This is a genomic window from Burkholderia sp. AU33545 (assembly GCF_020419685.1).
GTDB lineage: Bacteria > Pseudomonadota > Gammaproteobacteria > Burkholderiales > Burkholderiaceae > Burkholderia > Burkholderia diffusa.
The window spans coordinates 113,687-170,543 of the sequence record NZ_JAIZRQ010000001.1 but is presented as its reverse complement, the minus strand read 5'-3'; the positions used below and the strand labels follow the sequence as shown (position 1 = coordinate 170,543).

Here is a 56,857-nt window from a genome sequence, read left to right as displayed (position 1 = left end):
ACGCAATACGTGCTGCGCGGCGATTCCCTCGGCTCGGTCGACATCGGCTCGCCCGTCTACTACCGCCGCGTGCAGGTCGGCCAGGTGGTCGGCTTCTCGCTCGACAAGGACGGCACGGGCGTCACGTTCAACGTGTTCGTCAACGCGCCGTACGACCAGTACGTCGGCGTGAACTCGCGCTGGTGGCAGGCGAGCGGCGTCGACCTGCGGCTCGATTCGAGCGGCCTGAAGCTGAACACGCAGTCGCTGGCGACCGTGATCCTCGGCGGCATCGCGTTCCAGACGCCGCCGAACCAGGACAGCGGCGCGACGGCGCCGAACAACACGACCTTCCGCCTCGGCTCCGACGAGACGGACGCGATGCGCGATCCGGACGGCCAGCCGCTGCAGGTCGTGATGAACTTCAACCAGTCGCTGCGCGGGCTCGCAGTAGGCGCGCCGGTCGACTTCCGCGGCATCGTGCTCGGCGAAGTGACGAACATCGGCATCGACTTCGATCCGAAGACCAAGAACTTCCTGATGCCGGTGACGATGAACGTGTATCCGGAGCGGCTCGGCCCGCGCTTCCGCGAAACGATCGAGAGCAAGGGCGAACCGGCCCGCCGCGAGATCGTCACGCGCCTCGTCAGGCACGGGCTGCGCGGCCAGCTGCGCACCGGCAACCTGCTGACGAGCCAGCTTTATGTCGCGCTCGACTTCTTCCCGAAGGCACCGGTCGTGGAGATCGACGCGGCACGCCAGCCGCTCGAGCTGCCGACCGTGCCGAACACGCTCGACGAACTGCAGCTGCAGGTCGCCGACATCGCGAAGAAGCTCGACAAGGTGCCGTTCGACCAGATCGGCGCGAACCTGAACAGCGCGCTGTCGAACGCCGACAAGCTCTTCAAGCAGCTCGACACGCAGGTCGCTCCGGAAGCGCGCGACACGCTGTCGGCCGCGAAGCAGACCTTCTCGACCGCCGAGGCGACGCTGCAGCAGGATTCGCCGCTGCAGTCCGACGTGCGCGGCGCACTGAAGGAACTCACGCGCACGCTGCAATCGCTGAACGCGCTCGCCGACTATCTGGAGCGCCATCCCGAATCGCTGCTCAAGGGCAAGCCAGGAGATCAACAATGACGACGACACGCGCGAACATCGTCGCGAGCGGCGCGGCGGCAGTCTTCGCCGCGCTTGCGCTCGCCGCGTGCAGCTCGCCGCCCGCGCGGTTCTATACGCTGAGCCCGGCCGACGCGGCCGCGCCCGTGCGTACCGCGCCCGCCAACCCGTCGTTCCTGATCGAGGTGCCGTCCGTCGGCGTGCCCGAGCAGGTCGCGAAGAACCAGCTCGTCGTGCAGAAGAACGCCGCGCAGGTCGACGTGCTCGAACAGGAGCGCTGGGCCGCGCCGCCCGCCGACGAAATCCGCCGCGCGTTGTCCGACGACCTCGCCGCGCAGCTCGGCACGATCGACGTCGCGAATTCCGCGTATCCGGCCGGCGTGCCCGTCTATCGGATCAGCGTGAACGTGCAGCGCTTCGAGTCGTGGCCCGGCAAACGCGCGGCGATCGATGCGGTGTGGAGCGTGCGCGCGCTCGGCACGCAGGCCGTGATGACGTGTCGCACGAGCGTCGCGGAACCGGTCGCCGACGGCTACGACGCGCTCGTCGCGGGCCACCGGCGCGCGCTCGACGTGATCGCATCGCAGGCCGCGTCCGGCGTGCGCGCCATGGCCGCGCGGCGCGGAGCCGCGGCTGCGTCGGTCACCTCGACGACCGCGTCCGGCAAGGCAACGGCCGCCGCGCCCGCCGTGCCTTGCCCGGCCAGTCCGATGCCCGGCAACGATGCCGGCGCGACGGGCAAGTCCGGCGCGTAAGCGCGACGCGCGGGCCGGCGGCCGATGCATGCGCGCGGTACGGCTGCACTCGGCACACGCCGCCCGATAGTCGTCGTCGGCATCGATCCGCGTGCGCATGCAACCGCGCACGCGAACCTGCCGCCCTCGCCGCCACTGCCCGCGCCGCTCGGCATCCATCGGCCGGACGGCGGCTTTGCATTGTTTGTCAAAATCCGCCGGAACCGGCACCATGCAACGCGGTCGGCTTGCGTTTTCGCGCCCGATTGACGATCCTACGCACTTTCCGACTCGCGCCGCTCGTCGCGCGCGCACGCCGGCGGCGATCCGCCAGTGGTATCCGGTCCGATCGCCGCGTCTGTCGGGGCGCGCATGCGATCCGCGTGGTCCGCGCCGGGGCAGCCGCATCGCGGGTCGCCGCGCATCGTCCGCGCCCCCGACCAGCCTCACCGTTCTCCCCGGCGCCGCGCCCTGTTCCGGCCGGCATCCCGAACCCGCCCGTCCAGGGCTTTCGCTATTCCGTTTATGTTTCGTTCCCTGACGACCCTGATCAAGAAGTGGCGCGCGTCGCGCAATGCGGGCCACCAGCTCGATGCGCTGCTTGCGCATGCCGACGCGGAGGCGTCGTACGCCGAACGCAGCGAATGGCTGATCGAGCTCGCGCACTGGCTGCGCCGCAACGGCGCGATGCAGGTCGCGCACGACACGCCGGCCGAACGCGACGCCGACGCGCGCGCGTATCCGGCGCACGCGCGGCTGCGCTACCTGTTCCACGTGCTCGACCGCAATCCCGCATGGAAATCGCACGCCGCGCGCATCCTGCGCGGGATTCTGCGCGAATGCGACGGCATCTCGCTGCTGTGCGACGCGGGGATGCCCGTGCATTCCGGCTTCTTCGGCGCGCTGTTCGAGCGCATCGACGCGTCGCTGATCCCGCCCGCGCCGAACCGCCGCGAACTGACGGCGCTGTTCACGCTGATGTTCCCGGCACCCGGGGACGCCCAATGGATCGACGCGCTGCCCGATGACCTGCTCGCGCGCCTCGCCGAGCTGTTCTCGTTCGACGTCACCGACGAAGAGCGCCACGAGCCCGGCTCGTTCTCGCGCGACCTGCTGGCCGCGCTGCACAACCTGACCTGCCAGATCAGCTCGACCGGCCTGTCGCAGACGGTGCGCAGCCGCCTGTCCGACGACGACGCGCGCAAGCCGCTCGAAACGCAGCCGTTCTATCGGCTCACGCGCGCGATGCTCGCGGTCGAGACCGCGCACACGGCCGTGGAGGACGGCGGCGACCCGAGCAAGCTGCTTCATGAGGTGAACTACCTGCGCGTGCTGCTCGACGAATGCCGGATCGCCGTCGACGATGTGTTCGCGCACCTGTACCGCAACGGCGTATCGGTCGACATCGTGTTCCAGGTCGAACGGATGCGCATGCGCATCCTGCGCGCGGAAATGCTGCTCAACGCGTGGATGGCACGCGACGACCTGCGCGGGATGGCGCGCCTGACGGCCGAACTCGTCGACGCGAACCAGAACAGCCAGAGCGTGTCACACCTCATGCGCAGCAACTTCTCGCTGTTCGCGCGCAAGCTCGTCGAGACCAACGCGGACACCGGCGAGCACTACATCTCGCGCGGCCGCGCCGAGTACCTGAAGATGCTGCGGATGGCCGCGGGCGGCGGGCTCGTCACCGTCGTGACCGTGTGCGTGAAGTTCGCGATCACCGGCGCGCACCTGCAGTCGATGCTCGAAGGGTTGCTCGCGGGCGTCAACTACGCGGCGAGCTTCATGCTGATGCACTTCCTGCATTTCACGCTCGCGACCAAGCAGCCCGCGATGACCGCGCCGACGCTCGCGCGCGAGCTCGACGACACCGGCCACGAGGAAGGCGTGAAGGCGTTCGTCGCGTCGGTGATCGCGCTGATCCGCACGCAGGCCGCGGCGATTTCCGGCAACGTGCTCGTCGTGCTGCCCGTGTGCCTGCTCGTGCAGCTGTTCGCCGGCAACCTGCTGCACGCAAACCTGATCTCGCCGGAGAAGGCGCACGCGACGCTGCATTCGTTCTCGCTGCTGGGCCCGACGCCATTCTATGCGGCGCTCACGGGCGTGCTGCTGTGGGCGTCGAGCCTGCTCGCGGGCTGGGCCGACAACTGGTTCGTGCTGCATCGGGTCGGCGACGCGCTCACGTACAACCGGCGGCTGCGGCTCACGCTCGGCGCGTCGGGTGCCGCGAAACTCGCGCACTTCTGTCGCTCGAACGTCGCGGGCGTCGTCGCCAACGTGGGTCTCGGCCTGATGCTCGGCCTGATCCCGGCGATCGTCACCGTGTTCCTGTTCCCGTTCGAGGTGCGCCACGTGACGCTGTCGGCCGGGTCGATCGGGATCGCGCTCGGCGTGCTCGGCAAGGGCGCGCTCGGCACGCCCGAGCTGTGGTGGGCCTGCGCCGGCGTCCTGAGCATGGCGATCCTCAACGTGCTCGTGAGCTTCGCGCTCGCATTCACGATGGCCGTGCGCTCGCGCAGCCTGCGCCGCACCAAGGTGCGCGCGCTGGTCGGCGCGATCGTCCGCACGGTGCTGTCGAAGCCGTCCGCGCTGTTCTGGCCGGCCGGCGCACCGGCCGCGCGGGCCGGCCAGCCAGGCGCTCACTGACCGTCCGACGGCGGCGCGCAGCCCGAGGCGGGCGTCGCCGCGCGGGCCTGCCGGCTCGCCGTCGGGCCCGGCGCACCGGCACCGGCGCGCCGAATCGGATGCAACGCCGGCTCCGGCCGCCCGCGCCGCGTACAATAGTGGACTTTTGCACGTCCTCACCCGCCTTATGTCCTCGCCCACCCTGTACGAATTCTTCGCTCCCTGCCCGCGCGGCCTCGAAGCGGCGCTTGCCGCCGAGCTGGCCGAAATCGCCGGCCGACATCTGGACGGCGCGCCGTTCACCGCGGGCGCGCAGGTGCCGGGCGGCGTTCATTTCCGCGGCGGCTGGACCGCCGGCATGGCCGCAAACCTCCATTCGCGAATCGCGAGCCGGATCCTGCTGAAGATCGCGCACCGCCCGTACCGCAACGAACAGGACGTCTACGCGCTGGCGCTCGAGCAGCCATGGGAGCGCTGGTTCGCATCGACGCAGACGCTGCGCGTCGACATCACCGCGATCAAGTCGCCGCTGAAGAGCCTCGAATTCGCGACGCTGCGCGTGAAGGACGCGATCTGCGACCGGATGCGCGACAAGACCGGCGCACGCCCGAGCATCGACACCGGCGCGCCGGACGTACGCGTGTTCGCGTTCCTGACGGCCAACGAGTGCACGCTGTACCTCGATACGTCGGGCGAGCCGCTGTTCAAGCGCGGCTGGCGCCTCGACAAGGGCGCAGCGCCGCTGCGCGAGAACCTCGCGGCCGGCATCTTGCGCCTGACGGGCTGGACGCCCGGCACGCCGCTGTATGACCCGATGTGCGGCAGCGGCACCTTCCTCGCGGAAGCCGCGCAGATCGCGCTCGGCGTCGCACCGGGCGTCGAGCGCCGGTTCGGCTTCGAAAAGCTCAAGCAGTACGACATCACCGCATGGCAGGGCCTGAAGGTCGCGGCGCTCGACGCGAAGCGCGCGGCGCGCGGCAAGCGCGATTCGCTCGGCGTGTACGGCAGCGACATCTCGGGCGACATGCTCGAGAAGGCGCGCGCAAACCTCGAGCGTGCGGGCGTGCCGTCGGTGTGGCTCAAGCAGGTCGACGCGCGCGGGATGACGCCGCCGTGCGACGGCCCGGGCATCATTCTCGCGAACCCGCCGTACGGCGAGCGGATCGAGGTGCGCGGCCGCAGCGCGCGCGGCGAGGTGCGCGAGACGGGCCGCAACCGCGGCAACGACGACGCATTCCGCCGCACGCACACCGATGCACCGGACAGCGAATTCTTCAACGCGCTCGGCGATGCGCTCAAGCAGCGCTTCACGGGCTGGCAGGCGTTCCTGCTGACGTCGGACCGATCGCTGCCGGGGCTGCTGCGCCTGCGCGAATCGGCGAAGACGCCGCTGTTCAACGGCGCGCTCGAATGCCGGTTGTTCCGCTTCGACCTGATCGCCGGCAGCGTGAAGGCACGCCCCGCCGCGCCGGAAGGCGACGCCTGACACGCGAGACGGCCGCCGCGGCCGCCTGCTGACACCCAGACGACGCCCGGCCTGAGCCGGGCGTTTTTCTTTCCACCGCCCCCACGCGGGCGGTGCCCGCGTGCGGCGCCGCCACCCGCGCGCCGATGCGGTTCCCGCACCGCCCTTACCCGCCAAAGCCGTCAGGTCCCCCTTTTGTCAGCACCGCCACGACTACTGACAGCACGCTGTCAGCAGCACCCGATCACACTGCAATCCCGGCGCAATGCAAGGCTGGTTTCCATCAAGAACCCGAACAACAAGGAGCTCGTCATGACGTCCGCAACTGCAGCAGCAACCGAAACCGCAACCCTGGAACGCGCGATCGCGTGGTTCGACATCCCGTCCCTCGATTTCGACCGGGCGATCCGTTTCTACGAAACCGTGCTGCAGACGACGCTGCAACGCGAAGTCATCGGCGGCGTGCCGATGGCCGTGTTCGATCACGAAGCGTCGAGCACGGGCGGCAGCATCGTGTTCGATCCGCAGCAGATGAAGCCGAGCGCCAACGGCGTGCTCGTGTACCTGAACGCCGGCGAATCGGTCGTCGCGGCGCTCGAACGCGCGAAACGCGCGGGCGGCGTCGTACAGGGCTCGGTCGTCGAGTTGCCGAACAACTACGGCTACATCGGCTACCTGATCGATACCGAAGGCAACCGCGTCGGCCTGCACGCACCGAAATGCCACTGAGCGCGTCCACGATCCGGCCGGCGCGGCGCTATCATCGCGAAGTCCCCGTAGCCGTTGGAGTCGAGGTTCAGCCATGACGCGCCGTGCCGACCGCCTGTTCCAGATCGCCGAGCTGCTGCGCGGGCGTCGTCTCACGACCGCGCAGCAGCTCGCCGACTGGCTGTCGGTGTCGCCGCGCACGGTCTATCGCGACGTGCGCGACCTGCAACTGTCAGGGGTGCCGATCGAAGGCGAAGCCGGCATCGGCTACCGGCTGAACCGCAACGCGAGCCTGCCGCCGCTCACGTTCACCGCCGAGGAGCTCGCGGCACTCGCGGCCGGCGCGCGGATGCTCGAGACCTGGGGCGGCGCGCGCTTCGCGGGCGGCGCACGTTCGGCGCTCGCGAAGATCGCGTCGGCGATGCCGGCCGACAAGCGCACCGCGCTCGATCGCCTGCCGGTGTTCGCGCCCTCGTTCCACATCGACGAGACATTCTGCGCAAAGGTCGACGCGATCCACCAGGCGGTCGACACGCATCACATCGTCAGCTTCGACTACCGCGACCGGCTCGGCGCGCACACGAAGCGCCGCGTGTGGCCGCTCGGGCTCGTCTACTGGGGCGGACGCTGGACGATCGGCGCGTGGTGCGAGCTGCGCGACGACTTCCGCACCTTCGACATCGCGCGGATGGGCGACATCACCGTGCACGAGCAGTTTCCGGACATGGAAGGCCGGCGCATCGCCGACTACATGCGGATCGCGGAAGCGCCGATGCGCTGACGCGCGCCGCCGCCATTCGCATGCCGGGGCGGCCGCGCCCCGGCAACGCCCGTCATTCCCCGAACACGACTGACCGCTTCGGCCGCTCGTCGACGTGCAGCGAAAACACGTCGGGGCGCGCATAGTGTCCGACCACGTCGAAGTCGTAACGCGCACGCACGAGCTCGTCCGTATCGATGCGCGCGGTCACGAGCCCGGCCTCGCCGATCAGCGGCTCCGTCAGCAGGTCGCCGAGCGGCCCGACGATCACGCTGCCGCCGCGGATCAGCGGCCGCTCGGGATCCCAGCCCGGCACGTCGATGCCGAGCGCACGCGGCGACGGCTGCACCTGGCAGGCGCTCACGACGAAGCAGCGCCCTTCGTGTGCGATGTGCCGCATCGAGCTTTGCCACAGGTCACGCTCGTCGACGGTCGGCGCGCACCAGATCTGCACGCCTTTCGCATACATCGCGAAGCGCAGGAGCGGCATGTGGTTCTCCCAGCAGATCGCGGCGCCCGCACGGCCCGCGGCCGTGTCGACCACCGGCAGTGTCGAGCCATCGCCCTGCCCCCAGATCAGCCGCTCGGTGCCGGTCGGCATCAGCTTGCGGTGCTTCGCGACGAGCCCGTCGCGCGGATCGAAGAACAGCGCCGTGCAGTACAGCGTGCTGCCGCCGCGCTCGATCACGCCGATCACCAGGCTCGCGCCCGTGCGCTGCGACAGCGCGGCCAGTTCGTCGGTTTCGGGGCCCGGCACGTCGATCGCCTGCGCGGCATAGCGCGCATACGCGTCGCGGCCCTCGGGCAGCCGGTAGCCGAGCCGCGTGCCGAAGATCTCGCCCTTCGGATAGCCGCCGAGCACGGCCTCTGGCAGCACGACGAGCGACGCGCCGCTGTCGCGGATCGCGGCTTCGTAGCCGAGGATCGTGTCGAGCGTGGCGCGCGTGCCGGCGGGCGATGCGCCGATCTGCAGCGCGGCGATAACTGAGGTGGACATGAAAGCGTCTCCAGTGAGTGGGTGACGCCATCTTTATCGATATCATTTCATCGATCAAATCGATAAAACGATAACTGACATGAATACGGATGATATCGTCGGGCTCGACCTGAACCTGCTGAAGGTGTTCGAGGCGCTGTACGAGGAAGGCGGCGCGAGCCGCGCGGCGCTGCGGCTCGGCCTCACGCAATCGGCGGTAAGTGCGGCGCTCGCGCGGCTACGCGTGATCTACGCCGATCCGCTGTTCGTGCGCACCGGCCGCGGGCTCGCGCCGACGCCGCGCGCGGACGAACTGAAGCCGATCCTCTCCGATGCGCTCGACCGCTGCCGCGCAAGCCTCGCGATCGCGGCCGACGGCGGCGAACGGGTCGGCCGTACGATCTCGATCGGCCTGTCGGACGACTTCGAGATCGCGCTCGGCCGCGCGCTGATCGAGGCAGTCGCGCGCGAAGCCCCGGGCATCCGGCTGATCTTTCGGCAGACGCACAGCGGTATCGCGGGCGACGCGCTGCTGCGGCACGGCGTCGATCTCGCGATCGCGTCGGGCGGGTTCTCGGCGAACGGCCTGAGCCGGCGCGCGGTCGCGACGGGTGGCTACGCATGCCTCATCGATCCGGCCGGCCGCGCGCACGCGCCGCGCACGCTCGTGCTCGCCGATTTCGTGCAGCGCGATCACCTGCTCGTGTCGTCGGGCGGCGTGATCGGGATCGTCGACGAAGCCCTGGCCGCGCTCGGCCACAAACGGCGCGTCGCGGCGTCGACCACGCATTTCGCGGCGCTGCCGTACCTGCTCGCCGGCTCCGACGCGGTGGCCACGATACCGGCGCATGCGGCTCGCGCGATCGCGCAGTCGACGTCGCTGCGCGCGCTCGCGTGCCCGGTCGAGCTGCCGGGCTACCCGGTGGAAATCGGCTGGCGCACGAGCACGCAGCGCGACCCGGCGATCGTGCGCGTGCGGGATACGATCGCCGCCTGCGTCGCGACGATCGTCGCCCCGTGAAAAACGGGGCGCGATTCGACTCGTGACGATCGGACCTTCCGCCCCCGGCTGGCCGCCAGCCGAGGCGGGCGGCGCCGATGCGCGTCGCGGCAATCGGGAAGACCTGTTGCCGCCGCAAAGAACGACCGGGGTCGGATTCGTCTAACCAGACGGCCGGCAGCGTCCGGGCGCAACCGGTAAAATGCCGAACCATGAAACCCGAAATCTGGACCCCGCATGTGACCGTCGCGGCGCTCGTCGAGCGCGCCGGTCGCTTTCTCGTGATCGAGGAAGAAACCTCGACGGGCCTGCGCATCAACCAGCCGGCCGGCCACCTCGAAGCCGGCGAGACACTCGCCGACGCCGTGATCCGCGAAACGCTCGAGGAAACCGCGCATCCGTTCGTACCCGACGCGCTCGTCGGCGTCTATCTCGCGCACTACGACCGCCCCGGCAGCGCCGGCGCGACCTATCTGCGCTTCACGTTCTGCGGCACGGCCGGCGAGCCGCTGCCCGGCCACATGCTCGACGACGGCATCGTCCGTACGCTGTGGATGAGCGCCGACGAACTGCGCGCGTGCAGCGAGCGCCATCGCTCGCCGGCGGTGATGCGCTGCGTCGACGACTATCTCGCCGGGCGGCGCATTCCGCTCGATTTCGTGCACACGCATTCGGTCGCGCCGCGCCCGGAAGCATTCGACCGTCAGGCGGTAAACAAATGAGCAAGCGCCGTGTAGTAGTGGGCATGTCGGGCGGCGTCGATTCGTCGGTGACCGCGTGGCTGCTGAAGGAACAGGGGTACGACGTGGTCGGCCTGTTCATGAAGAACTGGGAAGACGACGACGACGGCGAATACTGCTCGACGCGCCAGGACTGGATCGACGTGGTGTCGGTGGCCGATCTGATCGGCATCGACGTGGAAGCCGTGAACTTCGCGGCCGAATACAAGGACCGCGTGTTCGCCGAATTCCTGCGCGAATACTCGGCCGGCCGCACGCCGAACCCGGACGTGCTGTGCAACGCAGAGATCAAGTTCAAGGCGTTCCTCGACCACGCGATGTCGCTCGACGCGGAAATGATCGCGACGGGCCACTACGCGCGCGTGCGCGAGCGCGACGGTCGCTTCGAACTGCTGAAGGCCTTCGATCACACGAAAGACCAGTCTTACTTCCTGCACCGGCTGAACCAGGCGCAGCTGTCGAAGACGATGTTCCCGCTCGGCGAGATCCCGAAGACGAAGGTGCGCGAGATCGCCGCGCAGATCGGCCTGCCGAACGCGAAGAAGAAGGACTCGACCGGCATCTGCTTCATCGGCGAACGGCCGTTCCGCGACTTCCTGAATCGCTATCTTCCGACGAAGCCCGGCCCGATGAAGACGCCCGACGGCAAGGTAGTCGGCGAGCACATCGGCCTCGCGTTCTACACGTTCGGCCAGCGCAAGGGCATCGGCCTCGGCGGCAGCAAGGACGGCAGCGGCGAACCGTGGTTCGTCGCGGCGAAGGACATCGCGTCGAACACGCTGTACGTCGTGCAGGGCCACGACCACCCGTGGCTGCTGTCGCGCGAGCTCGTCGCCGGCAACGTGAGCTGGGTCGCGGGCGAGCCGCCGGCCGAAGGCTTCTCGTGCGGGGCGAAGACGCGCTATCGTCAAGCCGATGCGGCCTGCAGGTTCGGCCGGGCCGCGTTCGGCGGGGCCGACGGCGAGCGCTTCTCGCTCGCGTTCGACGACGCGCAGTGGGCGGTGACGCCCGGCCAGTCGGCCGTGCTGTACGACGGCGAGATCTGCCTCGGCGGCGGCATCATCGAGTTCGCGGCCACCGGCCAGCCCGGCCAGGCCGTGCCGGCGGCAGCCCACGCGGGCGCGCTCGCCGAAGCACGCTGACATCCATTCGGTTTAGACTTGCGGCACGCCGCGCCCGGCGGAACACGATTCCGTCGCGGCCGGTGCGCCGCCGCGCAGCGTACGCATGGCGGCATTTCAAGATTCTTGCGGAGCCCCCCCCCATGCTTTCCAGACGCTACCTCGCAATGTGGTGCGCCGTGCTGCTGCTCGTTGCCGTGGCCGCACTCGCGTCGATTCACGTGCTTTCCTGGCTGTGGATCATCATCCCCGTCGCCCTCGTCGCCCTCGGCCTGTATGACCTGAACCAGGACCGTCACGCGATCCTGCGCAATTACCCGCTCTGGGGTCATTTCCGCTTCCTGTTCGAGTTCATCCGCCCCGAGATCCGCCAGTATTTCGTCGAGGACGACACCGACGAGAAGCCGTTCTCCCGCGCGCAGCGCAGCCTCGTCTATCAGCGCGCGAAGAACGTCGCCGACAATCGCCCGTACGGCACCGAGCTGAACGTGAAGGCCGTCGCGCACGAATGGATCAGCCACTCGCTCGCGCCGACGAAGCTGCCGAACCACGACTTCCGCATCCGGGTCGGCGCGAACCGCGCGCAGCCGTACGACATCTCGATCTTCAACATCTCGGCGATGAGCTTCGGCTCGCTGTCCGCGAACGCGATCCGCTCGCTGAACCTCGGCGCGAAGAAAGGCGGATTCGCGCACGACACCGGCGAAGGCTCGCTGTCGAAGTACCACCGCGAGCACGGCGGCGACATCATCTGGGAAATCGCATCCGGCTACTTCGGCTGCCGCAACGAAGACGGCACGTTCAACCCGGACAAGTTCGCGAAGCAGGCCGCCGATCCGCAGGTGAAGATGATCGAGATCAAGCTGTCGCAAGGCGCGAAGCCGGGCCACGGCGGCGTGCTGCCGGCCGCGAAGATCACGCCCGAGATCGCCGAGACGCGCGGCGTGCCGATGGGCAAGGACTGCATCTCGCCCGCGACGCACTCGGAATTCTCGACGCCGCGCGGTCTGCTCGAATTCGTCGAGCGGCTGCGCACGCTGTCGGGCGGCAAGCCGACCGGCTTCAAGCTGTGCATCGGCCATCCGTGGGAATTCTTCGGGATCGCGAAGGCGATGATCGAGACGGGCATCGTGCCGGACTTCATCGTCGTCGACGGCGCGGAAGGCGGCACCGGCGCCGCGCCGCTCGAATTTACCGACCATGTCGGCGTGCCGCTGCAGGAAGGGCTGCTGCTGGTACACAACACGCTCGTCGGGATCGGCGTGCGCGACCGCGTGAAGATCGGCGCAAGCGGCAAGATCATCACCGCGTTCGACATCGCGCGCACGCTCGCGATCGGCGCGGACTGGGTGAATTCGGCGCGTGGCTTCATGTTCGCGGTCGGCTGCATCCAGGCGCAGCACTGCCACACCGACCGCTGCCCGACCGGCGTCGCCACGCAGGACCCGGTGCGCCAGCGCGCCATCGTCGTGCCCGACAAGGCCGAGCGCGTGTACAACTTCCATCGCAATACGCTGCATGCACTGCAGGAACTCGTGCAGGCGGCCGGCCTGGGCCATCCGTCCGAGCTGCGCGCGCATCACATCGTGCAGCGCGTCGCGCCGCACGAGGTGCGGCTGATGTCGCAGTTGCTGAAATACCTGAAGCCCGGCGCGCTGCTCGACGGCCAGACCTGCGGCTATACGCTGTACGACAAGTGGTGGCCGATCGCGCGCAGCGATTCGTTCGTGCTCGGCGAAACCGTTTACACGTCGATCGAGTAACGCGCGATCGCCCGCCGCCGGAGGCGGCTCGCCAAAACGAAAGCGCCCCGCGGGGCGCTTTCGTTCGTCTGTCCGATTCGCCGCCGGCGGCCGGTCAGCCTTGCGGCAGCGTGTCGACGAACGTCTGCCGCTGCGACAGCTTCACGAAATGCTTGTCGAGGTTCGGATGGCGATCGCGCCAGTCGAGTTCGGGCATCCGGAAGTCGAGGTAGCCGAGCGCGCAGCCGAGTGCGATGTCGGCGAGCGTGTAATGATTACCGACGCACCACGTCTTGCCGCCGAGGCCCTGCGACATCGCGACGAGCGCGTCGTCGATCTTGCGCTGTTGGCGCGCGATCCAGCTCGCGCTGCGCTGCACTTCGTCTCGCAGCGTGTGTTCGAGACGAATTGCCACGGCCGCGTCGAGCACGCCGTCACCCAGCGCTTCCCAGCAACGCACTTCGACACGCTCACGCCCCGACGGCGGAATCAGCTTGCCGACCGGCGACAGCGTATCGACGTATTCGCAGATCACGCGGGAATCGAACACCGCGGCACCATCCTCCATCACGAGACACGGGACCTTGCCGAGCGGATTCGATGCATGAATGTCCGTCTCCGGCGCCCACACGTTCTCGAGCTCCAGCTTGTAGTCGATCTTCTTTTCAGCAAGCACGATTCGCGCCTTTCGGACGTACGGGCTGCTGAGCGAACCGATTAATTTCATCATCTGCCTTTTTAAGGGAACCGCCGAGAGTATACGTTGTCGCCGATCATAACCGGCCGGCGTGGCCGGGCAGAAAATCGCCCGTCCAGCCTGTGGATGGTTTGCAACAACCGTCGCCGAGCCCCGTCCGGCGCGGCTTGCCGCCGCGCCTCTCACACGCCGCGTCCGGCGGCGCTACAATCGCACGATGAATGCGCCCCTCGATACCGCCATCGCCGTCGACGTCTACCGCCAGCGCCGTGAACGCGTGCTTGCCGCACTGCGCGCAGCGGGCGGCGGCGTCGCCATCGTTCCCACCGCGCCGGAAATGCTGCGCAACCGCGATACGGCCTTCCCGTACCGACATGACAGCTACTTTTACTACCTGACGGGCTTCACCGAGCCGGATGCCATGCTCGTGCTGAACGCGGCCGGGTCGCACGGCGCACCGGAATCGGTCCTGTTCTGCCGCGCGAAGAATGCCGATCGCGAGATCTGGGAAGGTTTCCATTACGGGCCCGAGGCCGCGCGCGATGCATTCGGCTTCGACGCGGCCTACGCGGTCGACGTGATCGACACCGAAATGCCGCGCCTGCTCGCCGATGCGGGCACCGTGCACTACCGGTTCGGTGCCTCGGCCGAGTTCGACCGCCAGCTGGCCGGCTGGATCGATGCGGTGCGCGTGCAAGCGCGCACGGGTGTCGCCGCGCCGGACGCGCTGCTCGACCTCACGCCGCTCGTCGACGACATGCGGCTCGTGAAGGACGAACACGAACTCGCGATCATGATGCGTGCCGCGCACATCTCCGCGCTCGCGCACCGTCGCGCGATGCAGGTGTGCCGCCCGGGGATCCGCGAATACGAACTCGAGGCCGAGCTGCTGTACACGTTCCGCAAGCATGGCGCGCAGGCGCCCGCGTACGGCTCGATCGTCGCGGCCGGCGCGAACGCATGCGTGCTGCACTACCCGGCCGGCAACGCGACCGCGCGAGACGGCGATCTGATCCTGATCGATGCCGCGTGCGAACTCGACGGCTACGCGTCGGACATCACGCGCACGTTTCCGGCCAACGGGCGCTTCTCGCCCGCGCAGCGCACGCTGTACGACATCGTGCTCGGCGCGCAGCAGGCTGCGATCGATGCGACGCGCGCGGGTGTACCGTTCGAGGCACCGCACGACGCGGCCGTGCGCGTGCTGGCGCAAGGGCTGCTCGACACGGGCATCATCCCGAAGACGCGCTTCTCGAACGTCGACGACGTGATCGCCGAGCGCGCATACGCACGCTTCTACATGCACCGCACTGGCCACTGGATCGGCATGGACGTGCACGATTGCGGCGACTACCGCGAGCGGCTCGCCGCGCGCGACGCCGACGGCGCGTTGCCGTGGCGCACGCTGAAACCCGGCATGACGCTTACCGTCGAGCCGGGCCTGTACGTGCGGGCAGCCGACGACGTACCGTCCGAATACTGGAACATCGGCATCCGCATCGAGGATGACGCGATCGTGCGCGAGCACGGTTGCGAGCTGATCACACGCGACGTGCCGGTGGCGGCTGCCGAGATCGAGGCGCTGATGCGCGCGGGCGCGGCGCACGGCGCGTGAGCGTGCCGCAGGTTGCCATCGCCCCGCTGTCGAGCCACCGCTGACTCGCCGTTGACCCGCTGTTGACCCGCTGTTGACCGTTACCCCGTTTCACGAACACTGATGACGACCGCTTCCTCCCCGGCCACGCCGGACTACGATCTCGCCATCGTCGGCGCGGGCCCCGTCGGGCTCGCGCTCGCCGGCTGGCTCGGCCGACGCAGCGCGACGCAGCACGCGTCGATCGCGCTGATCGACGCTCGCGAGCCGGCAGCGAGCGCGAACGACCCGCGCGCGATCGCCGTATCGCACGGCAGCCGCGTGCTGCTCGACACGCTCGGATGGCCGGGCGACGCGACGCCGATCGAACACATCCACGTGTCGCAGCGCGGCCATTTCGGCCGCACGCTGATCGACCGCGACGAGCACGACCTCGCCGCGCTCGGTTATGTCGTGCGCTACGGCTCGATCGTGCAGGCGCTCGCGCAGGCCGTGCGCGGCACGCGCGTCGACTGGCTCACGTCGACCACCGCACGCACGCCGCGACAGGACGCCGACGGCGTCACGCTGACACTCGACGGCCCGCAAGGCGAGCGCACGCTGCGCGCGCGCATCGTCGTCAACGCCGAAGGCGGGCTGTTCCACGAACAGCAGGCCGATACCGGCAAGCATCGCCGCGACTACGGTCAGACCGCGATCGTCGGCACGGTCACGGTCTCGGCGCCGCGCCCGAACGTCGCATGGGAACGCTTCACGCACGAAGGCCCGCTCGCGCTGCTGCCGCTCGGCGGCCCGCGCCAGGCCGAGTATTCGCTCGTGTGGTGCTGCACGCCCGACGAAGCGGCCCGCCGCGCCGCTCTTCCCGACGACGCGTTCCTGCGCGAACTCGGCGCTGCCTTCGGCGAGCGGATGGGGCAGTTCGTCGCGATCGCGGGGCGCGCATCGTTCCCGCTCGGGCTGAACGCGGCACAAACGCTCGTCAACGGGCGCATCGCGATCGTCGGCAACGCCGCGCAAACGCTGCATCCGGTCGCCGGCCAGGGGCTCAACCTCGGGCTGCGCGACGCGCATACGCTCGTCGACGCGCTGTCCACGCAAGGCTTCGAAGCGACCGCGCTCGCAACCTTCAACGCGCGGCGTGCGCTCGACCGGCGCTTCACGATCGGCGCGACCGACACGCTCGCGCGGCTGTTCACGGTCGACAGCGGCCCCATTCCGCTGTTGCGCGGCGCGGCGCTCACCGCGCTCGAATTCGTACCGCCGCTCAAGAAGGCGATCGCGCGCCAGATGATGTTCGGCCAGCGCAACTGACGCGCGGCGGCGCGGCGCGCGTTGCGCGCCATCAGCGCCGTGCAAACCGGGTCAAATCGGCCGGGCATGGGAATACGGTAAAATGCGCGTTTTCCCTCCGCCCTTTTTTGCCCGCGACGCCTGGCGCTCGCGGGCGGTGCCATTGCGATGCCCGTTATCGGCCCTCACGTATTGCGTAACAACCTGTTCGTCGCCCCGATGGCCGGGGTGACGGATCGCCCGTTCCGCCAGCTGTGCAAGCGGCTGGGGGCCGGATACGCCGTGTCCGAGATGGTCGCGTCCAATGCGCAGCTGTGGAAGAGCGCGAAGACGATGCGGCGGGCGAACCACGAAGGCGAAGTCGAGCCGATCGCGGTGCAGATCGCCGGCGCCGATCCGGCGATGATGGCCGAAGCCGCCCGCTACAACGTCGACAACGGCGCGCAGATCATCGACATCAACATGGGCTGCCCGGCGAAGAAGGTCTGCAACGTCGCGGCCGGCTCCGCGCTGCTGCAGAATGAACCGCTCGTGCAGCGGATCGTCGAGGCCGTCGTCGCGGCGGTCGGCACGGGGCCGGATGCGGTGCCCGTCACGCTGAAGATCCGCACCGGCTGGGATCGCGAGCACAAGAACGCGATCACGGTCGCGCGCCTCGCCGAGGCGGCCGGCATCTCGATGCTGACCGTGCACGGCCGCACGCGCGCCGACCTCTACCGCGGCGACGCGGAGTACGACACCATCGCGGCCGTGAAGGCGGCCGTGCGCATCCCGGTCGTCGCGAACGGCGACATCACGTCGCCGGCGAAAGCGAAGGCCGTGCTCGACGCAACCGGCGCCGACGCACTGATGATCGGTCGTGCCGCGCAAGGCCGGCCATGGCTGTTCCGTGAAATCGATCATTTCCTGCAAACCGGCGAGTTGCTGCCCCCGCCGCGGATCGACGAGATCCAGCACGTGATGAACGAACACCTGGAAGACCACTACGCGTTCTATGGTGAATTCACGGGCGTCCGTACTGCGCGCAAGCACATCGGCTGGTACACTCGCGGCCTTTCCGGTGCCAACGGGTTCCGGCACAGGATGAACACGCTCGATTCCACCCGCGAGCAGCTCGCCGCCGTCAATGCATTCTTCGAGGCGCAAAAAGCGCTGTCGGACCACCTCGTCTACGTCGATGACGAAGAGGAAAACGGCCAGGGCGAGTCGGACGACCATAACCAGTTAGCAGCATGAGCAAGCACAACATCGAACAATGTGTCCGCGAGAGCCTGGACGTGTATTTCCGGGATCTAGACGGCTCCAATCCGCACGACGTCTATGAAATGGTGATGTCCTGCGTCGAAAAGCCGATGCTCGAGGTCGTGCTCGTACAGGCAGGCGGCAACCAGTCGCTCGCCGCGGAGTACCTCGGCATCAATCGCAATACGCTGCGCAAGAAGCTGCAGCAGCACGGCCTGCTGTAGGCGGCCGTCCCGTCCCCGTTTCCCTGGCTATTGGTGGTTCCATCATGATCAAGCAAGCGCTCATTTCCGTTTCCGACAAGACCGGCATCGTCGACTTCGCGAAGTCGCTGTCCGACCTCGGCGTCAAGCTGCTGTCGACCGGCGGCACCGCGAAACTGCTCGCCGACGCGGGCCTGCCCGTTACCGAAGTGGCTGATTACACGGGCTTCCCGGAAATGCTCGATGGGCGCGTGAAGACGCTCCACCCGAAGGTGCACGGCGGCATCCTGGCCCGCCGCGACCTGCCCGAGCACATGCAGGCGCTGGAACAGCACGGCATCCCGACGATCGACCTGCTCGTCGTGAACCTGTACCCGTTCGTCGCGACCATCGCGAAGGACGACTGCACGCTCGCCGACGCGATCGAGAACATCGACATCGGCGGCCCGACGATGCTGCGCTCCGCCGCGAAGAACCACCGCGACGTGACGGTCGTCGTCGATCCGGCCGATTACTCGGTCGTGCTCGACGAAATGAAGGCGAACGGCAACGCGGTCGGCTACGCGACCAACTTCCGCCTCGCGACGAAGGTGTTCGCGCACACCGCGCAATACGACGGCGCGATCACGAACTACCTGACGAGCCTGACCGACGAGCTGAAGCACGCATCGCGCAGCGCGTACCCGGCAACACTGAACATGGCGTTCAACAAGGTCCAGGACCTGCGCTACGGCGAGAACCCGCACCAGAGCGCGGCGTTCTACCGCGATCTCGCGACGCCGGCCGGCGCGCTCGCGAACTACCGCCAGCTGCAGGGCAAGGAACTCTCGTACAACAACATCGCGGATTCGGACGCTGCGTGGGAATGCGTGAAGACGTTCGACGCACCGGCCTGCGTGATCATCAAGCATGCGAACCCGTGCGGCGTCGCAGTCGGCAACGATTCGGCCGACGCATACGCGAAGGCATTCCAGACCGACCCGACCTCGGCCTTCGGCGGCATCATCGCGTTCAACCGCGAAGTCGACGAAGCGGCTGCCCAGGCTGTTGCGAAGCAGTTCGTCGAAGTGCTGATCGCACCGTCGTTCTCCGACGCCGCGAAGCAGGTGTTCGCCGCGAAGCAGAACGTGCGCCTGCTCGAAATCGCGCTCGGCGACGGTCATAACGCGTTCGACCTGAAACGCGTGGGCGGCGGCCTGCTCGTGCAGTCGCTCGATTCGAAGAACGTGCAGCCGAGCGAGCTGCGCGTCGTCACGAAGCGTCAACCGACCGCGAAGGAAATGGACGACCTGCTGTTCGCATGGCGCGTCGCGAAGTACGTGAAGTCGAACGCGATCGTGTTCTGCGGCAACGGCATGACGCTCGGCGTCGGCGCCGGCCAGATGAGCCGCGTCGATTCCGCGCGCATCGCGAGCATCAAGGCACAGAACGCGGGCCTTACGCTGGCCGGCTCGGCCGTCGCGTCGGATGCGTTCTTCCCGTTCCGCGACGGTCTCGACGTCGTCGTGGCGGCAGGCGCGACCTGCGTGATCCAGCCGGGCGGCTCGATGCGCGACGACGAAGTGATCGCGGCGGCCGACGAGCACGGCATTGCGATGATCCTGACGGGCGTGCGTCACTTCCGTCACTGATCGCATGCGGCCCGCGCGGCCGCTGCATGCAAACCCGGCGGCATCATACCCGCCGGGTTTTTTATTGCGCGGCGCCGACGTACACGACCGTGCGGCCGGCACCGCACACCATTCGTTGTAGTATCGCTGCATCAGGTTTTTCTCCTCACTCATGCGAATTCTCGGCATCGACCCTGGCCTGCGTGTCACCGGCTTCGGCATCATCGACGTCAGCGGCCACCGGCTCGCCTATGTCGCAAGCGGCGTGATCCGCACGCCAACGGCCGACCTGGCCACCCGACTCGGCACGATCTTCCAGGGCGTATCGACGCTCGTGCGCGAGCACACGCCCGACCAGGCCGCGATCGAACAGGTGTTCGTCAACGTGAACCCGCAGTCGACACTGCTGCTCGGCCAGGCACGCGGCGCCGCAATCTGCGGGCTCGTCGCCGGCGGCTTGCCGGTGGCCGAATACACCGCGCTGCAACTGAAGCAGGCCGTCGTCGGTTACGGCCGCGCGACCAAGTCGCAGATGCAGGAGATGGTCACGCGGCTGCTCAACCTCACGGGCCAGCCCGGCAGCGACGCGGCCGATGCGCTTGGGATGGCGATCTGCCATGCACACAGCGGTAATACGCTCGGCACGATCAGCGGCCTCGCGCCAGCGCTCGCGAAAAAGGGACTGCGGGTGCGGCGCGGACGGCTCGTCGGCTGACGCAACGACACGCACATCCAGGGCGCAATGCACGCGTTGCGCCTGCAACCGCTCTACCCGCCTGATCGCCTGATCGCCACCCCAACCTGACGGCCAACCCATCGGCATCGCGCCGCACCTGCGCTACACTCGCGCTTTCTTTCTCGCTTCCCGCCATCCATGATCGGTCGCATCGCCGGCATCCTGCTCGAAAAGAACCCGCCCCACCTGCTCGTCGACTGCAACGGCGTCGGCTACGAGATCGACGTGCCGATGAGCACCTTCTACAACCTGCCGCAAACGGGCGAGCGCGTCGTGCTGCTCACGCAGCAGATCGTGCGCGAGGACGCGCACCTGCTGTACGGCTTCCTGACGCCGCAGGAGCGCACGACCTTCCGCGAACTGCTGAAGATCACCGGTATCGGCGCACGCATGGCGCTGGCCGTGCTGTCCGGCATGAGCGTGCAAGAGCTCGCGCAGGCAGTGACGATGCAGGACGCCGCACGTCTCACGCGCCTGCCCGGCATCGGCAAGAAGACCGCCGAGCGCCTGCTGCTCGAGCTAAAGGGCAAGCTCGGCGCGGATCTCGGTGCGCTCGCCGGTGCCGCATCCCAGTCCGATCACGCGACCGACATCCTCAACGCGCTGCTCGCGCTCGGCTACTCGGAAAAGGAAGGCCTCGCCGCGATCAAGAACGTGCCGGCCGGCACCGGCGTGTCCGAGGGCATCAAGCTCGCGCTCAAGGCATTGTCGAAGGCGTAACACCCGCCCGAACCGGCTGTCGCAGCCAGTGTCGCGCCGCCATGCGGCGCGCGCCAGTCGGCCGTTCGGCCAGTTCGACCGCGTGACCGCGCGCGGTACAATGGCCGCATGATTGAAACCGACAAACTCGCCGCCGAGCGGATCATCGCCGCCACGCCCGCCTCGTCGCACGAGGAGGTGTTCGAACGCGCGCTGCGGCCGCGCCAGCTCGACGACTACGTCGGCCAGGAAAAGGTGCGCGGCCAGCTCGAGATCTTCATCGAGGCCGCGAAGCGCCGCTCCGAGCCGCTCGATCACGTGCTGCTGTTCGGGCCGCCAGGCCTCGGCAAGACCACCCTCGCGCACATCATCGCGCGCGAGATGGGCGTGAACCTGCGCCAGACGTCGGGCCCCGTGCTCGAGCGCGCGGGCGATCTCGCCGCGCTGCTGACCAACCTCGAAGCGAACGACGTCCTGTTCATCGACGAAATCCACCGGCTGTCGCCGGTCGTCGAGGAAATCCTGTATCCGGCACTCGAGGATTACCAGATCGACATCATGATCGGCGAAGGACCGGCCGCACGCAGCGTGAAGCTCGATCTGCAGCCGTTCACGCTGGTCGGCGCAACCACCCGCGCGGGAATGCTGACCAACCCGCTGCGCGATCGCTTCGGGATCGTTGCGCGCCTCGAGTTCTACAATGCCGAGCAACTGTCGCGCATCGTGCGGCGCTCGGCGTCGCTGCTGAACGCGCAGATCGATCCGAACGGCGCGCTGGAAATCGCGAAGCGCTCGCGCGGCACGCCGCGGATCGCGAACCGGCTGCTGCGCCGCGTGCGCGACTATGCGGAAGTGAAGGCCGACGGCCAGATCACCGCGGCCGTGGCCGACGCCGCGCTCGCGATGCTCGACGTCGATCCGGTCGGCTTCGACCTGATGGACCGCAAGCTGCTCGAGGCGATCCTGCACAAGTTCGACGGCGGCCCGGTCGGTATCGACAACCTCGCGGCGGCGATCGGCGAGGAGCGCGACACGATCGAGGACGTGCTCGAACCGTACCTGATCCAGCAGGGCTTCCTTCAGCGCACGCCGCGCGGGCGCGTCGCGACGCTGCTCACGTACCGCCACTTCGGGCTCTCCGCGCCCGATGCCGGCAAGACCGAACGCGGGATGTGGGATACCGCCGACGGGAAGTAACCCGCCGTCCGCGCCGCGCCTGCCATGACCACGCCGCCCAGCCCGCACCCCGCCACGCCGACGCCGGGCCCGCGTTGGATCGAACCGATCCGCAAGCGGCTCGTGGCCGGCGTCACGCACCTGACGACAGGTGGCGGCGGTCCGTCGATCGATCTGTCGTCGCCCCCCGGAGACCCGGGGCTGTTCGGCCCCGACGCCATCTGCTGGCGCGTGCATGCCGATTTCACGTCGATGATGACGGGCGGCATTGCCGCGCTGCTGCTGCAGGCGCTCCATCCGCTCGCGCTGGCGGGCGTCTGGGATCACTCGTCGTTTCGCACCGACATCCTCGGCCGCTTGCGGCGCACCGCCACGTTCATCACGGGCACGACGTTCGGCAGCGGCGCGGACGCACTCGCGCTGATCGAGCGCGTAAAAACGATCCACGCGCGCGTATCGGGTACCGCGCCCGACGGCAGGCCGTACCGAGCCGACGATCCGGCGTTGCTGACCTGGGTGCATGTCGCGGAAGTATCGAGCTTCCTCGCCGCACATTTGCGCTATGTGAATCCGTCGCTGTCGGGCGAACAGCAGGACGGCTACTACGCTGAGACGGCGTTGATCGCCGAGTTGCTCGGCGCCCGGGATGTTCCCCGTTCGCGTGCGGAAGTCGCGGCCTATTTCGCGCGCCTGCGGCCCGAACTCGAAGCGGGGCCACGCACCTTCGACGTCATGCACATCCTGCTGAATGTGCCGGTCTCTACGCCCGCGCTGCGGCCGGCTGCGTCACTGATCATGCATGCGGGCATAGACCTGCTGCCGAACTGGGCGCAGCGCATGCTCGGCGTGTCGACGTTCGCGCCGCTGCGACGCGCGGTGGTCCGGCCCGGTGTCAGGGCGGTCGCCCCCGTGCTGCGCTGGGCGCTCGTCAACGGCGCGTCGAAACGCGCACGCCGCCGCGCAACCGCGACACCGCCCGACGGTACCCCGCACGCCTGACGATCCGTTTCTTCGGATCATTTCAATTTGCCGGCAAATTCCCGTGACCGCCGCGCCGATGCGATCCATGGCGGGAAGAAGCACACGAAAGGGGAATTCGACACGCTGCGCCGGCCGGTCGCGCCGGCGTGGCCGGCATGACCGCATCAAAGTACCTTGCGATACCCGTCGTCGTCGCTCGCGGTATCCAGATGCGACACGTCGGCCCATTGCACGACTTGCGCACGGCCATCGACGTAATCGACGACGTTGATGCTGGTGTTGAGCAACTGATAGCTGCGCGGCGCCGACAGGTCGAGACCGTTTGCAAAGCGATACACGCAATCAAGCACGCCGCCGTGCGCGACGCATGCGATGCGCCCGCCCTGATGCGCGGCGACGATCGGCTCGAGCGCATGCAGCACGCGATGATAGAACGCGCGCTGCGACTCGCCGCCGTCGGGCGCGAAACCCGGGTCGCGCGTCTGCCACGCGGCGTAGGCATCCGGAAACAGCGTCTCGATCTCGGTGCTGTCATGCCCCTGGAACACGCCGTACGCGCGTTCGCGCAACCCTTCTTGCAACCGCAGCGGCAGCCCAAGCGCATCGGCAAAGGGTTGCGCGGTCTGCTGCGCGCGCATCAGGTCGCTCGAATAGATCGCGTCGATCCGCTGCCCTTCATGCGCTTCCCGCGCGAGCCGGACGGCCAGCCGCTGCGCCTGCGCAAGCCCCGTGTCGGCGAGCGGGATATCGATATGGCCCTGAATGCGCTTGATGCGGTTCCAGGCCGTCTCGCCATGGCGAATGAAGAGAATCTGCGTGGTGGTCATCGCGGCGCGTCTCGGGGAAGGAATCAGGGCCGCACTTGCAGCCAGAACGTCACGGGACCGTCGTTGACGAGCGACACCTGCATGTCGGCGCCGAATTCGCCCGTCTCGACGACCGGATGACGCTCGCGCGCGGCCGCGACGAAATAGTCGAACAGGCGCGCGCCTTCGTCGGGCGGCGCAGCCGGCGTGAAGCTCGGCCGCAGCCCGCTATTGGTATCGGCGGCGAGCGTGAACTGCGACACGAGCAGCAGGCCGCCGGCGCCGCCCGCGCCATCGATGTTCGACACCGGCAGGTTCATCTTGCCGGCCGCGTCGCTGAATACGCGATAGCCGAGCAGCTTCGCGAGCAGCTTGTCAGCGGCGGCCTCGGTGTCGCCGCGCTCCGCGCAGACGAGCGCGAGCAGCCCTGCGCCGATCTCGCCCGTTGTGCGGTCGCCGACGCGCACGTCGGCGCGCTTCACGCGCTGGATCAGCGCGATCATGCTGTCAGCGTGACGCGCGCGAAGCGGCGCTTGCCGACCTGGACGACGAACTCGCCGGCCTCGACCTTCAGGCCCTTGTCGGACACCGTCGCACCGTCGATCTTCACACCGCCTTGCTCGATGTTGCGCAGCGCTTCGCTCGTCGACGGCACGAGGCCCGCCTGCTTCAGCAGCTGACCGATCGCGAGCGGCGCGCCCGCGAGCGTGACCGACGGGATGTCGTCCGGCACACCGCCCTTCGCGCGGTGATTGAAATCTTCGAGCGCACGCTCGGCGTCGGCCTGCGAGTGGAAGCGCGCGACGATTTCCTGCGCGAGCAGCACCTTGAAGTCGCGCGGATTGCGGCCGCCTTCGGCGTCGCGCTTGAAACCGGCGATTTCGTCGAGGCTGCGGAACGACAGCAGTTCGAAGTAACGCCACATCAGCGTGTCCGAGATGCTCATCAGCTTGCCGAACATGTCGGTCGGCTTCTCGCTGATGCCGACGTAGTTGCCCTTCGACTTCGACATCTTCTCGACACCGTCGAGGCCTTCGAGCAGCGGCATCGTCAGGATGCACTGCTGTTCCTGGCCGTACTGCTTCTGCAGTTCGCGGCCGACGAGCAGGTTGAACTTCTGGTCGGTGCCGCCGAGCTCGAGGTCGGCGTTCAGCGCGACCGAGTCGTAACCCTGCATCAGCGGGTACAGGAATTCGTGGATCGAGATCGGCACGCCGCTCTGGAAGCGCTTCGTGAAGTCCTCGCGCTCGAGGATCCGCGCGACCGTGTAGCGCGACGCGAGCTTGATCATCCCGTCCGCGCCGAGCGGCATCGACCATTCGCTGTTGTAGCGAATTTCGGTCTTTTCGCGGTCGAGCACGAGCGCGGCCTGTTCGAAGTAGGTCTTCGCGTTCGACTCGATCTGTTCGCGCGTGAGCGGCGGACGCGTCGCATTGCGGCCCGACGGGTCGCCGATCAGCGACGTGAAATCACCGATCAGGAAGATCACGGTGTGGCCGAGATCCTGCAGCTGACGCATCTTGTTCAGCACGACCGTATGGCCGATGTGGATGTCGGGCGCGGTCGGATCAAGGCCGAGCTTGATGCGCAGCGGCGTGCCGGTAGCCGCGCTGCGCGCGAGCTTCTGCGCGAACTCTTCCTCGATCAGCAGTTCGTCGACGCCGCGCTTCGTGACGGCGAGCGCATGGCGGACTTCGTCGGTAATCGGGAAAACAGGCTTGGAACTGGGTTCGGTGCTCATCGGTGCCAGGAAGAATGTCGCAAAGACAGGGATTTTCCCATAACTTGCGCGTGCATCGCTTAACGATGCGTCAGGTTGCGCGGATAATCGGGCGCAAGGCGCGTGGCACAGGCCCGCGTCGCTCGATCCAGGAGAATCCAACGTGCCGCAACGACATCCGCAACCCGCCCATCCGGCCGACGGCATCTACTTCGGACTGATGTCGGGAACCAGCATGGACGGCGTCGACGGCGTCGCCGTGCGTTTCGAGACCGGCCGCGCGCCGGTCGTGCTCGCGGAAGCGTTCGTCGGCTTCGCGCAATCGCTGCGCGACGCGCTGTTCGCGCTGCAGCAGCCCGGCGACAACGAGATCGACCGCGAATCGGTCGCGGCGAACGCGCTCGTCGCGCGCTACGCGGTGTGCTGTCACGAGTTGCAGCGCACCGCCGGCCTGTCGCGCGACGAGATCCGCGCGATCGGCGTGCATGGCCAGACGGTCCGGCACCGTCCCGAGCGCGGCTACACGCGCCAGCTCAACAATCCGGCGCTGCTCGCGGAGCTTGCCCATATCGACGTGATCGCCGATTTCCGGAGCCGCGACGTCGCGGCCGGCGGCCACGGCGCGCCGCTCGCGCCTGCGTTCCATGCGACGATGTTCGGCGCGCCGGGCGAGACGCGGGTCGTCTGCAACCTCGGCGGCATCAGCAACATCACGATCCTGCCCGGTGATGGCGGCGACGTGCGCGGCTTCGACTGTGGGCCCGCGAACGCGCTGCTCGACGCATGGGCGACGCGCCACCTCGGCAAGCCGTACGACGACGGCGGCAAGTTCGCCGCGCGCGGCACCGTGCACGCACCGCTGCTCGACGCGCTGCTCGACGAGCCTTACTTCGCCGCGCTGCCGCCGAAAAGCACCGGCCGCGACCTGTTCAACCCCGCGTGGCTCGACGCGAAGCTCGCCGCGTTCGCGCAGGTTGCGCCGGAACACGTGCAGGCGACGCTGACGGCGCTCACCGCCGTCTCGGTCGCCCGCGAAGTCGCGCAGCATGCGACGGATTGCAGGGCCGTGTTCGTCTGCGGCGGCGGCGCCCGCAATCCGGTGCTGCTCGCCGCGCTCGCGGATGCACTGCGCGAGGCTGGCGTGCCGGCAACGGTGGATACGACTGCTGCGCTCGGCGTGCCGCCGCAACAGGTCGAAGCGCTCGCGTTCGCGTGGCTCGCGTATCGCTTCACCGCGCGCCAGCCCGGCAACCTCGCGAGCGTGACGGGTGCCGCGGACGCGCGCGTACTAGGCGCGCTTTATCCGCGCTGATGGAAGGCCCGGGATGCGATGACACGCAGGCCACTCGGTTTGGCGGTTCGCACCGCGCATGGGCACAAAAAACGGGGCATGAAGCCCCGTTTTTCATTCCGGCGATCCGGACAGGTTCCGTCGTGCGCTCAGACCGAGAACGACGAGCCGCACCCGCAGGTGGTCGTGGCGTTCGGGTTCTTGATCACGAACTGGGCGCCGTTGAGGTCGTCCTTGTAGTCGATCTCGGCGCCGACCAGGTACTGGTAGCTCATTGAGTCGATCAGGAGCTGGACGCCGTTCTTGTTCATCACGGTGTCGTCCTCGTTGACTTCCTCGTCGAACGTGAAGCCATACTGGAAGCCCGAGCAGCCGCCGCCCTGCACGAATACGCGCAGCTTCAGGTCGGGATTGCCCTCTTCGTCGATCAGTTGCTTGACCTTGTCGGCCGCGGCGTCAGTGAAGACGAACGGTACCGGCATTTCGGCGGTCGTTGCTGCGGATTCGGTAACAGCGTTCATGCGAACTCTCCAAAAAGCTTTAGCCGCTATTGTAGGGCCGATCAGAAGATCGTGCTGATGTCCATGAAATCAATAGGTTCTTGTTGATTTCCGTAAAGGAAACCGCCCGCGGGGCACCGCCGCGCGGGCATAAAAAAACCGCCAGCGCGAAAACTGGCGGTTTTTCCGGCGGACGCCGCCCGGAAGCGGCGCGGCCATGAAGCGGAATTAACGCTTCGAGAACTGCTTTGCGCGGCGTGCCTTGCGCAGACCAACCTTCTTACGCTCGACTTCACGTGCATCGCGCGTGACGAAGCCTGCGTTCGACAGCGACGGCTTCAGCGTCGCATCGTAGTCGATCAGCGCGCGGGTGATGCCGTGGCGCACTGCGCCTGCCTGACCCGTTTCGCCGCCGCCATTGACGTTCACCTTGATGTCGAACGTCTGGCCGTGGTTCGTGAGTTCCAGCGGTTGACGCACGATCATCAGCGACGTTTCGCGCGAGAAGTAGTCAGCGATGGGCTTGCCGTTGACGATGATGTCGCCCTTGCCAGCCTTGATGAAGACACGTGCGACTGCGCTCTTGCGGCGGCCCGTACCGTAGTTCCAGTTACCGATCATGTGGGCTCCCCTTAGATCTCGAGCGCTTTCGGCTGTTGAGCCGAGTGCGGATGCGTCGCTTCAGCGTAGACCTTCAGCTTCTTGATCATCGCGTAGCCGAGCGGGCCCTTCGGCAGCATGCCCTTGACCGCCTTCTCGAGCGCACGGCCCGGGAAGCGTTCTTGCATCTTGCCGAACGTCGTTTCATAGATACCGCCCGGGTAGCCCGAGTGACGGTAGTACTTCTTGTCCAGAGTCTTGTTGCCCGTGACCTTCAACTTGCTTGCGTTGATGATGATGATGAAATCACCAGTGTCGACGTGCGGGGTGAACTCAGGCTTGTGCTTGCCGCGCAGACGGCGTGCCACTTCGCTGGCAACACGGCCGAGAACCTTATCCGTCGCGTCAATCACGTACCATTCACGCGTCACCTCATGGGCTTTTGCGGAAAACGTCTTCATGATCGATCCAAAAAAAATGCTTTGCCCGATGTGTTCTTCCTGCTTGTCTGTGTGCGCTTCGAGGCGCGGTGCAGGCTCTCCCTGTTCTTTTTCCGTGGGCATGAATGCGGAAAAGCCCTGAATTATAAAGGAAATGCGGCAGCGCGGTCAAAAAGAATCCGCGTCCCGTGCCGGCGGCGCCCGAAATGGGCCAAAATCCGGTCGTGCCCCGATATACCAGGCGAACCGAGCGCCCGGGGAGGCACCCATCGACGCGCGGTACCTGGCCTTGCCGCGCCAGACCGGCCGACAACGGAAAAACAACAAACAAGCATGATGAAACAACGACTTACGCCCCTTCTCGCGGCCGCGCTGCTGGCCGCCGCCGCGCCCGCCGTCGCCGCCAGGGCCGGCTGCGAGGCCAAGCTCGACGCACTCGACGCCCGTATCGCCGACGCTCGCGGCGCCCATGCCGAAGATCGCATCGCCCGCCTGCGCGCGGTACGCGAACGCGTACGCCACTTCTGCGCGCGCGGTCATGGACACGCATCGGCCGCGCAGGTCCCGCCGACTGCCGCCGGTTCGACCGACACGCCAACCGGCGCGGCATCGCAGGCAGTCGCACGGCGGCCCGCGTAACGGTGTCAACGACAGGCATCGGAGCGCGCAAACTGCGCGCCGATGCTTGCACGGAACGAAAAAAAGCCCGAACGGCTGGTTCGGGCTTAATCCACCTTAGGAGGAGGGTGGAGGAGACATGCGGAGGTTGCCGCAGCGCGACAACCAATGAGGCTCATTATACGAACGCACCGCCGACATCACAAGAAAATTTGCATTACGAAATCTCACACCATGATGCGAAATATGGAGAATTTCACGGCACAGCGGATTTTCCCCTTTAAAATCAATAGATTGTGGAAAATAATGCAACCGGAAATCCGGCGCATCTAGAGTAATACCCCTAAAACCAGCCGGGAAATCGGCGTTTGGCGCCCCGCCAGGCGCCGCGTGCGGCGGCGCGACGTTGCGCGTCGTGCAGCGCATCAGCCGACTATTGCACCGCGGGCTACAATGCGTGATCGAATCCGAATCAGGCAACGCTGGAGTGCAAGCATGGAATGCAAAGTAAGCTGGATGGGTCAGGACGGCATGGCGTTTTCCGCCCAGACCGGAAGCGGGCACCTCGTCGCGATGGACGGCGCACCGGAAGGTGGCGGCCATAATCTCGCGCCGCGCCCGATGGAAATGGTGCTGCTCGGCACCGGCGGCTGCACCGCGTACGACGTCGTGCTGATCCTGAAGAAGAGCCGCCAGGAAGTCACCGGCTGCTCGGTCACGCTGAAGGCCGAGCGCGCGAGCGAAGATCCGAAGGTGTTCACGAAGGTCCACTTCCACTTCACCGTCACAGGCCGCAACCTGAACCCGGCGACGGTCGAGCGCGCGATCAACCTGTCACACGACAAGTACTGCTCCGCGTCGATCATGATCGCGAAGACGGCCGAGCTCACGCATTCGTTCGACATCGTCGCGGCCTGAACGCCCGGCAGCCACGCATGAAAAAAAGGGCCGGCGCTCCTGACGGAGCGCCGGCCCTTTCGCATTCGAGCGGCAAAGCAGGCCGATAAGCCGGATTCTGTGCACGCTGTACGCCGAAGCGCACAGCGCGTGGCAGCCATTCCTCTAGACGCGCCATTGCTGACGCGCTCAAGCTTCCTACCCGCAGACGAGACGGGGGCCCCGTCCTGCATCCGAAAATGCGCGCCTGCCTACTTGGAATTGCTCCGGGTGGAGGTTACCGTGCCGGCGGACGTCGCCGTCGCCGCGGTGCGCTCTTACCGCACCGTTTCACCCTTACCTGATCCCGGCTTGCGCCGGGCCATCGGCGGTTTGCTTTCTGTTGCCCTGTTCCGCGTGTCGCCACGGATGGCCGTTAGCCATCACCCTGCCCTGTGGAGTCCGGACTTTCCTCGCCCTCGCCTGCCCGAAGGCGGCGAGGCCGCGACTGCCTAGCCTGCTTTGCGACGCGCATTCTAGCACTGCGCGCCGCCGCCGGCAGCGTGCGAACGGCGGCCGCTGCGGAAAACCGCCGGGTCGTCGTAGAACGCGGGCGCGGCATTCGCGTGACACCAGCCCGGCACGCCGAGCACCGGGAGCGGCGCGAAGTCACGGCTCGTCAGGTCACGGGTCGCGAATTCACCGGCGATCCGCTCATCGACATGCGCGGCACGCTGCGCGTCGGGCCACGAGAAATAGTCGTCGCTCACTTCGACGATCCACGTGTGCGCGGTGCAGGACTTGTACGGCGTGACGAGCTTCTCGAGCAGCGCATGGCCGACGAGCCGCGCCTCGCAGCGCGTGCCCCACGCGTCGCGCGCCGCCACCAGCAGCAGTTGCCAGTTGAAGCCGCGCAGCGCGTCGGCGAGCGCACGGTCGGACGTCACGAACAGCGCGGCGTTCTCGTCGAACAGCGTGAGCGCATCGCGCAGCGTGCCGCGCACGGGGCCGACGCCGCCCGCGGCGTCGATCGCCGCGGCCTGGCGTGCGTTCAGCGCGGCCTTGGTGCGCGGATACGCGAACCAGACGAGCGCATTGAAGAAGTCATGAAGATTGTGACGGGTCGGGACGCCGCCCGTGTCGGCGATATGCGTTTCGTATGCGATGCCTGGCGGCAGCTCCGCCTGCGGCACGAAGCGCAGCGGCCGGCCGCGGCCGCTCGCCCGCGTACCACCGCAGAGCGCACCGTTCAACGCATCGAGCAGCGCGGTCTCGCCCGTGAGCGCAGCCGCCTGCAGCGCACGACCGGGCGCCGCGTAAGGCGCGAGCCACGGCGCTGACCAGTCGATCTGCGCGAATACCGCCGCCTCGCCGCCGGCCGTCAGGCCGGCCCCGCGCGGCGGCGTGCCGCTCACGCGAACTTCCAGCCGATCGTCTCGCCGGCGCGCAGCGGCACGACCGGCGTATCGCCCGCGAAGACCTCGCGCGGCAGTTCCCAGGTCTCGCGGCGCAGCGTGATCGTCTCGGTGCTGTGCGGCAGCCCGTAGAAATCGGCGCCGAAGCGGCTCGCGAAATTCTCCAGCTTGTCGAGCGCGCCGGCCTGGTCGAACGCTTCCGCATACAGCTCGAGCGCGTGCAGTGCCGTGTAGCAGCCCGCGCACCCGCATGCGGTTTCCTTCGCGTCGCGCGCGTGCGGCGCGCTGTCGGTGCCGAGGAAGAAGCGCGGGTTGCCCGACGTCGCGGCTTCGACGAGCGCGACGCGGTGCGTTTCGCGCTTCAGCACCGGCAGGCAGTAGTAATGCGGGCGAATCCCGCCGACGAACAGCGCGTTGCGGCTGTACAGCATGTGCTGCGGCGTGATCGTCGCGCCGAGCAGGCCCGGCGCAGCGTCGGCGTCGCGCACGTAGTCGGCCGCGTCCTTCGTCGTGATGTGCTCGAACACGACCTTCAGGCCAGGGAAATCGCGCCGCAGCGGCGTCATCACGCGGTCGATGAACACCTTCTCGCGATCGAACATGTCGATCGCCGGATCGGTCACCTCGCCGTGCACGAGCAGCGGCATGCCGGTTTCCTGCATGACCTCGAGCGTCTTCGCGCACTTCGCCAGATCGCTGACGCCATGGTCGGAGTTCGTCGTCGCGCCGGCCGGATACAGCTTCACGCCATGCACGAAGCCGCTGTCGCGCGCGCGGATGATTTCGTCGGGCGCCGTGTTGTCGGTCAGGTACAGCGTCATCAGCGGCTCGAACGCCATGCCCGCCGGCAGCGCGGCCAGGATTCGCTCGCGATACGCCTGCGCCTGCGCGGTGGTCGTGACGGGCGGCTTCAGGTTCGGCATGACGATCGCGCGGGCGAACTGGCGCGCCGTGTGCGGCAGCACCGCGGCCAGCATGTCGCCGTCGCGCAGGTGCAGGTGCAGGTCGTCGGGACGGGCGAGCGTGAGCGTCGCCGGAGAGGAAGCGTTCGAGGCAGTCATAGGAGGCGTTGTAGGAACGGGCTGGCGATCTGCGGGGCCGGAACGCGCGTGCGCGGGCCGACTGACGGCAAACCGCAACACGAGGCCTTCGGCTGGCGGAATCCGCTTTTTACCGCTCAAGGCTCGGTGATATGCTAGAAGCCACATTGTACCGGGGTTCACCCGGTTGGTTACCCAGCTTCCGCCCCCGCCCCAAGTAAAATGTGCCAACTCCTAGGAATGAACTGCGCCGCGCCGACGGACGTCACATTCTCCTTCACAGGTTTCGCGGCCCGGGGCGGCCTCACCGATCACCATGCCGACGGCTGGGGGATCGCGTTCTTCGAGGACAAGGCGTGTCGCCTGTTCATCGACCAGCAGGCGTCGGCCACGTCGCCGATCGCCGAAATGGTGAAGCGCTACCCGATCAAGTCCAAGAACACGATCGCGCACATCCGCAAGGCCACACAGGGTCACATCCTGCTCGAGAACAGCCACCCGTTCATGCGCGAGCTGTGGGGGCGGCACTGGATCTTCGCGCATAACGGCGATCTGCAGGACTACGAACCCGATCTCGACGGCAGCGTCTACCATCCGGTCGGCACGACCGACAGCGAGAAGGCGTTCTGCGTACTGATGCAGGGGCTGCGCGAAGCGTTCCCCGGCGCGCAGCCGCCGTTGCCGGAGCTGTTCGAGCGCGTCGGCGAGCTGACGCGCGACATCACCGATCACGGCGTGTTCAACTTCCTGATGTCGAACGGCCAGGCGCTCTTTGCGCACTGCTCGACGCGGCTGCACTACATCGTGCGGCGCTGGCCGTTCTCGACCGCGCATCTGGTCGACGAAGACCTGTCAATCGACTTTGCGAAATACACGACGCCCGAGGATCGCGTCGCGGTGATCGCCACGCAGCCGCTGACCGACAACGAAATCTGGACCTCGTTCGAACCGGGCGAGCTGATCATGTTCCAGTGCGGCGACGTCACCGCGCGGATGCAGATTCCGGTGCCCGAGCGCGTGCTCGAGAAGCTGCGCAACCCGGCGCTCGACGCATCGGCGTCCGCCCCGTGCGGCGGTGTGCAGCGCGAGGCGCTGGCGGCCGGCACCGCGGACGACGCCGACGACCCGATCGACTACTGAGCGCGCCGCGCCGTCGGGCGCCCGCCCTTCCCGCCTTCCGCTTGTGCGCGCGCGTCACGACCCGGCGATCACCGGCAGTGAAAGTCTCCGCCCGGCGACGTTTCGCATTTCATTCAGATCGCCATTGGATGCACACGATCATCGCCATACAACATCCGCTTTTATTTTATTAATTTTCGAGAGAAAATAATTAACCAACAAAAAAACAAGATAAAAGCGGCCTAAAACGGATAATCCGGAAGCCGCAGTTTAAAGCACGAACCCAACACTGATTGTGCGTTATCCCACCGACCTGGCGATTCCTCCCGGCCCATAGGAAGGCCCACCAAATCCTTCCCCACCAAGGCTTTCAGTTCGATTAATCACACAATCCAGAAATACCACCCCATACCGTTACCATCCCCACATATCTTGATTTTTTGAAAATCGACCATCCCGTCGATTAGTAGACTCGCTCCATCTTCGGTGTAACGAATCCTGATTGGCACTCGACGCAGCCACGGCTGCCGCACGTCCATTCGAAACACACATCACCGTGGAATGCGCATTCGCCGCATACGGCGAATACCACTTCAAAAGAAGAAAGAGGGGCTTGTCGTGAATCACTCATTTCGATCGATATGGAGCGAAGCCGCCGGCTGCTGGGTCGCGGTTGCGGAAACGGCCCGGGCGCGCGGCAAGCGTTCGGGTAGCCAATCGGCCGCAAGCCGCCGTGACGGCCGCACGGCGATCCGCCGCTCGCCGCTACGCGTCGCCGCGCTCGGTGCCGCGCTGGCCGCGCTGTCGGCCGGCTCCGCGTACGCATCGACCTGCGGTAACGGTTCGGCGGTCGCAAGCGGCGGCAGTTGCGCGCTCGGCAGCGTCAGCCCGACCGTCAACGACAACCTGGCCGGCGCCACGACCGTGTCGGGCGGCGACACGGTCGGCGTGACGGGTGCATGGACGGGTGCCGCCGGCGACCCCGGCTATACGCTCACGCCGATCGGCAATACGTCCATCGTGTCGGGCAACCCGAACCAGCCGCTGCTGTCGCTCGGCGGCAAGACGCAGAGCGTCAGCACGCCCGACACGATTACGGGCACCCATACGTCGATCGCCACGTACAACTCGTCCGCATTCGCCGCGTCGACGGCCGGCTCGACCGAGGTGCCCGTCTACCATGACGTGAACGGGAACCAGTACGTGAACCTGCGGATCGGCACCGTCGACAACACCGGCGGCACGTTGAACGTGTCGATCGGCAATCCCGCGAACGCGCCAGACGCGGCCGGCAACGCGATCTCGATCGCGCCGAAGCAGACCGACCTGACCTTCGCGGACGGCACCGGCACGGCAAAAAGCGTCGTCAACTGGAATTCGCGCAACCAGGTCTGGCTCGGCACCGGCGACTATCTCGCGAGCGGCGGTGCCGTTGGCAATCTCCAGGTCGACGTCCCGGCCTACGCGGGCACCTTCACCGCATTCGACGGCAGCACGTGGACCGTCACCGACGCCGCGTCGCTCGCCGCGTACAACGACTTTCTCGTGCGTTCGGTACAAAGCGGCGCGCTCGGCTCGCAGGCCGCCTACGACAGCGCGTTCGGCCAGGCCGTCACGTTCTCGCAGCAAACCTTCCAGTATCAGAACAACGTATCCTCGGGCGACAAGAACACGCTGCCGATCGATCACCTGTCGGCAATGCACGGCACCGGCGCGAATGCAACGCTGCAGATCGGCAAGGACGGCCAGATCGACTTCCGCGGCACCAACACGATCGCTTCGAGCTCGGCCGTCCTCGCGGAAAACGGCGCGCACTTCGTCAACGACGGCCGCCTGTCGGGCGACTTCACGCTGGTGCGCCTGCTGAGCGGCGCAAGCGGCGTCAACAACGGCACGATCTCGTCCGGCTACGCGTCCGGCGACAATTTCGACACGAGCAGCAGCGCGCCGCCCGACAACTTCGGCTTCCACGCGTACACCGAGGGCAACGGCGTGTACGCAAGCGGCACGGGCACCTCGTTCGTCAACAATGGCGTGATGAACGTCGGCGCATGGACGCTCGACGGCAACCGCCCCGACCTGCAGAACTACGCGGTGGCCGTGACGAACGGTGCGAACGCGTCGAACGCCGGCACGATCAACGTCGGCGTCAACGCGACGACGCTCGACAGCCAGGTGATCGGCGGCTTCGCGGCCGGCGGCGCCTTCACGAACGCGGCCGGCGGCACGATATATCTCGGCCGTGCGGCCCAATACGGACCGGGGGCAGCGGCGAACGACGTCGCGCTGTCCGCGCATTCCTACGGGATCCTGCTCGGCGCATCGGGCACCGCCAGCAACCTCGGCTCGATCGTGATCGGCTCGCAGACGCAAAACGGCGCCGGGATGGCGAGTATCGGTTCGTCGTCCGGCACGCTGCGCAACGCGGGCACGATCATCGTGAACGGTGCGGCACCCGGCACGCCGTTCGCCAACGTCGGCATGCTCGCGGCCAATACGGCCGCGACCGTGACCAACACGGGCACGATCACGCTGAACGGCGTGAACGGCATCGGCATCATGGTGGTCGGCACCGGTTCGACCGCGACGGCCGCGACGTCGACCGGCACGATCAACGTGGCCGGCGGGCTCGATCCGGCGTCGGACACGCGCAACTATGGCGTGTGGGCCGAAGGGCCGCGCGCGAAGGCCACGGTCGACGGCGCGCTCAACCTGACCGGCAACGGCGCGATCGGCGTCCACGCGCGCTCGGGCGCGACGATCAACGTCGACGCCAACGCCGTGCCCGCCTTCATGTCGGGCACGAACCAGATCGGTTTCTACGCATACGGCGCCGGCTCGAAGATCAACGTCGCCGCGCAGCACCTGAGCGTCGATACCGACGATTCGACGCTGTTCCGCATCGCGGGCGGCGCGGCCTATACGGGCGCGTCGGCGGCCGGCACGCTGACGACCGACGTGAACGGCCAGCGCGCGCGCGGCGTGCTTGCCACGGGTGCCGGCACGACGCTGTCCACGGGACACGCCACCTACAACGTCAACGGCGCGGACGGCATCGCGGTCGCAGTCGAAGGCGGCGCGACGGGCACGATCGACTCGGGCGCGACCATCGACCTGAATGCGGCCGGCGCGATCGCGGGGACCGTCGACGGCCAGGCACACGCCCTTACCGGAGCGAACGCCGGAACGCCAGTCGCGACGACGCTGACCAACAACGCCGCGGTCGCGTCGTCGACTGCCGGCGTGACCGGCTTCGTCGCGCAAAACCTCGGCACGCTCGAGAACCGCAATACGGTGCTGCTGACCGGCCCCGGCTCGACGGGGGTTGTCGTCGGCACGCTCGGCACGGTGAACAACGCGTCGGCGATCCGCGTATCGAACGGCACCGGCGCGCTCGTGCAGGGCGCGTCGGCAACGCTCGCCAACGCGGGCACGATCGAGGCGGACGACGGCATCGCCGGCGTTCACCTGACGGGTACCGGCGCGTCGGTCGCCCTGTCGGGCGCGGGCACCGTCGTCGCGAACGGCAGCGCCGACGGCGTGCTGATCGACTCGACCGTGTCGGGCGGCGGGATCGCAGCCGGCGCGACGTCGATCGCGGTGGGCGGCATGGGCAAGGGCATCGACAACCTCGGCTCGAACACGACGATCGCGCTGTCAGGCACGCAGATCGGCACGACCGACGCCGGCGCCGACGGACTGTCGTCGACGGGCGCCGGCGCGCGCATCGCGACCGATGCGGCGACCGTCGTGCGCACCGCCGGCGACGACGCGCGCGGCCTCTTCGTGACGGGCGCGGATTCGATGCTCGCGGCCGACGGCACGACCGTCACGACGACGGGTGCCGGCGCGCACGCGATCGTCGCGGGCAGCGGCGCGATCGCACTGCTGTCGGGCGCGAAGGTCTCCACGGCGGGCACGGCAGCCGACGGCCTCGTCGTACGGAACGGCGGCCGCATCGGCGACACGGGTTCGTCGATCGCGAGCGCGGCCGGCAACGGCGCGACGGTCGACGGCGGCGGCGTGCTCGCGCTGACCGGCACGACGCTCAAGGGCGCGACGGCCGGCGTGCTGAGCACCGACACGCTCGCGACCGGCGCGACGAGCGCAGTGCTCGTCGACGGCGGCAGCGTCGCGTCCGTCGCCGGGCCGGCGTTCGCGGCGCGCGGCGGCACGGTCGATATCGCGGTGCGCAACGGCACCGTCGTGACGGCCGGCAACGGCACACTGCTGGACCTCGCGAACGGGAGCACCGCGACCTTCAACGCATCGGCCGTGAATCTCGCCGGCGACATCGTGTCGGACGCGTCGAGCACCGGCAACGTGTTCCTGACGAACGGCACGACCCTCACCGGCAAGATCGATCCGGTCGCGCTCACCGTGGACGGCACGAGCACGTGGCACATGACCGGCAGCTCCGTGCTGAGCAGCCTGAACAACGCGGGTCTGGTTGCATTCGCCGCGCCGTCCGGCGCGCCGACGGCGGCAGGCAGCTACCGGACGCTGACGACCGGCAGTTACGTCGGCAACGGCGGCACGATCGCGCTGAACACCTATCTCGGCGCCGATGCCTCGCCGACCGACCGGCTGATCGTGAACGGCGGTGCCGCGACCGGCACGACGGGGCTGAAGATCGCGAACACGGCCGGCACCGGCGCGCAGACGACGGGCGAAGGGATTCCGGTGGTCGTCACGACCAACGGCGGCACGACCTCCGCATCGGCGTTCCATCTCGCGGGCCCGGTGCAGGCCGGCGCATACGAATACCGGCTCTACCGAGGCGGACAGAGCGATGCGAACGGCTGGTATCTGCGCTCGCAACTCGACCCGACGGACCCGACGGACCCGGGCGATCCGGTCGGCCCGAACGTCATCAAAGGCGGCGGCAATCTCGCGTACCGTCCGGGCGTCGCGGGCTATGCGATGACGCCGCTGCTGAACGCGGACTACGGCTTCTCGACGCTCGGCAAGCTGCACGAGCGCGTCGGCGACATCTACAACCTCGAGAAGCAGGCGTCGGGCAACCGCGACGGTGTGTGGGGCCGCATCGGCGGACAGAGCCTCGATGCGAACGCGGGACGCTTCGCGGCCGACGAGCGCACGTTCTTCGCGCAGTTCGGCAAGGACTGGACGCTCGACCAGGCGCCCGGCGGCGGCAGCACGCATGCGGGCGTGACGGCGAGCATCGGCGTCGCGAACGCGAGCTTCAGCGACATGGCACGCGCCGATGCAGCGGGCCTGTCGACGTCGACAGGCTCGGTCGAGATGCACGCGCAGAGCGTCGGCGGCTACTGGACGCGCTACCTGTCCGACGGCACCTACTTCGACAGCGTCGGCCAGGTCACGCACTACGGCAACCGCTATCGCGACAGCTACGGCAACGAGGCATCGCAGAACGGCTTCGGCATCGCACTGTCGCAGGAGGTCGGCAAGCCGTTCGGGATCGGCGGCACGCCGATCGCGGTCGAGCCGCAGGCGCAGCTGATGTACCAGTACCTGAAGCTGAACGGGTTCGACGACAATGTGTCGGCCGTGTCGGGCACGACGACCAATGCGTTGCGCGGACGCGTCGGCGTGCGCATCTTCCGGCCGAACCTCGACGCGAACGCGGGTGGCGGCGCCGCGACGCCGTACTTCACGGCCGACGTGCTGCACGACTTCCTGTCGCCGGGCCAGACCGTCGTCGGCGGCACGCCGTTCGCGACGCACCTGGGCCGCACGTGGTACGAGCTCGGCCTTGGCGTGACCGCGGGCTTCGGCAAGTCGGGCGAGTTGTACGCGAACGTGAAATATGCGCGCAACATCGGCGGCGATTACCGGCGCGGCGTCACCGGGCAGGTTGGCTACCGCTACAGCTGGTAACGCCGCGCGCCGGAATCCGTTCGTCGCCAGCGGCGGGCGACGGACGGCAGGCGAAAAAAAACCGCCCGGCGTTCGGCCGGGCGGTTTGCGCATTCCGCGCGCACGAGCGCTCAGTGCAGGATTTTCGCGAGGAAGTCCTTCGCGCGATCCGACTTCGGATTCGAGAAGAAATCGTCCTTGCGGTCGTCCTCGACGATCGCGCCCTTGTCCATGAAGATCACGCGATGGGCGACCTTCTTCGCGAAGCCCATCTCGTGCGTCACGACCATCATCGTCATCCCTTCCTGCGCGAGCTCGACCATCACGTCGAGCACCTCGTTGATCATCTCGGGATCGAGCGCGGACGTCGGCTCGTCGAACAGCATCGCGATCGGGTCCATCGACAGCGCGCGCGCGATCGCGACCCGCTGCTGCTGGCCACCCGACAGCTGGCCCGGAAACTTGTGCGCATGCGCCTTCAGGCCGACGCGATCGAGCAGCTTCATGCCCTTGTCGGTCGCTTCGTCCTTGCCGCGGCCGAGCACCTTGACCTGCGCAAGCGTCAGGTTCTCGGTGATCGACAGATGCGGGAACAGCTCGAAGTGCTGGAACACCATCCCGACCTTCGAGCGCAGCTTCGACAGGTTCGTCTTCTTGTCGCCGACCGACTGGCCGTTCACGAGGATCTCGCCCTGCTGGAACGGCTCGAGGCCGTTGACGGTCTTGATCAGCGTCGACTTGCCGGAGCCCGACGGGCCGCACACGACGACCACTTCGCCTTTCTTGACCTCGGTCGTGCAGTCGGTGAGAACCTGAAACTGGCCGTACCACTTGGAAACGTTCTTGATGGAAATCATCGTGTGACCTTTTTCTGGAGACCCTTGACGAGAACAGACGCCAACGAGCAAATCACGAAATAGCATGCGCCGGCGAACAGGACCATCTCGACGGTCGTGCCGTCGCGGTCGCCGATGTTGGCGGCCGTGCGGAAGAAGTCCGCGAGACTGATCACGTACACGAGCGACGTATCCTGGAACAGGACGATCGCCTGCGTGAGCAGCAGCGGCACCATCGCGCGGAACGCCTGCGGCAGGATCACGAGGCGCATGGCCTGCGCGTAGTTCATGCCGAGCGCGAACGCGGCGTTCACCTGCCCGCGCGGCACCGACTGGATGCCGGCGCGGATGATCTCGGAATAATACGCGGCTTCGAACAGCGAGAACGCGACCATCGCCGACGCGAGCCGGATGTCGATCGTCGGCGACAGCCCGAGCACGCCCTGCAGCACCTGCGGCACGATCAGGAAGAACCACAGCAGCACCATCACGAGCGGGATGGAGCGGAACACCGTCACGTATGCCTTTGCGAACCACTCGAGCGGCTTCACGCCGGACAGCCGCATCAGCGCCAGCAGCGTGCCCCAGACGATGCCGATGACGATCGCGATCAGCGTGATCTTGAACGTGACGATCGCCCCCGTCCACAGCGTCGGTATCGCGCCGGGAATACTACTCCAGTCGAACTGATGCATCACTTGCCTCCGATGTAGCCGGGCAGCCGCGTGCGGCCTTCGATCCAGCGCATGAACGCCATCACGACGAGGTTGATGAGCACATACGCAAGCGTCACCGCGATGAACGACTCGTAGGTCTGCGCGGTGTAGTCGACGAGCTGGCGGGCCTGCGCGGACAAGTCGAGCAGGCCGATCGTCGACGCGACCGCGGAGTTCTTGAAGATGTTCAGGAACTCGGACGTGAGCGGCGGCACGATGATCCGGTATGCAACCGGCAGCAGCACGTAGCGGTACGTCTGCCATTGCGTGAAGCCCATCGCGAGGCCGGCGGCGCGCTGGCCCTTCGGCAGCGCGTTGATCCCCGAGCGCACCTGTTCGCACACGCGCGCGCCCGTGAACAGGCCCAGACAGACGATCGACGCGGTGAAGAACTGCGTGCCGGGCGGCAACTGCTTGATCCAGGTGCCGATCGACGCGGGCAGCAATTCGGGCACGACGAGGTACCAGACGAAGAACTGCACGATCAGCGGGATGTTCCGGAAGATCGACACGTACACGGTGCCGATCGCGGACAGCCATTTGTTCGGCACCGTGCGCAGCACGCCGAACAGCGAACCGACGATCAGCGCGACGACCCAGGCGACGAGCGACACCTCGATCGTCACCCAGAATCCGGACATCAGCCATCCGAAGTAAGTCGTCGGCTCGCCGGTCGAGACGGGGCTCAGGAAGATGCCCCAGTTCCAGTGGTAAGACATGGGCAAGACTCCAGCAAAAAGAAACGGAAGAAGCGAGGCCTCTTCCGTTTCAGTAGCGTCATTTCTGCGTCAACGGCTGCGTGGTCAGTCGAGCGCCTTGTCGTTCGGGTTCGCGTACAGCTTCTTCATCGAATCGGACAGCGGGAAGTTCAGGTTCAGCCCCTTCGGCGGAATCGGGTTCTCGAACCACTTCGCGTAGATCTTCGCGGCTTCGCCCGACTTCTCGACTTGTGAGATCGCGTCGTCGACGACCTTCTTGAAGTCCGCATCGCCCTTGCGCATCATGCAGCCGTACGCCTCTTCCGACTGCGGCGTACCGACGATCACCCACTCGCCCGGCTGCTTCGCCTTCGCGCGTTCGCCCGCGAGCAGCGCGTCGTCCATCATGAACGCGACGGCGCGGCCCGACTCGAGCGTGTTGAACGAGTCGCCGTGGTCCTTCGCGCTGATGATGTTCATGCCCAGCTGCTTGTCGTTGTTCATCTTGCGCAGCAGGCGCTCGGACGTCGTGCCGGCGGTGGTCACGACCGTCTTGCCCTTCAGGTCCGCGAAGTCCTTCACGCCCGAATCCTTCTTCGTCATCAGGCGCGTGCCGATCACGAAGATCGTGTCGGAGAATGCGGCCTGCTGCTGACGCTCCGTGTTGTTGGTCGTCGAGCCGCACTCGATGTCCACCGTGCCGTTCTGCACGAGCGGGATGCGGTTCTGCGACGTCACCGGGATGTTCTTGACCTGCAGGTTCGGCAGGTTCAGCTTCTTCTTCACGGCGTCCACGACTTTCATCTGGAATTCGCGCGAATAACCGACGACCTGCTGGCTCTGGTCATAGTAGGAGAACGGAATCGACGATTCGCGGTGGCCCAGCGCGATCACGCCCGTGTCCTTGATCTTCTTCAGCGTGCCGGTCTCCTGTGCATGCGCGCCGCTCGCGAACGCGCACAGCGCCGCGACCATCAGGACTGCCTTCTGGTATTTCATTTTGGTCATCTCCTTGGCTGAAACCCGCGCCAGTGTATCAAAGTAATATTTTTGAAAGTACTGGTTGTTTACCGTACTACGAATCGTCCTGTACGAAGCCGTCCTCCCGGCTTCCGGCGCCCCTGGCGGCGCCTGAATGCACAACGCGGGCGATGCCGGATTCGGCACCGCCCGCGAGGGTTCATGCACACAATCGGGTGGATTGCGTCATGCTCGTGTCATAGTTGCCCGATCGAATCGGCGATGACCGATCAGGGATACAGGCCGCGCATTTCGCGCGCCATCAGGATGCGCTTGCACGCGACGATGAACGCCGCCGTACGCACCGACACCTTGTGCTCTTCCGCGACCGCCCACACGCCGGCGAACGCTTCGCGCATGACGCGCTCGAGACGGTGGTTGATCTCGTCTTCCGTCCAGAAGAAGCTCGAGAAGTCCTGCACCCACTCGAAGTACGACACGGTCACGCCGCCCGCATTCGCGATCACGTCGGGGATCACGAGCACGCCGTTCGCGCTCAGGATGTCGTCGGCCGCCGTCGTCGTCGGGCCGTTCGCGCCTTCGACGATGATCTTCGTGCGGATCTTCGATGCGTTCTTCTCGGTGATCTGGTTTTCCAGTGCCGCCGGGATCAGGATGTCGGTCTCGACCGTCCAGAACTCGTCGTTCGGCATCGGTTCGGCGCCTTCGAAGCCCGCGACGCCGCCCGTGCGTGCGACGTGGTCGAGCAGCTTGTTCGAATCGAGGCCGGCCGGCCGGTAGATCGTGCCGGTGTGATCCTGCACCGCGATCACCTTCGCGCCCGCTTCCTGGAACAGCTTCGCCGCGATGCCGCCGACGTTGCCGAAGCCCTGCACCGCGATGCGCGCGCCTTCGATCTCGAGGCCCTTCTTCTTCGCCGCCTCGCAACCGACGACGAACACGCCGCGGCCCGTCGCTTCCTTGCGGCCGAGCGAACCGCCGAGCGAGATCGGCTTGCCGGTCACGACGCCGGTCGACGTCTGGCCCTGGTTCATCGAGAACGTGTCCATCATCCACGCCATCACCTGTTCGTTGGTGTTGACGTCCGGTGCCGGAATATCGGTGTTCGGGCCGATGATGATGCCGATTTCGCTGGTGTAGCGACGCGTCACGCGTTCGAGCTCACCGCGCGACAGCTTGCGCGGGTCGACGCGGATGCCGCCCTTCGCACCGCCGTACGGCACGTTCACGGCCGCGTTCTTCACCGACATCCATGCCGACAGTGCCATCACTTCCGACAGCGTCACGTCCTGGTGGTAGCGCACGCCGCCCTTGCCCGGGCCGCGCGACACGTTGTGCTGCACGCGATAGCCTTCGAAGTGCGCGACGGTGCCGTTGTCGAGCTCGATGGGCACATCGACGATCAGGATGCGCTTCGGACGCTTCAGCGTTTCGAGCCAGCGCGACAGCGAACCGAGGTACGGCGCGACGCGATCGACCTGCTGAAGGTAGTTGCCCCACGGGCCGAGATCGTCGGCGTGAAGGTAGGACGGGATGGACTGCAGTTGCGAAGACATGGACGCTCCAACGTTCAACGGATTGCGCACATTGTCGAAAAACCCGTTTTTTTTATCCAATGCCGTTTGCTTATTCGATTATGCGTTTCTTGCATGATCGTGATTTTTTGCAAATCCGCGGTCGATTTGCGCAAGAACGCCCGCCGGACATCGGTCCGAAAGGCGCGGCAAGCGTGTCGGCGGCGGCGGCGCGCTCGACCGGCGCGGTTAACCGCTCACGGTTAATCTGCGGTTTCGCGCAGCTCGTCGCGCACGACTTCCCACAATGCGCGCACGAGCTTCTGGTGCGGGTCGTCGCCCTGCAGCGCGAGCTTGTCGCAGTACAGGCGGATCTCCATCGTCAGCGTGAACGGGTGCGTGCCGCCGCGCGCGGACCGGTCGAGCCGGATCAGGCGGCCGCTGGCCACCGCATCCTCGACGGCGCTGTGCGGCAGAAACGCGACGCCGTGGCCCGCGAGCGCCATTGCCTTCAGCCCTTCGGCCATGTCGGTTTCGTACACGCGATCGAGGAACAGCGGCGTCGGTGCGTTCGCAACGATGACTTCGGTCATCCGGCCGAGATACGCATTCGGCGTATAAGACAGGTACGGCACGCCCGCCTCGGCCGTGCCCGGCAACGTATAGCGCGGCCGGCCCGCGCGGCCCGGCGCCGAAAATGCGCTGATCGGCTCGCTGCCTAGGACCAGCATGTCGTAGCGGGCCGGATCGAGCGCGACGGGGTGGCTCGGGTGGTGGTAGCCCATCACGAGATCGCAGCCGCCCTCGACCAGCGACAGCACGGCGTCGTGCACGTTCAGCGCGCGCAACCGTGTGTGGACCTGCCCCATCTTCGCCTCGATCCGCTGCAGCCAGCGCGGAAAATACGTGAGCGACAGCGTATGCGGCACCGCGAACTCGATGGTCGGCACCGGCGCGCCGACATGGCCGCGCAGCAGCGTGCGCGCCTCGTGCGCCTGCGACAGCATCGTCAATGCCTGCTCGTAGAAGATCTGGCCGGCCTGCGTGAGCCGCGTCGGATAAACCGAACGATCGATCAGTTCGGTCGCGAGCCATGCCTCGAGCGCCTGGATGCGCCGCGAGAACGCGGGCTGCGACACGTGCCGCAGTTCGGCGGACCGGCTAAAGCTGCGCGTTTCCGCGAGCGAGACGAAGTCTTCGAGCCATTTCAGTTCCATGCAGGCGGGCGCGGCGGGCGGCGGTCGGGAAGAAGCCTGCATTCTACCGGCGGGCGGGCCCGCCCGGCGGCGCGGCGGGCAGCCCGGCGAGCCGGCCCGGGCGCCAGCCGGCGGACTGCTTGCGCGCCGCCCGGGCGCCGCATGCGTGCCGATCGCCCACGGCGGCGGCGACCTGACCGGTTCGGCCGGGATCGCCCCGCGCCAATGGTAAAATGCCGGATTCTCCTCCCCTCGTTCGCACCGGCCGCCAAGGCCACGCCCGATCATGTCCGACACTCGTCCCGATACGCTTTTCGCCCTCACCGCGCTCTCGCCCATCGACGGCCGCTACGCCAGCAAGACCGAAGCGCTGCGCGACTGGCTCTCCGAAGCCGCCTTCATGCGCCACCGCGTCACCGTCGAGGTGCACTGGCTGATCGCGCTGTCGCGCGCCGGCTTCGCGGAAGTCCCGCGCTTCTCGGACGCGTCCGAACAATTCCTGCTGCAACTCGCCGAGCGCTTCACCGCGCACGACGCCGCCCGCATCAAGGACATCGAGCGCGTGACGAACCACGACGTGAAGGCCGTCGAATACTGGCTGAAGGAATCGGTGAAGGGCCAGGCCGAACTCGAAAAGGCCAGCGAATTCATCCACTTCGCGTGTACGTCCGAAGACATCAACAACACGTCGCACGGGATGATGCTCGCCGGCGCGCGCGAGCACGTGATCGTGCCGGCGCTGCGCACGGTCCACCAGCGCCTCGTCGCGCTGTCGCACGCGCTTGCCGAGCAGCCGATGCTGTCGCGCACGCACGGCCAGCCGGCCAGCCCGACGACGCTCGGCAAGGAACTCGCGAACGTCGCGGCCCGCCTCGCGCGCGCGATCACGCGCATCGAGAAGGTCGAGATCCTCGGCAAGATGAACGGCGCGGTCGGCAACTTCAACGCGCACCTGTCGGCGTATCCGGAATTCGACTGGGAAGCGTTCTCGCGCGACGTGATCGAGAACCGCCTGAAGCTCACCTTCAACCCGTACACGATCCAGATCGAGCCGCACGACTACATGGCGGAGCTGTTCGATGCGGTCGCGCGCGCGAACACGATCCTGCTCGACCTCGACCGCGACGTGTGGGGCTACATCTCGGTCGGCTACTTCAAGCAGAAGACGAAGGCCGGCGAAATCGGCTCGTCGACGATGCCGCACAAGGTCAATCCGATCGACTTCGAGAACTCGGAAGGCAATCTCGGCCTCGCGAACGCGACGCTGCGCCACCTCGCCGACAAGCTGCCGGTGTCGCGCTGGCAGCGCGACCTGACCGACTCGACGGTGCTGCGCAACATGGGCGTCGCACTCGGCTACTCGCTGCTCGCGTACGACTCGCTGATCCGCGGCCTCGACAAGCTCGAAGTGAACCCGCAGCGCCTGAACGAAGACCTCGACAACTGCTGGGAAGTGCTCGCGGAGCCGGTGCAGACGGTGATGCGCCGCTACGGCATCGAGAACCCGTACGAGCAGCTGAAGGAACTGACGCGCGGCAAGGGCATCACGCGCGAAGCGCTGCAGGAATTCGTCGGCACGCTGGCGATCCCGCAAGATGCGAAGGACCGCCTGCTCGCGATGACGCCTGCGTCGTACATCGGCAAGGCCGTCGAACTCGCGAAGCGGATCGCGTAAGCACCGCCGTCTCCGCACGTAAAAAAGGCCCGATGCGAGCAATCGCATCGGGCTTTTTCATTGCCTGCGCGGCTGATCAGAACGAGATCATCCGCCCCGGGTTGAGTGCGCTCATCACGCTCATCGCTGCCTTCGCAGCGGGAATCGCAATCGGCGACAACTGGCGGCCGAGCGGAATCGCGCGGTGATCGATGCCGGTCAGCATCGAGAAATCGTCGTTGCGACCGACGAAATCGTCGCAGATCGCCTTGCCGATCCGCACCGTCTGCGCGACGCCATGACCGCTCCAGCCCTGCACCATGTACATCGGCACGCGGCCGTCGGTCTTGCGGCTGTCGGTCGCGCCGTTCAGCGTGAAGTCGCTGACGCCGCTCCAGCAGTAGTCCAGTGCGAACTGGCCATCGGCCTGCGGGAACACCGTGTTCAGCCGCGTCAGCAGATACGCGTTGACGTCGGGCTGTGCCCAGCACGTGCCGGTGCCCTGCCCGCCGAACAGCAGGCGGTTGCCGCGCACCGGCCGGTAGTAGTCGATCTGGAACTGCGTGTCGTACACCGGCATGCCGGCCGGCATCAGTGTCGCGACGTCGACGTCGAGCGGCGCCGTCACGCTGACGTACGTGAAGAACGGCACGGTGGTGGCGGTGCCGTCGTCCAGCAGACGGAACGTCGTGTTGTGCAGCGCGAGCACGACGCCACGGCGCGCGGTGATCGTGCCGCCCGGCGTCGTCGCGACGACGCCCGCCGGCGTTTCGTCGAGCTCCAGCACCTCGGTGCCCTCGTACAACGCACCACCGTTCAGCCGGAAGCCGTGCACGAGACCGCGCACCAGCGCGAGCGGATGAAGCTGGCCACCGGTCGCGTCGATCGCCGCGCCGTGATACAGCCCCGAGCGCACGTATTCGTCGTGCAGCTGATGGCGGCCGACGAGCGTCACGCCGGCGTCACCGAGATGGCGGCGTGCGTCGGCGCCGTCGAGCAGCGCGCTCATGTGGCCCGGGTGGACCGCCGCCGTGATGTGGCCGCGCTTGCGATCGAGGTCGAGTGTGTAACGCGCGCCGATCGCGTCGATCAGGTCCATCGATTCGGCCGACGCGAAGCGCCACAGCCGCTTCGCGTCGTCGTGCGACAGATGGTCGATCATGTCGGCTGCTTCCCAGCGCGCGAGGCCCGGCGTGAGCTGGCCGCCGTTGCGGCCCGACGCCGCGGAGCCGACGTGATGCTTGTCGACGAGAATCGTGTCGACGCCCGCTTCCGCGAGATGCAGCGCGGCCGATGCACCGAGCAGCCCCGCGCCGATCACCAGCACGTCGCACACCATGTCGTGCGCGAGCGGCGCACTGTTTTCATGGCGCGACAACGACGCCTCGTACCAGTTGGCCGGGCGCTCGCCGTCGTAACGGGACGGCGCGCACCAGTTCCAGTTGTCCTTTTCGATGTTCAGTTGCGTCTGGTCGAAACGCGATTCGCCCTGAATCAGGGGCTTGTGGTTGGAAGTCATGATTGCACTTGCATGGTCTTGGGCCGCCTGTCGAAGTGCCGTTCAGGCTTCGCGGGTGGGGCAGCCGGTTCCACTTGGGTGTCAACGAGATGAAGGCGCGATGGCCCGTGTTGACGGCAGGCACGCTCGTGCCTGCCAGGATCCCGGACCGTGCGAAAGCACGCATTGAAAGGTGCCGGGACACCCAATTTCTACACCGCAGAAATAATTCTACAGCGTAGAATATGCTTTCGTCAAGATTACAGCCGCAGCCATCCCGCTTCCATGAAAGACAAACCCGCCCAAGGCCCGCGCGGCCTCGACAAGGATGCGATCGTCGCGGCCGCGCTCGCGCTGCTCGAAGAGGTCGGCGAAGCCGCGTTCAGCGTGCGCAAGCTCGCGCAGTCAGTCGGCTGCGACCCGATGAGCGTGCTCTATCACTTCAAGTCGAAAGAGGGCCTGAGCCGTGCGATCGCGAACGCGCTGTCGCGCTCGCTCGCGCCGGTCGACCCGTCACTGCCGTGGCGCGAGCGGCTGCTCGATCTCGCCCGCCAGTACCGCGCGCTCGCGCTGCGCCACCCCGCCGCGTTCGCGCTGCTGCAGCGTCACATGAGCACCGGGCCGGCCGATCTCGCGCACATCGAGACCGTGCATCGCGCGCTGGCCGATGCCGGCATCCCGCGCAGCGCACTGCCGACCGTGTGCGTCGGCTGGTATGCGAGCGTGATCGGCCTCGCCGCCGCCGAGGCCGGCGGCCTCACGCGGCCCGCGAACGACGTCGAGCTCGCGGAAATGCATGCGCTGTCCGATACCGCGCATCCGCTCGTCAAATCGGCCGCCCCGCTCTATGCGCAACTCGATCCGGCCGCCGTGCACGACACGATGCTGGACGTGCTGCTCGACGGCATCGCGCAGCACGTCCGTGCGACCTGAGCGGCTCACGCACCGCCAACGAAAAAAGGCGCCCCGAGGGGCGCCTTTTTTCACTGCTGCATGACGATTGCCGCGAACCGCGCTCAATGTTGCTGCGCGATACCGATCTTCTGCATGACCTGATCGACGATCTGTTCGGGCGTCAGCTCGATGCTGACCACGATCGCTTCGTCCGGGCCCGGTTCCTCGAGCGTGTCGAGCTGGCTCTTCAGCAGCGACGGATCGAAGAAATGGCCGGTGCGGGTCTTCAGGCGCTCGTGCAACACCTCGAACGAACCCTTCAGATACACGAACCGCACGTCGGTATCGGAGCCGCGCAGCACGTCGCGGTACGACCGCTTCAGCGACGAGCAGGTGAACACGGCGGTCTCGCCGGCACGCTGCTTCTCCTCGATGGCCTCGCGGATCGTGCGCAGCCACGGCCAGCGGTCGTCGTCGGTCAGCGGAATGCCGTTGTGCATCTTTTCCTTGTTCGCCGCGCTGTGAAACGCGTCGCCGTCGGTATAGCTGCACGACAGGCGTTCTGCCAGCATTTCGCCGATTCGCGATTTGCCCGCGCCCGACACGCCCATTGCGATCAGAATCATTGACTACCCCTTGTTACAAAACCACGCTCAGCAGCAGCGTAAAGCTCAGACCCAGCACCGAGATGATGGTTTCAAGCAGCGACCAGGTCTTGAACGTCTGGCCGACCGTCATCCCGAAATATTCCTTGATCAGCCAGAAGCCGCCGTCGTTCACATGCGAGAAGATCAGCGAGCCCGAGCCCGTCGCGAGCACGAGCAGCTCCGGACGAACCGCCGCGCCCGACGCCGCCGCGATCGGCGCGACGATGCCGCAGGCCGTCGTCATCGCGACCGTCGCCGAACCCGTTGCCAGACGCATCAGCGCCGCGACGAACCAGCCGAGCAGCAGCGGCGACAGGTGCGCGTGCTTCGCGGTCTCGACGATCTGCTGCGAGATCCCGCTGTCGCGCAGGACGCCGCCAAAGCCGCCGCCCGCACCGACGATCAGCGTGATGCCGGCGATCGGCGCCAGGCACTCGCCGCAGAACTTCTGGATCTGGTCGCGGTTGAAGCCCTGCAGCTTGCCGAACGTGAAGAAGCTCACCAGCACGGCGATCAGCAGCGCGACGTCGGAGTTGCCGGCAAAGCGCAGCAGGTTGTTCGGCAGCGACTTCGGTGCGAACACCAGGTCGGCCCAGCTGCCGACGAGCATCAGCACGACGGGCAGCAGGATCGTGAACAGCGTGATGCCGAAACTCGGCAGCTCGCGCTTGCGACCGTCCGTGTGCGTATCGACGAACTGCGCTGCGAGCGGGTTGTTTTCCGGCAGCTTCACGAACTTCGAGATCATCAGCGCGAACAGCGGACCGGCGATGATCGCGGTCGGCACGCCGACGATCAGGCCGAACGCGATCGTCTTGCCGATATCGGCGCCGTATTGCTGAACGGCCAGCAGCGCGGCCGGGTGCGGCGGAATCAGCCCGTGCACGACGGATAGGCCGGCCACCATCGGCAGACCGACGACGAGCAGCGATTTGCCGGTGCGCTTCGCGACGTTGAACGCGATCGGGATCAGCAGCACGAAGCCGACTTCGAAGAACACCGGCAAGCCGACGATGATCGCGACGAACATCATCGCCCAGTGGATGTTCTTTTCACCGAACCAGTCGATCAGCGTGGTCGCGATCCGTTCGGCGCCGCCCGATTCGGCCATCATCTTGCCGAGCATCGTGCCGAGGCCGACGACGATCGCGATGTGGCCGAGCGTGCCGCCCGTGCCCGTTTCGAACGACTTGACGATCTTGTCCATCGGCATGCCGACGACGAGACCCAGGCCCAGCGAAACGATGATCAGCACCAGGAACGGGTAGATCTTGTAGCGCGCGATCATCAGGATCAGCGCGGCAATCGCGATCAGCGTGAATACGAGCAGCATGCTGCCTTGGACAGCCCCCATGTGGCACTCCTCCTTGAATTGTTCGAAACCGGGCGAGCTGTTGCGAGTATGCCCGGCTATGCAGGTCTCCGAAACACGGGGGGCACCCACCCCGTGAGGACGCTGAATTTTACTTATCTTTACGGTCCACGGATAGAACCGGTTCCATCAGCAAAAACCCTCGGTAAAACAAGCATTAAGCGCTTGTTTGCCGAGGGTCAAGGGCGTGACGTTCGCAAGCCCCGTTACTGGCGCGAACAGGCCCTTATCATTTCGTACAAGTATTAACGGTGAAGCTGGCTCGCGGCTTGCGCAAGACGCGTGACCTCGGCCCAGTCCTGCGCGGCGAGCGCGGCCTTCGGCGTGAGCCACGACCCGCCGACGCACACGACGTTCGGCAGCTTCAGGAAATTCGGCGCGGTATCGACCGTGATGCCGCCCGTCGGGCAGAACTTCAGCGCCGGGAACGGGCCGTGGAACGCCTGCAGCATCGGCACGCCGCCGGCCTGCTGCGCGGGGAAGAACTTGACGATCTCGTAGCCGAATTCGAGCGCCTGAATGATGTCGCTCGGCGTCATCACGCCCGGCAGCAGCGGCAGGCCGGCGTCGAGCGACGCGAGATGCAGGTCCTTCGTCAGGCCCGGCGACACGCCGAACTTCGCGCCGGCCTTCTTCGCCTGCGCGCAGTGCTCGGGCTTCGTGATCGTGCCGACGCCGACGACGATGTCGTCCGCGAGCTGGCTCGCGCGCTGGATCGCCTCCAGGCCCGCCGGCGTACGCAGCGTGATCTCGAGCACCTTGACGCCGCCCGCGTGCAACGCGCGCGACACGTGTTCGCCCTGCTCGACCGAGTCGAATGCGAGCACCGGAATCACCGGGCCCAGCTTCACGATTTCAGCAATCGTCTTCATCAAATTCGCTCCTTGAAATTCATGCAGAGACGCGGACGGCCGCTTCGCCGACCAGCGCCCCGAAAACCGATGCGCCCTGCTCGGCCGGCGCGGCCGCCGCGCGGAACACGCCGAACAGTTCGCGCCCGAAACCGACCTCGTTCTCGGCCTGGTGCAGCGGCTGCGCGACCGGGCGCGCCTGCCACTCGGCGTCGTCGACCTCGATGTCGAGAATGCCGGCTTCCGCGTCGATCACGAGCGTGTCGCCCGTCTTGACCTTGCCGAGCGGGCCGGCCAGCAGCGCTTCCGGCGACACGTGGATCACGGCCGGCACCTTGCCCGACGCACCGGACATGCGGCCGTCGGTCACGAGCGCGACGTGGAAGCCCTGATCCTGCAGCACGCCGAGCAGCGGCGTCAAACGGTGCAACTCGGGCATCCCGTTGGCGCGCGCGCCCTGGAAGCGCACGACCGCGACGAAATCGCGCTTCAGCTCGCCGCGATCGAAGGCCTCCTGCACGGCTTCCTGCGAATCGAATACGATCGCGGGCGCTCTCACCTTGCGGTGCTCGGGCGCGACCGCCGAAATCTTGATCACGCCGCGGCCGAGCCGGCCCTGCATCAGGCGCAGGCCGCCGTCCGGCTGGAACGGGTCGCGAATGCCGCGCAGCACCTTGGTGTCGTGGCTCTCGGCCGTGCCGTCGACCCACGTCAGCTTGCCGTCGATCAGCTTCGGCTCCTTCGTGTAATGCGACAGGCCCTTGCCTGCGACGGTCGTCACGTCTTCGTGCAGCAGCCCGCCTTCGAGCAGATTGCGCACCAGGAACGCGACGCCGCCCGCCGCGTGGAAATGGTTCACGTCGGCCTTGCCGTTCGGGTAGATCTTCGCAAGCAGCGGCACGACCGCCGACAACTCGTCGAAATCGTTCCAGTCGATCAGGATGCCGGCCGCGCGCGCGATCGCGACGAGGTGCAGCGTGTGGTTGGTCGAGCCGCCCGTCGCGAGCAGCGCGACGATCCCGTTGACGATCGCCTTCTCGTCGATCACATGGCCGATCGGCGTGTACTGGCCGCGTTCGACCGTCAGGTCGAGCACGCGGCGCGCGGCTTCGGCGGTCAGTGCGGTACGCAGCGGCGTGTGCGGATGAACGAACGCCGAACCCGGCAGGTGCAGGCCCATCAGTTCCATCAGCATCTGGTTGCTGTTCGCGGTGCCGTAGAACGTGCAGGTGCCGTGGCCGTGATACGCGGCCGATTCCGCTTCGAGCAGCGCGTCGCGGCCGACCTGGCCGGTCGCGAATTGCTGGCGGATCTTCGCCTTGTCGTCGTTCGACAGGCCGCTCGTCATCGGGCCGGCCGGCACGAAGATGGTCGGCAGGTGGCCGAACTGGAGCGCGCCGATCAGCAGGCCCGGCACGATCTTGTCGCAGATGCCGAGGCAGAGCGCCGCGTCGAACATGTTGTGCGTGAGCGCGATCGCCGTGCCCATCGCGATCGCCTCGCGCGAGAACAGCGACAGCTCCATCCCCGGATTGCCTTGCGTGACGCCGTCGCACATCGCGGGCACGCCGCCCGCGAACTGCGCGACGCCGCCGTTCTCGCGTGCGGCGACCTTGATGATGTCAGGGAAGTCCTTGTACGGCGCGTGCGCGGACAGCATCTCGTTATACGAGGACACGATGCCGATGTTCGGCTCGCGGATCGCCTTGATCTGGAACTTGTCGCTGCCTTCGAGACCCGCGAAGCCGTGCGCGAGGTTCGCGCACGACAGTGCGCCACGCGCCGGGAACTTGCCTTGCGCGCCGTCGATGCGCTGCAGATAGGCGGAACGGGTCGATTGGCTGCGGGCGATCACGCGTTCGGTGACTTTCGCCAGGGTGGGGTGCAGCGACGTCATGCTGGGCGCTCCTGTATGCCGGACGACACCGGCGGTTGGAATCGTGGGGACGGTCGAGTGCGTCGACCGAACGAAGCCAGTCTAGTAGAAAAACTACAAGCATGCAATGCGGATCGTCATATGCGCAACCCCCATTCCCGCCACCAGCAAGGCTTTACCTAGTGAAAACCCTAATCATGAGCATTTGTCGCCTAGGAAATCGCTGACGATGGAGCTAGCATTTTCATGTAGATTTTCTACAATTCGATTGCGATACACTCGCTCATCCGAACCCGATTCTCATTCGCCGCCCCATGCTGCCTCGCATCGAAGCGATCCGCGCCGACCTGCGCCCGTCCGAGCGCAAGCTCGCCGACTACATTCTCGCCGCGCCGCGCGAGGTGCTCGACCTCGCAATGACCGAGCTGTCGACCCGCGCGGGCGTCAGCCAGCCGACCATCGCGCGCTTCTGCCAGGCGCTCGGCTGCAGCGGCTTTCGCGAATTCAAGATCCGGCTCGCGCAGAGCGTCGCGCCGGGCGTGTCGTCGGTCTATCGTGACGTCGAGCCCGACGAGCCCGCGCCCGGCATCATCGGCAAGGTGTTCGACCGCACGATCGGCGCGCTGATCGAAGTGCGCAACAGCCTGTCGGCCGGCAGCGTCGCCGACGCGATCGCCCTGCTGTCGAACGCGTCGCGCATCGAGTTCTACGGCGCCGGCGGCTCGGGCATCGCCGCGCAGGACATCCAGCACAAGTTCTTTCGGCTCGGCGTGCCGAGCGTCGCGTATTCGGACCCGCACACGTTCTCGATGTCGTCGGCGCTGCTCGGGCCGCACGACGTCGTCGTCGCGATCTCGAATACCGGCCGCACGCGCGATATCGTCGATGCCGCGCGCTCCGCGCTCGCGTGCGGCGCGAAGGTCGTCGCGATCACGCAGAGCCACTCGCCGCTCGCGAAGCTCGCGACGGTGAGCCTCGCATCGAACGTGGCCGAGGAAACGGACGTGTTCTCGCCGATGACGTCGCGGATGTCGCATCTCGCGATCGGCGACATCCTCGCGGTCGGCGTTGCGCTGTCGCGCGGGCCCGCGCTCATGGAGCGCGTGGGCCGCGCGAAGGAAGCGATCACGCGCCGCCGGATCGACGACTCGACGAAGGAATGACGCATACGACGCGCAAATGAAAACGGCGCCCCGAGGGGCGCCGTTGCGCGTCGATCGACTGCCGGCATGCCGCCGCCGGAAAGTTCAGAACGGCTTGATCACGACCAGCGCGACCGCCGCGAGCATGCCGAGCACCGGCAGCTCGTTGAACACGCGATACCACTTGTCGGTGCGCTTGTTCTCACCGCGCTCGAACACCCGCAGCAGGTGTCCGCAATACGCGTGGTAGATGACGAGCAGCAGCACCACCGTCACCTTCGCGTGGATCCAGCCCTGCCCCTGGCCGATGCCGATCACGAGCCAGAGCCACAGCCCGCACGCGAGCGCCGGCACGGCGATCATCGTCATGAAGCGGAACAGCTTGCGCGCCATCAGCAGCAGGCGCCGCACCGCGGCCGGATCGGTCTCCATGGCCAGGTTCACATAGATGCGCGGCAAGTAGAACAACCCCGCGAACCACGCGGCGATCAGAACGATGTGGAACGTCTTGACCCAGAGCATTGCCATCGGTTGTGCGCCTCGCGTTACTGACGGCCTTCGCCGTGCCCGAGCACGACGTACTTCAGCGACGTGAGCCCTTCCAGGCCGACGGGGCCGCGTGCGTGCAGTTTGTCGTTCGAGATGCCGATTTCCGCGCCGAGGCCGAATTCGAAGCCGTCCGCGAAGCGCGTCGACGCATTGACCATCACGCTGGCCGAGTCGACTTCGCGCAGGAAGCGCATCGCGCGGTCGTGATCCTCGGTGACGATCGCATCGGTGTGGTGCGAGCCGTAATGGTTGATGTGCTCGATCGCGGCGTCGAGGCCGTCGACGACCTTGATCGCGAGCACCGGCGCGAGATATTCGGTGTGCCAGTCTTCGTCGGTGGCGTCGACGAGCGGCCCGATGCCCGCCTCGGCGAGTACCGCGTGCGCGGCCGCATCGACGCGCAGCTCGACCTGCTTGTCGCGATACAGCTTGCCGAGCGGCGGCAACAGCGTCGCCGCGATGCCGCTCGAAACGAGCAACGTTTCCATCGTGTTGCAGGTGCCGTAGCGGTGCGTCTTCGCGTTGTCGCACACCGTCAGCGCCTTGGCGAGATCGGCACGATCGTCGACGTACACGTGGCAGATACCATCGAGGTGCTTGATCATCGGCACACGTGCCTCGTTGATCAGGCGCTCGATCAGGCTCTTGCCGCCGCGCGGCACGATCACGTCGACGTATTCGGTCATCGTGATCAGCTTGCCGACCGCCGCGCGATCGGCTGTCGCGACGACCTGCACGGCATCCTGCGGCAGGCCGGCCGCCTCGAGCCCTTCGCCGATCAGCTTCGCGAGCGCCGCGTTCGATTCGAGCGCCTCGGAGCCGCCGCGCAGGATCGTCGCGTTACCCGACTTCAGGCACAGCGCGGCCGCGTCAATCGTCACGTTCGGGCGCGACTCGTAGATGATGCCGATCACGCCGAGCGGCACGCGCATCTGGCCGACCTGGATCCCGCTCGGGCGGTACTTGAGAT

General features: G+C 67.1%; 50 protein-coding genes and 1 other RNA gene (2 of these 51 cut by a window edge). 27 read left to right on the top strand and 24 right to left on the bottom strand.

Features of this window, described 5'->3' with window-relative positions:
- The 6 genes from LGM71_RS00790 to LGM71_RS00765 all read left to right on the top strand — a co-directional run.
- Window positions 1–1,116: the 3' portion of an intermembrane transport protein PqiB gene (locus LGM71_RS00790; protein ID WP_124624895.1), read on the top strand. 504 nt of this gene lie to the left of the window's left edge; only the last 1,116 of its 1,620 coding nucleotides appear in the window; the start codon falls outside the window, past its left edge; its stop codon occupies window positions 1,114–1,116.
- Window positions 1,113–1,850: a membrane integrity-associated transporter subunit PqiC gene (locus LGM71_RS00785; protein ID WP_124624893.1), complete on the top strand. Its 738-nt coding sequence runs from the start codon at window positions 1,113–1,115 to the stop codon at window positions 1,848–1,850. Before LGM71_RS00790 ends, LGM71_RS00785 begins: the two co-directional genes overlap by 4 nt.
- Window positions 1,851–2,354: 504 nt before the next feature.
- The gene (locus LGM71_RS00780) at window positions 2,355–4,478 is read left to right on the top strand and encodes a site-specific recombinase (protein WP_226113550.1); all 2,124 of its coding nucleotides are present in this window, start codon (window positions 2,355–2,357) and stop codon (window positions 4,476–4,478) included.
- Between the two features lie 166 nt (window positions 4,479–4,644).
- A complete protein-coding gene (locus LGM71_RS00775; protein WP_059608267.1) occupies window positions 4,645–5,943 on the top strand; it encodes a THUMP domain-containing class I SAM-dependent RNA methyltransferase in 1,299 nt (432 codons plus the stop codon).
- Window positions 5,944–6,234: 291 nt separating this feature from the next.
- Entirely contained in the window at window positions 6,235–6,651 is a 417-nt protein-coding gene (locus LGM71_RS00770) for a VOC family protein (RefSeq protein ID WP_124624883.1), read from the top strand.
- A 73-nt stretch (window positions 6,652–6,724) separates the two neighbouring features.
- The gene (locus LGM71_RS00765) at window positions 6,725–7,411 is read left to right on the top strand and encodes a helix-turn-helix transcriptional regulator (RefSeq protein ID WP_059535356.1); all 687 of its coding nucleotides are present in this window, start codon (window positions 6,725–6,727) and stop codon (window positions 7,409–7,411) included.
- Window positions 7,412–7,463: 52 nt separating this feature from the next.
- On the opposite strand, the gene LGM71_RS00760 is transcribed toward LGM71_RS00765, so the two are convergent.
- The gene (locus tag LGM71_RS00760) at window positions 7,464–8,387 is read right to left on the bottom strand and encodes a carbon-nitrogen hydrolase family protein (protein ID WP_226113548.1); all 924 of its coding nucleotides are present in this window, start codon (window positions 8,385–8,387) and stop codon (window positions 7,464–7,466) included.
- A gap of 79 nt (window positions 8,388–8,466) precedes the next feature.
- On the opposite strand from LGM71_RS00760, the gene LGM71_RS00755 reads away from it, so the two are divergent.
- The 4 genes from LGM71_RS00755 (at window position 8,467) to LGM71_RS00740 (ending at window position 12,990) form a co-directional block, all read left to right on the top strand.
- The gene (locus LGM71_RS00755) at window positions 8,467–9,387 is read left to right on the top strand and encodes a LysR family transcriptional regulator (RefSeq protein WP_226113540.1); all 921 of its coding nucleotides are present in this window, start codon (window positions 8,467–8,469) and stop codon (window positions 9,385–9,387) included.
- A gap of 191 nt (window positions 9,388–9,578) precedes the next feature.
- The gene (locus LGM71_RS00750) at window positions 9,579–10,088 is read left to right on the top strand and encodes an NUDIX hydrolase (RefSeq protein ID WP_174912778.1); all 510 of its coding nucleotides are present in this window, start codon (window positions 9,579–9,581) and stop codon (window positions 10,086–10,088) included.
- Window positions 10,085–11,248 carry a tRNA 2-thiouridine(34) synthase MnmA gene (gene mnmA, locus LGM71_RS00745; protein WP_226113538.1) on the top strand — a complete coding sequence of 388 codons (1,164 nt, stop codon included), beginning with the start codon at window positions 10,085–10,087 and terminating at the stop codon, window positions 11,246–11,248. The genes LGM71_RS00750 and mnmA overlap by 4 nt, the downstream gene beginning before the upstream one ends.
- Before the next feature lie 122 nt (window positions 11,249–11,370).
- On the top strand, window positions 11,371–12,990 hold the full coding sequence (locus tag LGM71_RS00740) for an FMN-binding glutamate synthase family protein (RefSeq protein WP_124902692.1): 1,620 nt from the start codon (window positions 11,371–11,373) through the stop codon (window positions 12,988–12,990).
- A gap of 94 nt (window positions 12,991–13,084) precedes the next feature.
- On the opposite strand, the gene LGM71_RS00735 is transcribed toward LGM71_RS00740, so the two are convergent.
- Window positions 13,085–13,696 (bottom strand): glutathione S-transferase family protein, encoded by a 612-nt coding sequence (locus LGM71_RS00735; protein WP_226114233.1) that lies wholly within the window; start codon window positions 13,694–13,696, stop codon window positions 13,085–13,087.
- Window positions 13,697–13,883: 187 nt separating this feature from the next.
- Here LGM71_RS00735 and LGM71_RS00730 point away from each other — a divergent pair, with 187 nt between their 5' ends.
- The 9 genes from LGM71_RS00730 to LGM71_RS00690 all read left to right on the top strand — a co-directional run bounded on the left by LGM71_RS00730 (window position 13,884) and on the right by LGM71_RS00690 (window position 23,215).
- Complete coding sequence (locus tag LGM71_RS00730) at window positions 13,884–15,281, top strand: aminopeptidase P N-terminal domain-containing protein (RefSeq protein ID WP_226113536.1); 1,398 nt, start codon at window positions 13,884–13,886, stop codon at window positions 15,279–15,281.
- A gap of 102 nt (window positions 15,282–15,383) precedes the next feature.
- Window positions 15,384–16,571 (top strand): UbiH/UbiF/VisC/COQ6 family ubiquinone biosynthesis hydroxylase, encoded by a 1,188-nt coding sequence (locus LGM71_RS00725; protein ID WP_124902696.1) that lies wholly within the window; start codon window positions 15,384–15,386, stop codon window positions 16,569–16,571.
- A 147-nt stretch (window positions 16,572–16,718) separates the two neighbouring features.
- Entirely contained in the window at window positions 16,719–17,786 is a 1,068-nt protein-coding gene (gene dusB, locus LGM71_RS00720) for a tRNA dihydrouridine synthase DusB (RefSeq protein ID WP_006497523.1), read from the top strand.
- Window positions 17,783–18,016, top strand: a complete 234-nt coding sequence (locus LGM71_RS00715; protein ID WP_006476892.1) for a Fis family transcriptional regulator — start codon at window positions 17,783–17,785, stop codon at window positions 18,014–18,016. Before dusB ends, LGM71_RS00715 begins: the two co-directional genes overlap by 4 nt.
- Before the next feature lie 44 nt (window positions 18,017–18,060).
- Window positions 18,061–19,626, top strand: coding sequence for a bifunctional phosphoribosylaminoimidazolecarboxamide formyltransferase/IMP cyclohydrolase (purH, locus tag LGM71_RS00710; RefSeq protein WP_059608257.1), 1,566 nt, complete (start codon window positions 18,061–18,063; stop codon window positions 19,624–19,626).
- Window positions 19,627–19,777: 151 nt separating this feature from the next.
- A complete protein-coding gene (gene ruvC, locus LGM71_RS00705) occupies window positions 19,778–20,320 on the top strand; it encodes a crossover junction endodeoxyribonuclease RuvC (protein ID WP_151050012.1) in 543 nt (180 codons plus the stop codon).
- 159 nt (window positions 20,321–20,479) lie between these two features.
- Entirely contained in the window at window positions 20,480–21,061 is a 582-nt protein-coding gene (gene ruvA / locus LGM71_RS00700; protein ID WP_059451998.1) for a Holliday junction branch migration protein RuvA, read from the top strand.
- 108 nt (window positions 21,062–21,169) lie between these two features.
- Window positions 21,170–22,237 carry a Holliday junction branch migration DNA helicase RuvB gene (gene ruvB / locus LGM71_RS00695; RefSeq protein WP_059608256.1) on the top strand — a complete coding sequence of 356 codons (1,068 nt, stop codon included), beginning with the start codon at window positions 21,170–21,172 and terminating at the stop codon, window positions 22,235–22,237.
- A 24-nt stretch (window positions 22,238–22,261) separates the two neighbouring features.
- The gene (locus tag LGM71_RS00690; protein WP_226113534.1) at window positions 22,262–23,215 is read left to right on the top strand and encodes an oxygenase MpaB family protein; all 954 of its coding nucleotides are present in this window, start codon (window positions 22,262–22,264) and stop codon (window positions 23,213–23,215) included.
- Between the two features lie 146 nt (window positions 23,216–23,361).
- On the opposite strand, the gene LGM71_RS00685 is transcribed toward LGM71_RS00690, so the two are convergent.
- From LGM71_RS00685 to tyrS, 3 genes are read right to left on the bottom strand one after another with little or no spacing between them, the layout of a single operon-like run.
- Entirely contained in the window at window positions 23,362–24,024 is a 663-nt protein-coding gene (locus tag LGM71_RS00685; protein ID WP_226113525.1) for a histidine phosphatase family protein, read from the bottom strand.
- Between the two features lie 23 nt (window positions 24,025–24,047).
- Entirely contained in the window at window positions 24,048–24,506 is a 459-nt protein-coding gene (gene dtd / locus LGM71_RS00680; RefSeq protein ID WP_006751891.1) for a D-aminoacyl-tRNA deacylase, read from the bottom strand.
- Complete coding sequence (gene tyrS / locus LGM71_RS00675) at window positions 24,503–25,744, bottom strand: tyrosine--tRNA ligase (protein ID WP_059608253.1); 1,242 nt, start codon at window positions 25,742–25,744, stop codon at window positions 24,503–24,505. Before tyrS ends, dtd begins: the two co-directional genes overlap by 4 nt.
- A gap of 142 nt (window positions 25,745–25,886) precedes the next feature.
- On the opposite strand from tyrS, the gene LGM71_RS00670 reads away from it, so the two are divergent.
- The gene (locus LGM71_RS00670) at window positions 25,887–27,035 is read left to right on the top strand and encodes an anhydro-N-acetylmuramic acid kinase (protein WP_059608252.1); all 1,149 of its coding nucleotides are present in this window, start codon (window positions 25,887–25,889) and stop codon (window positions 27,033–27,035) included.
- Window positions 27,036–27,163: 128 nt separating this feature from the next.
- On the opposite strand, the gene erpA is transcribed toward LGM71_RS00670, so the two are convergent.
- The 3 genes from erpA to rplM form a co-directional block, all read right to left on the bottom strand.
- Window positions 27,164–27,535, bottom strand: coding sequence for an iron-sulfur cluster insertion protein ErpA (erpA, locus tag LGM71_RS00665; RefSeq protein ID WP_006751888.1), 372 nt, complete (start codon window positions 27,533–27,535; stop codon window positions 27,164–27,166).
- 207 nt (window positions 27,536–27,742) lie between these two features.
- Window positions 27,743–28,135 carry a 30S ribosomal protein S9 gene (gene rpsI, locus LGM71_RS00660; RefSeq protein WP_011883283.1) on the bottom strand — a complete coding sequence of 131 codons (393 nt, stop codon included), beginning with the start codon at window positions 28,133–28,135 and terminating at the stop codon, window positions 27,743–27,745.
- An 11-nt stretch (window positions 28,136–28,146) separates the two neighbouring features.
- Window positions 28,147–28,575, bottom strand: a complete 429-nt coding sequence (gene rplM / locus LGM71_RS00655) for a 50S ribosomal protein L13 (protein WP_009687896.1) — start codon at window positions 28,573–28,575, stop codon at window positions 28,147–28,149.
- A gap of 312 nt (window positions 28,576–28,887) precedes the next feature.
- Between rplM and LGM71_RS00650 the strand changes: the two genes are divergently transcribed.
- Together LGM71_RS00650 and LGM71_RS00645 are read left to right on the top strand one after the other, a co-directional pair.
- A complete protein-coding gene (locus LGM71_RS00650) occupies window positions 28,888–29,193 on the top strand; it encodes a DUF1090 family protein (RefSeq protein ID WP_226113517.1) in 306 nt (101 codons plus the stop codon).
- A gap of 432 nt (window positions 29,194–29,625) precedes the next feature.
- Window positions 29,626–30,090 (top strand): OsmC family protein, encoded by a 465-nt coding sequence (locus LGM71_RS00645; protein WP_124902710.1) that lies wholly within the window; start codon window positions 29,626–29,628, stop codon window positions 30,088–30,090.
- 70 nt (window positions 30,091–30,160) lie between these two features.
- Here LGM71_RS00645 and rnpB read toward each other — a convergent pair.
- The 3 genes from rnpB to pyrC all read right to left on the bottom strand — a co-directional run bounded on the left by rnpB (window position 30,161) and on the right by pyrC (window position 32,524).
- Window positions 30,161–30,572: RNase P RNA component class A (rnpB, locus tag LGM71_RS00640), an RNA gene on the bottom strand.
- A gap of 12 nt (window positions 30,573–30,584) precedes the next feature.
- Complete coding sequence (locus LGM71_RS00635; protein WP_226113515.1) at window positions 30,585–31,463, bottom strand: DUF3025 domain-containing protein; 879 nt, start codon at window positions 31,461–31,463, stop codon at window positions 30,585–30,587.
- Window positions 31,460–32,524 carry a dihydroorotase gene (gene pyrC, locus LGM71_RS00630; RefSeq protein WP_059681214.1) on the bottom strand — a complete coding sequence of 355 codons (1,065 nt, stop codon included), beginning with the start codon at window positions 32,522–32,524 and terminating at the stop codon, window positions 31,460–31,462. The genes LGM71_RS00635 and pyrC overlap by 4 nt, the downstream gene beginning before the upstream one ends.
- Before the next feature lie 201 nt (window positions 32,525–32,725).
- Here pyrC and LGM71_RS00625 point away from each other — a divergent pair, with 201 nt between their 5' ends.
- Both LGM71_RS00625 and LGM71_RS00620 read left to right on the top strand, forming a co-directional pair.
- Window positions 32,726–33,643, top strand: a complete 918-nt coding sequence (locus LGM71_RS00625; protein WP_226113513.1) for a class II glutamine amidotransferase — start codon at window positions 32,726–32,728, stop codon at window positions 33,641–33,643.
- Window positions 33,644–34,240: 597 nt separating this feature from the next.
- Complete coding sequence (locus tag LGM71_RS00620; RefSeq protein ID WP_226113511.1) at window positions 34,241–39,484, top strand: autotransporter outer membrane beta-barrel domain-containing protein; 5,244 nt, start codon at window positions 34,241–34,243, stop codon at window positions 39,482–39,484.
- 110 nt (window positions 39,485–39,594) lie between these two features.
- On the opposite strand, the gene LGM71_RS00615 is transcribed toward LGM71_RS00620, so the two are convergent.
- From LGM71_RS00615 to LGM71_RS00590, 6 genes are all read right to left on the bottom strand, one after another.
- Complete coding sequence (locus tag LGM71_RS00615; RefSeq protein WP_059608246.1) at window positions 39,595–40,320, bottom strand: amino acid ABC transporter ATP-binding protein; 726 nt, start codon at window positions 40,318–40,320, stop codon at window positions 39,595–39,597.
- Complete coding sequence (gene gltK, locus LGM71_RS00610; protein ID WP_059684027.1) at window positions 40,317–40,994, bottom strand: glutamate/aspartate ABC transporter permease GltK; 678 nt, start codon at window positions 40,992–40,994, stop codon at window positions 40,317–40,319. Before gltK ends, LGM71_RS00615 begins: the two co-directional genes overlap by 4 nt.
- Window positions 40,994–41,734 carry an amino acid ABC transporter permease gene (locus LGM71_RS00605; protein ID WP_124624852.1) on the bottom strand — a complete coding sequence of 247 codons (741 nt, stop codon included), beginning with the start codon at window positions 41,732–41,734 and terminating at the stop codon, window positions 40,994–40,996. Before LGM71_RS00605 ends, gltK begins: the two co-directional genes overlap by 1 nt.
- A gap of 84 nt (window positions 41,735–41,818) precedes the next feature.
- Window positions 41,819–42,712, bottom strand: a complete 894-nt coding sequence (locus tag LGM71_RS00600; RefSeq protein WP_174910524.1) for a glutamate/aspartate ABC transporter substrate-binding protein — start codon at window positions 42,710–42,712, stop codon at window positions 41,819–41,821.
- A gap of 251 nt (window positions 42,713–42,963) precedes the next feature.
- Window positions 42,964–44,250, bottom strand: coding sequence for a Glu/Leu/Phe/Val family dehydrogenase (locus LGM71_RS00595; protein ID WP_124624846.1), 1,287 nt, complete (start codon window positions 44,248–44,250; stop codon window positions 42,964–42,966).
- Window positions 44,251–44,471: 221 nt separating this feature from the next.
- Window positions 44,472–45,425, bottom strand: a complete 954-nt coding sequence (locus LGM71_RS00590) for a LysR substrate-binding domain-containing protein (RefSeq protein ID WP_226113509.1) — start codon at window positions 45,423–45,425, stop codon at window positions 44,472–44,474.
- Between the two features lie 265 nt (window positions 45,426–45,690).
- Between LGM71_RS00590 and purB the strand changes: the two genes are divergently transcribed.
- Entirely contained in the window at window positions 45,691–47,079 is a 1,389-nt protein-coding gene (purB, locus tag LGM71_RS00585) for an adenylosuccinate lyase (RefSeq protein ID WP_124624841.1), read from the top strand.
- Between the two features lie 76 nt (window positions 47,080–47,155).
- Here purB and LGM71_RS00580 read toward each other — a convergent pair whose 3' ends face one another.
- Complete coding sequence (locus LGM71_RS00580) at window positions 47,156–48,577, bottom strand: NAD(P)/FAD-dependent oxidoreductase (RefSeq protein ID WP_226113507.1); 1,422 nt, start codon at window positions 48,575–48,577, stop codon at window positions 47,156–47,158.
- 264 nt (window positions 48,578–48,841) lie between these two features.
- On the opposite strand from LGM71_RS00580, the gene LGM71_RS00575 reads away from it, so the two are divergent.
- Window positions 48,842–49,489, top strand: a complete 648-nt coding sequence (locus LGM71_RS00575; protein ID WP_059608240.1) for a TetR/AcrR family transcriptional regulator — start codon at window positions 48,842–48,844, stop codon at window positions 49,487–49,489.
- An 83-nt stretch (window positions 49,490–49,572) separates the two neighbouring features.
- On the opposite strand, the gene LGM71_RS00570 is transcribed toward LGM71_RS00575, so the two are convergent.
- The 4 genes from LGM71_RS00570 to edd all read right to left on the bottom strand — a co-directional run bounded on the left by LGM71_RS00570 (window position 49,573) and on the right by edd (window position 54,217).
- Entirely contained in the window at window positions 49,573–50,076 is a 504-nt protein-coding gene (locus LGM71_RS00570; protein ID WP_226113505.1) for a gluconokinase, read from the bottom strand.
- 13 nt (window positions 50,077–50,089) lie between these two features.
- Window positions 50,090–51,451, bottom strand: coding sequence for a GntP family permease (locus LGM71_RS00565; protein WP_059535304.1), 1,362 nt, complete (start codon window positions 51,449–51,451; stop codon window positions 50,090–50,092).
- Window positions 51,452–51,714: 263 nt separating this feature from the next.
- Complete coding sequence (gene eda / locus LGM71_RS00560; protein WP_124624832.1) at window positions 51,715–52,341, bottom strand: bifunctional 4-hydroxy-2-oxoglutarate aldolase/2-dehydro-3-deoxy-phosphogluconate aldolase; 627 nt, start codon at window positions 52,339–52,341, stop codon at window positions 51,715–51,717.
- 19 nt (window positions 52,342–52,360) lie between these two features.
- Window positions 52,361–54,217 (bottom strand): phosphogluconate dehydratase, encoded by a 1,857-nt coding sequence (edd, locus tag LGM71_RS00555; RefSeq protein WP_059608237.1) that lies wholly within the window; start codon window positions 54,215–54,217, stop codon window positions 52,361–52,363.
- 293 nt (window positions 54,218–54,510) lie between these two features.
- On the opposite strand from edd, the gene LGM71_RS00550 reads away from it, so the two are divergent.
- Window positions 54,511–55,359 (top strand): MurR/RpiR family transcriptional regulator, encoded by an 849-nt coding sequence (locus LGM71_RS00550; RefSeq protein ID WP_059682558.1) that lies wholly within the window; start codon window positions 54,511–54,513, stop codon window positions 55,357–55,359.
- A gap of 84 nt (window positions 55,360–55,443) precedes the next feature.
- Here LGM71_RS00550 and LGM71_RS00545 read toward each other — a convergent pair whose 3' ends face one another.
- Together LGM71_RS00545 and LGM71_RS00540 are read right to left on the bottom strand one after the other, a co-directional pair.
- Entirely contained in the window at window positions 55,444–55,866 is a 423-nt protein-coding gene (locus LGM71_RS00545) for a CopD family protein (protein WP_175901693.1), read from the bottom strand.
- Between the two features lie 17 nt (window positions 55,867–55,883).
- A protein-coding gene (locus LGM71_RS00540; RefSeq protein ID WP_226113503.1) for a glutamate-5-semialdehyde dehydrogenase crosses the window boundary here: on the bottom strand, window positions 55,884–56,857 show its 3' portion. Its footprint extends 298 nt past the window's final position; the window shows 974 of its 1,272 coding nt (coding positions 299–1,272); its start codon lies off the right edge, out of view — the gene reads right to left on this strand; it ends in the stop codon at window positions 55,884–55,886.

Excerpts from the sequence above, each read along its gene's own strand:
- LGM71_RS00625 (WP_226113513.1), top strand. The coding sequence starts at position 32,726 with ATGTGCCAACTCCTAGGAATGAACTGCGCCGCGCCGACGGACGTCACA.
- gltK (WP_059684027.1), bottom strand. The coding sequence starts at position 40,994 with ATGCATCAGTTCGACTGGAGTAGTATTCCCGGCGCGATACCGACGCTG.
- LGM71_RS00600 (WP_174910524.1), bottom strand. The coding sequence starts at position 42,712 with ATGAAATACCAGAAGGCAGTCCTGATGGTCGCGGCGCTGTGCGCGTTC.
- edd (WP_059608237.1), bottom strand. The coding sequence starts at position 54,217 with ATGACGTCGCTGCACCCCACCCTGGCGAAAGTCACCGAACGCGTGATC.
- purB (WP_124624841.1), top strand. The coding sequence starts at position 45,691 with ATGTCCGACACTCGTCCCGATACGCTTTTCGCCCTCACCGCGCTCTCG.
- dusB (WP_006497523.1), top strand. The coding sequence starts at position 16,719 with ATGCCCGTTATCGGCCCTCACGTATTGCGTAACAACCTGTTCGTCGCC.
- LGM71_RS00725 (WP_124902696.1), top strand. The coding sequence starts at position 15,384 with ATGACGACCGCTTCCTCCCCGGCCACGCCGGACTACGATCTCGCCATC.
- erpA (WP_006751888.1), bottom strand. The coding sequence starts at position 27,535 with ATGAACGCTGTTACCGAATCCGCAGCAACGACCGCCGAAATGCCGGTA.
- ruvC (WP_151050012.1), top strand. The coding sequence starts at position 19,778 with ATGCGAATTCTCGGCATCGACCCTGGCCTGCGTGTCACCGGCTTCGGC.
- LGM71_RS00575 (WP_059608240.1), top strand. The coding sequence starts at position 48,842 with ATGAAAGACAAACCCGCCCAAGGCCCGCGCGGCCTCGACAAGGATGCG.
- mnmA (WP_226113538.1), top strand. The coding sequence starts at position 10,085 with ATGAGCAAGCGCCGTGTAGTAGTGGGCATGTCGGGCGGCGTCGATTCG.
- LGM71_RS00775 (WP_059608267.1), top strand. The coding sequence starts at position 4,645 with ATGTCCTCGCCCACCCTGTACGAATTCTTCGCTCCCTGCCCGCGCGGC.
- purH (WP_059608257.1), top strand. The coding sequence starts at position 18,061 with ATGATCAAGCAAGCGCTCATTTCCGTTTCCGACAAGACCGGCATCGTC.
- eda (WP_124624832.1), bottom strand. The coding sequence starts at position 52,341 with ATGAAGACGATTGCTGAAATCGTGAAGCTGGGCCCGGTGATTCCGGTG.
- ruvB (WP_059608256.1), top strand. The coding sequence starts at position 21,170 with ATGATTGAAACCGACAAACTCGCCGCCGAGCGGATCATCGCCGCCACG.
- LGM71_RS00570 (WP_226113505.1), bottom strand. The coding sequence starts at position 50,076 with ATGATTCTGATCGCAATGGGCGTGTCGGGCGCGGGCAAATCGCGAATC.
- LGM71_RS00690 (WP_226113534.1), top strand. The coding sequence starts at position 22,262 with ATGACCACGCCGCCCAGCCCGCACCCCGCCACGCCGACGCCGGGCCCG.
- LGM71_RS00605 (WP_124624852.1), bottom strand. The coding sequence starts at position 41,734 with ATGTCTTACCACTGGAACTGGGGCATCTTCCTGAGCCCCGTCTCGACC.
- LGM71_RS00615 (WP_059608246.1), bottom strand. The coding sequence starts at position 40,320 with ATGATTTCCATCAAGAACGTTTCCAAGTGGTACGGCCAGTTTCAGGTT.
- ruvA (WP_059451998.1), top strand. The coding sequence starts at position 20,480 with ATGATCGGTCGCATCGCCGGCATCCTGCTCGAAAAGAACCCGCCCCAC.
- LGM71_RS00685 (WP_226113525.1), bottom strand. The coding sequence starts at position 24,024 with ATGACCACCACGCAGATTCTCTTCATTCGCCATGGCGAGACGGCCTGG.
- LGM71_RS00765 (WP_059535356.1), top strand. The coding sequence starts at position 6,725 with ATGACGCGCCGTGCCGACCGCCTGTTCCAGATCGCCGAGCTGCTGCGC.
- LGM71_RS00730 (WP_226113536.1), top strand. The coding sequence starts at position 13,884 with ATGAATGCGCCCCTCGATACCGCCATCGCCGTCGACGTCTACCGCCAG.
- tyrS (WP_059608253.1), bottom strand. The coding sequence starts at position 25,744 with ATGAGCACCGAACCCAGTTCCAAGCCTGTTTTCCCGATTACCGACGAA.
- LGM71_RS00595 (WP_124624846.1), bottom strand. The coding sequence starts at position 44,250 with ATGTCTTCGCAACTGCAGTCCATCCCGTCCTACCTTCACGCCGACGAT.
- pyrC (WP_059681214.1), bottom strand. The coding sequence starts at position 32,524 with ATGACTGCCTCGAACGCTTCCTCTCCGGCGACGCTCACGCTCGCCCGT.
- LGM71_RS00750 (WP_174912778.1), top strand. The coding sequence starts at position 9,579 with ATGAAACCCGAAATCTGGACCCCGCATGTGACCGTCGCGGCGCTCGTC.
- rplM (WP_009687896.1), bottom strand. The coding sequence starts at position 28,575 with ATGAAGACGTTTTCCGCAAAAGCCCATGAGGTGACGCGTGAATGGTAC.
- LGM71_RS00780 (WP_226113550.1), top strand. The coding sequence starts at position 2,355 with ATGTTTCGTTCCCTGACGACCCTGATCAAGAAGTGGCGCGCGTCGCGC.
- LGM71_RS00645 (WP_124902710.1), top strand. The coding sequence starts at position 29,626 with ATGCGTGATCGAATCCGAATCAGGCAACGCTGGAGTGCAAGCATGGAA.
- LGM71_RS00755 (WP_226113540.1), top strand. The coding sequence starts at position 8,467 with ATGAATACGGATGATATCGTCGGGCTCGACCTGAACCTGCTGAAGGTG.
- LGM71_RS00545 (WP_175901693.1), bottom strand. The coding sequence starts at position 55,866 with ATGGCAATGCTCTGGGTCAAGACGTTCCACATCGTTCTGATCGCCGCG.
- rpsI (WP_011883283.1), bottom strand. The coding sequence starts at position 28,135 with ATGATCGGTAACTGGAACTACGGTACGGGCCGCCGCAAGAGCGCAGTC.
- LGM71_RS00770 (WP_124624883.1), top strand. The coding sequence starts at position 6,235 with ATGACGTCCGCAACTGCAGCAGCAACCGAAACCGCAACCCTGGAACGC.
- LGM71_RS00580 (WP_226113507.1), bottom strand. The coding sequence starts at position 48,577 with ATGACTTCCAACCACAAGCCCCTGATTCAGGGCGAATCGCGTTTCGAC.
- LGM71_RS00565 (WP_059535304.1), bottom strand. The coding sequence starts at position 51,451 with ATGGGGGCTGTCCAAGGCAGCATGCTGCTCGTATTCACGCTGATCGCG.
- LGM71_RS00735 (WP_226114233.1), bottom strand. The coding sequence starts at position 13,696 with ATGAAATTAATCGGTTCGCTCAGCAGCCCGTACGTCCGAAAGGCGCGA.
- LGM71_RS00650 (WP_226113517.1), top strand. The coding sequence starts at position 28,888 with ATGATGAAACAACGACTTACGCCCCTTCTCGCGGCCGCGCTGCTGGCC.
- LGM71_RS00740 (WP_124902692.1), top strand. The coding sequence starts at position 11,371 with ATGCTTTCCAGACGCTACCTCGCAATGTGGTGCGCCGTGCTGCTGCTC.
- LGM71_RS00760 (WP_226113548.1), bottom strand. The coding sequence starts at position 8,387 with ATGTCCACCTCAGTTATCGCCGCGCTGCAGATCGGCGCATCGCCCGCC.
- dtd (WP_006751891.1), bottom strand. The coding sequence starts at position 24,506 with ATGATCGCGCTGATCCAGCGCGTGAAGCGCGCCGACGTGCGCGTCGGC.
- LGM71_RS00715 (WP_006476892.1), top strand. The coding sequence starts at position 17,783 with ATGAGCAAGCACAACATCGAACAATGTGTCCGCGAGAGCCTGGACGTG.
- LGM71_RS00550 (WP_059682558.1), top strand. The coding sequence starts at position 54,511 with ATGCTGCCTCGCATCGAAGCGATCCGCGCCGACCTGCGCCCGTCCGAG.
- LGM71_RS00785 (WP_124624893.1), top strand. The coding sequence starts at position 1,113 with ATGACGACGACACGCGCGAACATCGTCGCGAGCGGCGCGGCGGCAGTC.
- LGM71_RS00590 (WP_226113509.1), bottom strand. The coding sequence starts at position 45,425 with ATGGAACTGAAATGGCTCGAAGACTTCGTCTCGCTCGCGGAAACGCGC.